At 72.4% G+C, this 57,455-nt stretch carries 52 protein-coding genes (1 of these 52 running past the window's edge); 37 read left to right on the forward strand and 15 right to left on the reverse strand.

What is annotated here, in order from left to right; genetic code table 11:
• Nucleotides 1–441 (forward strand): hypothetical protein (locus DEI86_RS11470; RefSeq protein ID WP_220038515.1); only part of this gene is annotated, 441 nt, incomplete at its 5' end.
• Nucleotides 442–462: 21 nt separating this feature from the next.
• On the opposite strand, the gene DEI86_RS11475 is transcribed toward DEI86_RS11470, so the two are convergent.
• Nucleotides 463–1,494, reverse strand: a complete 1,032-nt coding sequence (locus DEI86_RS11475; RefSeq protein WP_111049601.1) for an aromatic acid exporter family protein — start codon at nt 1,492–1,494, stop codon at nt 463–465.
• An 82-nt stretch (nt 1,495–1,576) separates the two neighbouring features.
• Here DEI86_RS11475 and DEI86_RS11480 point away from each other — a divergent pair, with 82 nt between their 5' ends.
• Together DEI86_RS11480 and DEI86_RS11485 are read left to right on the forward strand one after the other, a co-directional pair.
• Entirely contained in the window at nt 1,577–2,809 is a 1,233-nt protein-coding gene (locus DEI86_RS11480; protein WP_111049602.1) for a phosphotransferase enzyme family protein, read from the forward strand.
• A gap of 386 nt (nt 2,810–3,195) precedes the next feature.
• Nucleotides 3,196–5,325, forward strand: a complete 2,130-nt coding sequence (locus DEI86_RS11485) for a DEAD/DEAH box helicase (RefSeq protein WP_111011065.1) — start codon at nt 3,196–3,198, stop codon at nt 5,323–5,325.
• A gap of 149 nt (nt 5,326–5,474) precedes the next feature.
• On the opposite strand, the gene DEI86_RS11490 is transcribed toward DEI86_RS11485, so the two are convergent.
• Nucleotides 5,475–5,747, reverse strand: a complete 273-nt coding sequence (locus tag DEI86_RS11490; protein WP_111011066.1) for a mycoredoxin — start codon at nt 5,745–5,747, stop codon at nt 5,475–5,477.
• Between the two features lie 117 nt (nt 5,748–5,864).
• On the opposite strand from DEI86_RS11490, the gene DEI86_RS11495 reads away from it, so the two are divergent.
• The 3 genes from DEI86_RS11495 to DEI86_RS11500 are packed head-to-tail and all read left to right on the forward strand — an operon-like array spanning nt 5,865 to nt 8,583.
• Complete coding sequence (locus DEI86_RS11495) at nt 5,865–6,203, forward strand: PadR family transcriptional regulator (RefSeq protein WP_111011067.1); 339 nt, start codon at nt 5,865–5,867, stop codon at nt 6,201–6,203.
• Nucleotides 6,200–7,072: a hypothetical protein gene (locus tag DEI86_RS16310; RefSeq protein WP_146244911.1), complete on the forward strand. Its 873-nt coding sequence runs from the start codon at nt 6,200–6,202 to the stop codon at nt 7,070–7,072. Before DEI86_RS11495 ends, DEI86_RS16310 begins: the two co-directional genes overlap by 4 nt.
• Nucleotides 7,069–8,583: a CYTH domain-containing protein gene (locus DEI86_RS11500; RefSeq protein WP_146244912.1), complete on the forward strand. Its 1,515-nt coding sequence runs from the start codon at nt 7,069–7,071 to the stop codon at nt 8,581–8,583. The genes DEI86_RS16310 and DEI86_RS11500 overlap by 4 nt, the downstream gene beginning before the upstream one ends.
• 98 nt (nt 8,584–8,681) lie before the next feature.
• On the opposite strand, the gene DEI86_RS11505 is transcribed toward DEI86_RS11500, so the two are convergent.
• Entirely contained in the window at nt 8,682–10,820 is a 2,139-nt protein-coding gene (locus tag DEI86_RS11505; protein ID WP_111049604.1) for a S9 family peptidase, read from the reverse strand.
• A 100-nt stretch (nt 10,821–10,920) separates the two neighbouring features.
• Here DEI86_RS11505 and DEI86_RS11510 point away from each other — a divergent pair, with 100 nt between their 5' ends.
• The gene (locus DEI86_RS11510) at nt 10,921–12,129 is read left to right on the forward strand and encodes an amidohydrolase (protein WP_111049605.1); all 1,209 of its coding nucleotides are present in this window, start codon (nt 10,921–10,923) and stop codon (nt 12,127–12,129) included.
• A gap of 106 nt (nt 12,130–12,235) precedes the next feature.
• Here the strand turns inward: DEI86_RS11510 and DEI86_RS11515 are convergent, their stop codons facing one another.
• Together DEI86_RS11515 and DEI86_RS11520 are read right to left on the reverse strand one after the other, a co-directional pair.
• The gene (locus DEI86_RS11515; protein WP_111049606.1) at nt 12,236–13,126 is read right to left on the reverse strand and encodes an aminodeoxychorismate lyase; all 891 of its coding nucleotides are present in this window, start codon (nt 13,124–13,126) and stop codon (nt 12,236–12,238) included.
• Between the two features lie 73 nt (nt 13,127–13,199).
• On the reverse strand, nt 13,200–13,550 hold the full coding sequence (locus DEI86_RS11520; protein ID WP_111013891.1) for a tryptophan synthase subunit alpha: 351 nt from the start codon (nt 13,548–13,550) through the stop codon (nt 13,200–13,202).
• A 97-nt stretch (nt 13,551–13,647) separates the two neighbouring features.
• On the opposite strand from DEI86_RS11520, the gene DEI86_RS11525 reads away from it, so the two are divergent.
• Nucleotides 13,648–14,166: an 8-oxo-dGTP diphosphatase gene (locus tag DEI86_RS11525; RefSeq protein WP_181434915.1), complete on the forward strand. Its 519-nt coding sequence runs from the start codon at nt 13,648–13,650 to the stop codon at nt 14,164–14,166.
• Here DEI86_RS11525 and DEI86_RS11530 read toward each other — a convergent pair.
• Entirely contained in the window at nt 14,132–15,439 is a 1,308-nt protein-coding gene (locus tag DEI86_RS11530; protein ID WP_146244913.1) for an ABC transporter permease, read from the reverse strand. The two genes, DEI86_RS11525 and DEI86_RS11530, sit on opposite strands and share 35 nt — an antisense overlap.
• A 234-nt stretch (nt 15,440–15,673) precedes the next feature.
• A complete protein-coding gene (locus tag DEI86_RS11535; RefSeq protein ID WP_111013888.1) occupies nt 15,674–17,362 on the reverse strand; it encodes a sodium:proton antiporter in 1,689 nt (562 codons plus the stop codon).
• A gap of 187 nt (nt 17,363–17,549) precedes the next feature.
• Here DEI86_RS11535 and DEI86_RS11540 point away from each other — a divergent pair, with 187 nt between their 5' ends.
• Both DEI86_RS11540 and DEI86_RS11545 read left to right on the forward strand, forming a co-directional pair.
• The gene (locus tag DEI86_RS11540) at nt 17,550–18,806 is read left to right on the forward strand and encodes an inorganic phosphate transporter (RefSeq protein ID WP_111013887.1); all 1,257 of its coding nucleotides are present in this window, start codon (nt 17,550–17,552) and stop codon (nt 18,804–18,806) included.
• Complete coding sequence (locus DEI86_RS11545) at nt 18,803–19,018, forward strand: hypothetical protein (protein WP_111011076.1); 216 nt, start codon at nt 18,803–18,805, stop codon at nt 19,016–19,018. Before DEI86_RS11540 ends, DEI86_RS11545 begins: the two co-directional genes overlap by 4 nt.
• Nucleotides 19,019–19,075: 57 nt before the next feature.
• On the opposite strand, the gene DEI86_RS11550 is transcribed toward DEI86_RS11545, so the two are convergent.
• Together DEI86_RS11550 and DEI86_RS11555 are read right to left on the reverse strand one after the other, a co-directional pair.
• Nucleotides 19,076–20,170 carry a YihY/virulence factor BrkB family protein gene (locus DEI86_RS11550; protein WP_146244097.1) on the reverse strand — a complete coding sequence of 365 codons (1,095 nt, stop codon included), beginning with the start codon at nt 20,168–20,170 and terminating at the stop codon, nt 19,076–19,078.
• A 10-nt stretch (nt 20,171–20,180) separates the two neighbouring features.
• On the reverse strand, nt 20,181–21,506 hold the full coding sequence (locus tag DEI86_RS11555; RefSeq protein WP_375342176.1) for an MFS transporter: 1,326 nt from the start codon (nt 21,504–21,506) through the stop codon (nt 20,181–20,183).
• 33 nt (nt 21,507–21,539) lie between these two features.
• On the opposite strand from DEI86_RS11555, the gene DEI86_RS11560 reads away from it, so the two are divergent.
• From DEI86_RS11560 to DEI86_RS11570, 3 genes are all read left to right on the forward strand, one after another.
• The gene (locus DEI86_RS11560; protein WP_111014023.1) at nt 21,540–21,911 is read left to right on the forward strand and encodes an FKBP-type peptidyl-prolyl cis-trans isomerase; all 372 of its coding nucleotides are present in this window, start codon (nt 21,540–21,542) and stop codon (nt 21,909–21,911) included.
• Nucleotides 21,911–22,747, forward strand: coding sequence for an aldo/keto reductase (locus DEI86_RS11565; RefSeq protein ID WP_111049607.1), 837 nt, complete (start codon nt 21,911–21,913; stop codon nt 22,745–22,747). The genes DEI86_RS11560 and DEI86_RS11565 overlap by 1 nt, the downstream gene beginning before the upstream one ends.
• A 108-nt stretch (nt 22,748–22,855) precedes the next feature.
• Nucleotides 22,856–25,147, forward strand: coding sequence for an ATP-binding domain-containing protein (locus DEI86_RS11570; protein WP_111049608.1), 2,292 nt, complete (start codon nt 22,856–22,858; stop codon nt 25,145–25,147).
• 12 nt (nt 25,148–25,159) lie between these two features.
• Here DEI86_RS11570 and DEI86_RS11575 read toward each other — a convergent pair whose 3' ends face one another.
• Entirely contained in the window at nt 25,160–26,260 is a 1,101-nt protein-coding gene (locus DEI86_RS11575) for a glycoside hydrolase family 6 protein (RefSeq protein ID WP_181435216.1), read from the reverse strand.
• Nucleotides 26,261–26,421: 161 nt separating this feature from the next.
• Here DEI86_RS11575 and DEI86_RS11580 point away from each other — a divergent pair, with 161 nt between their 5' ends.
• The 5 genes from DEI86_RS11580 to DEI86_RS11600 all read left to right on the forward strand — a co-directional run bounded on the left by DEI86_RS11580 (nt 26,422) and on the right by DEI86_RS11600 (nt 30,224).
• A complete protein-coding gene (locus tag DEI86_RS11580; protein WP_111037291.1) occupies nt 26,422–26,862 on the forward strand; it encodes a VanZ family protein in 441 nt (146 codons plus the stop codon).
• Nucleotides 26,863–27,019: 157 nt separating this feature from the next.
• Complete coding sequence (locus DEI86_RS11585; RefSeq protein WP_111049609.1) at nt 27,020–27,847, forward strand: nuclease-related domain-containing protein; 828 nt, start codon at nt 27,020–27,022, stop codon at nt 27,845–27,847.
• Between the two features lie 146 nt (nt 27,848–27,993).
• Nucleotides 27,994–28,263, forward strand: a complete 270-nt coding sequence (gene rpsO, locus DEI86_RS11590) for a 30S ribosomal protein S15 (protein WP_111011093.1) — start codon at nt 27,994–27,996, stop codon at nt 28,261–28,263.
• Nucleotides 28,264–28,488: 225 nt separating this feature from the next.
• A complete protein-coding gene (locus DEI86_RS11595; protein WP_111011094.1) occupies nt 28,489–29,601 on the forward strand; it encodes an LLM class flavin-dependent oxidoreductase in 1,113 nt (370 codons plus the stop codon).
• Nucleotides 29,598–30,224: a CE1759 family FMN reductase gene (locus tag DEI86_RS11600; RefSeq protein WP_111049610.1), complete on the forward strand. Its 627-nt coding sequence runs from the start codon at nt 29,598–29,600 to the stop codon at nt 30,222–30,224. The genes DEI86_RS11595 and DEI86_RS11600 overlap by 4 nt, the downstream gene beginning before the upstream one ends.
• Before the next feature lie 25 nt (nt 30,225–30,249).
• Here the strand turns inward: DEI86_RS11600 and DEI86_RS11605 are convergent, their stop codons facing one another.
• On the reverse strand, nt 30,250–31,470 hold the full coding sequence (locus DEI86_RS11605; RefSeq protein WP_258368714.1) for a hypothetical protein: 1,221 nt from the start codon (nt 31,468–31,470) through the stop codon (nt 30,250–30,252).
• A gap of 365 nt (nt 31,471–31,835) precedes the next feature.
• On the opposite strand from DEI86_RS11605, the gene DEI86_RS11610 reads away from it, so the two are divergent.
• A complete protein-coding gene (locus DEI86_RS11610) occupies nt 31,836–34,097 on the forward strand; it encodes a polyribonucleotide nucleotidyltransferase (protein ID WP_111049611.1) in 2,262 nt (753 codons plus the stop codon).
• Between the two features lie 329 nt (nt 34,098–34,426).
• On the opposite strand, the gene DEI86_RS11615 is transcribed toward DEI86_RS11610, so the two are convergent.
• Complete coding sequence (locus DEI86_RS11615) at nt 34,427–35,086, reverse strand: TetR/AcrR family transcriptional regulator (RefSeq protein WP_258368716.1); 660 nt, start codon at nt 35,084–35,086, stop codon at nt 34,427–34,429.
• 263 nt (nt 35,087–35,349) lie between these two features.
• Between DEI86_RS11615 and DEI86_RS11620 the strand changes: the two genes are divergently transcribed.
• Both DEI86_RS11620 and DEI86_RS11625 read left to right on the forward strand, forming a co-directional pair.
• Complete coding sequence (locus tag DEI86_RS11620; protein ID WP_111049613.1) at nt 35,350–36,687, forward strand: pitrilysin family protein; 1,338 nt, start codon at nt 35,350–35,352, stop codon at nt 36,685–36,687.
• Between the two features lie 10 nt (nt 36,688–36,697).
• Entirely contained in the window at nt 36,698–37,300 is a 603-nt protein-coding gene (locus DEI86_RS11625; protein ID WP_111011099.1) for a histidine phosphatase family protein, read from the forward strand.
• A gap of 3 nt (nt 37,301–37,303) precedes the next feature.
• On the opposite strand, the gene DEI86_RS11630 is transcribed toward DEI86_RS11625, so the two are convergent.
• Nucleotides 37,304–37,777 carry a GNAT family N-acetyltransferase gene (locus DEI86_RS11630; protein WP_111014014.1) on the reverse strand — a complete coding sequence of 158 codons (474 nt, stop codon included), beginning with the start codon at nt 37,775–37,777 and terminating at the stop codon, nt 37,304–37,306.
• Between the two features lie 43 nt (nt 37,778–37,820).
• Between DEI86_RS11630 and dapB the strand changes: the two genes are divergently transcribed.
• Nucleotides 37,821–38,567: a 4-hydroxy-tetrahydrodipicolinate reductase gene (gene dapB / locus DEI86_RS11635; protein WP_111049614.1), complete on the forward strand. Its 747-nt coding sequence runs from the start codon at nt 37,821–37,823 to the stop codon at nt 38,565–38,567.
• Between the two features lies 1 nt (nt 38,568).
• Nucleotides 38,569–39,012, forward strand: a complete 444-nt coding sequence (locus tag DEI86_RS11640) for a hypothetical protein (protein ID WP_111011102.1) — start codon at nt 38,569–38,571, stop codon at nt 39,010–39,012.
• 43 nt (nt 39,013–39,055) lie between these two features.
• Here DEI86_RS11640 and DEI86_RS11645 read toward each other — a convergent pair whose 3' ends face one another.
• Complete coding sequence (locus DEI86_RS11645; protein ID WP_111011103.1) at nt 39,056–39,958, reverse strand: TIGR01777 family oxidoreductase; 903 nt, start codon at nt 39,956–39,958, stop codon at nt 39,056–39,058.
• Nucleotides 39,959–40,175: 217 nt separating this feature from the next.
• On the opposite strand from DEI86_RS11645, the gene DEI86_RS11650 reads away from it, so the two are divergent.
• The 12 genes from DEI86_RS11650 (at nt 40,176) to DEI86_RS11705 (ending at nt 52,570) form a co-directional block, all read left to right on the forward strand.
• Nucleotides 40,176–41,018 carry a thymidylate synthase gene (locus DEI86_RS11650; RefSeq protein WP_111026892.1) on the forward strand — a complete coding sequence of 281 codons (843 nt, stop codon included), beginning with the start codon at nt 40,176–40,178 and terminating at the stop codon, nt 41,016–41,018.
• Nucleotides 41,018–41,527, forward strand: coding sequence for a dihydrofolate reductase (locus tag DEI86_RS11655; protein ID WP_111049615.1), 510 nt, complete (start codon nt 41,018–41,020; stop codon nt 41,525–41,527). The genes DEI86_RS11650 and DEI86_RS11655 overlap by 1 nt, the downstream gene beginning before the upstream one ends.
• A gap of 35 nt (nt 41,528–41,562) precedes the next feature.
• Complete coding sequence (gene dapA / locus DEI86_RS11660) at nt 41,563–42,567, forward strand: 4-hydroxy-tetrahydrodipicolinate synthase (RefSeq protein WP_375334776.1); 1,005 nt, start codon at nt 41,563–41,565, stop codon at nt 42,565–42,567.
• Between the two features lie 46 nt (nt 42,568–42,613).
• Nucleotides 42,614–44,290, forward strand: a complete 1,677-nt coding sequence (locus DEI86_RS11665; RefSeq protein WP_111011107.1) for a ribonuclease J — start codon at nt 42,614–42,616, stop codon at nt 44,288–44,290.
• Nucleotides 44,291–44,464: 174 nt separating this feature from the next.
• On the forward strand, nt 44,465–45,787 hold the full coding sequence (locus DEI86_RS11670) for an ABC transporter substrate-binding protein (RefSeq protein ID WP_111026891.1): 1,323 nt from the start codon (nt 44,465–44,467) through the stop codon (nt 45,785–45,787).
• 1 nt (nt 45,788) lies between these two features.
• On the forward strand, nt 45,789–46,820 hold the full coding sequence (locus DEI86_RS11675; RefSeq protein WP_111049616.1) for a carbohydrate ABC transporter permease: 1,032 nt from the start codon (nt 45,789–45,791) through the stop codon (nt 46,818–46,820).
• Nucleotides 46,817–47,704 (forward strand): carbohydrate ABC transporter permease, encoded by an 888-nt coding sequence (locus DEI86_RS11680; protein WP_111011110.1) that lies wholly within the window; start codon nt 46,817–46,819, stop codon nt 47,702–47,704. Before DEI86_RS11675 ends, DEI86_RS11680 begins: the two co-directional genes overlap by 4 nt.
• Nucleotides 47,704–48,693, forward strand: a complete 990-nt coding sequence (locus tag DEI86_RS11685) for an aldo/keto reductase (RefSeq protein WP_181439768.1) — start codon at nt 47,704–47,706, stop codon at nt 48,691–48,693. Before DEI86_RS11680 ends, DEI86_RS11685 begins: the two co-directional genes overlap by 1 nt.
• 57 nt (nt 48,694–48,750) lie before the next feature.
• Nucleotides 48,751–49,113, forward strand: a complete 363-nt coding sequence (locus tag DEI86_RS11690) for a tautomerase family protein (protein WP_111011143.1) — start codon at nt 48,751–48,753, stop codon at nt 49,111–49,113.
• 1 nt (nt 49,114) lies between these two features.
• Nucleotides 49,115–50,545 (forward strand): GH1 family beta-glucosidase, encoded by a 1,431-nt coding sequence (locus tag DEI86_RS11695; protein ID WP_111049617.1) that lies wholly within the window; start codon nt 49,115–49,117, stop codon nt 50,543–50,545.
• On the forward strand, nt 50,542–51,720 hold the full coding sequence (locus DEI86_RS11700) for a Gfo/Idh/MocA family protein (protein WP_111049618.1): 1,179 nt from the start codon (nt 50,542–50,544) through the stop codon (nt 51,718–51,720). The genes DEI86_RS11695 and DEI86_RS11700 overlap by 4 nt, the downstream gene beginning before the upstream one ends.
• The gene (locus DEI86_RS11705; RefSeq protein ID WP_111049619.1) at nt 51,713–52,570 is read left to right on the forward strand and encodes a DUF1080 domain-containing protein; all 858 of its coding nucleotides are present in this window, start codon (nt 51,713–51,715) and stop codon (nt 52,568–52,570) included. Before DEI86_RS11700 ends, DEI86_RS11705 begins: the two co-directional genes overlap by 8 nt.
• A gap of 68 nt (nt 52,571–52,638) precedes the next feature.
• Here the strand turns inward: DEI86_RS11705 and DEI86_RS11710 are convergent, their stop codons facing one another.
• A complete protein-coding gene (locus DEI86_RS11710; protein WP_111011114.1) occupies nt 52,639–53,907 on the reverse strand; it encodes an ROK family transcriptional regulator in 1,269 nt (422 codons plus the stop codon).
• A gap of 109 nt (nt 53,908–54,016) precedes the next feature.
• Between DEI86_RS11710 and DEI86_RS11715 the strand changes: the two genes are divergently transcribed.
• The gene (locus DEI86_RS11715; protein WP_111049620.1) at nt 54,017–56,992 is read left to right on the forward strand and encodes a DNA translocase FtsK; all 2,976 of its coding nucleotides are present in this window, start codon (nt 54,017–54,019) and stop codon (nt 56,990–56,992) included.
• A 5-nt stretch (nt 56,993–56,997) separates the two neighbouring features.
• A protein-coding gene (pgsA, locus tag DEI86_RS11720; protein WP_111011144.1) for a CDP-diacylglycerol--glycerol-3-phosphate 3-phosphatidyltransferase crosses the window boundary here: on the forward strand, nt 56,998–57,455 show its 5' portion. The gene runs 184 nt beyond the window's last position; 458 of the gene's 642 nt are visible here — the first part of the coding sequence; its start codon is at nt 56,998–57,000; its stop codon lies off the right edge, out of view.

Raw genomic sequence — 57,455 nt, forward strand, 5'->3', positions numbered from 1 at the left:
GAGCGGGAGACGGGGGCCGTGGTGACGGGGGACGAAGCGTCGGTGGGGCCGACGGAGGACGAGCGTGTCGACGACCGGTTCGCGGGCGACCGACTCGTGGACGACGGGTGGGGGGAGGCCCTCCACCCGGCGGTGCGCCGATTACGACTCGAACTGCGCGCGGCGTGGCGGGTGATGACGGGGCTCCAGGACCTCGCGGCGCCGCACCGGGCGCGGGCGCTCGCGGACCTGCGGGCGGGCCTCCCGGACGTCGCGGGCCGAGCGGGGCGCGCCGACGCGGTCGCGGCGCTCGCGGAGATCCGGGCGGCGGCGCGCCATCACACCGGCCCGGTGGCGGACGCGGCCGTCGGGGATGCGTGGGACGAGCTCATCCGTACGGCGCTCGCCGCGGCGACCGCGACGGCGACCTGCTCGGAGCGGTGCGCGGACCCGCTGCGCTGACCGGGCCGTCGCGGCGCCGGGTCAGGCCCCCTCGCCGAGGAGTTCCTCGCGCACGCGGCGGATGTCCTCGAGCAACGACCCGATGAGGATCCAGTGGTCCTCGTTCGGCCGGAGCACGACGACCGGGGCGGTCAGCGTCGGCGAGGCGGGATCGTCGGCGATCGGCCGCTGATCGGCAGCGGCGAAGGCCCGGACCTCGGCGGCGATCCGTGCGACCTCGGTGGCGATGCGGCCGATCGCGCGGTCCTCGACGAGGTCGGGCGCGACGTTGTCCCGGATCGCCCGCGTCATCCCGATCACGCGGGTGACGATCACGGCGAGGTGCCCGGCGATCTCCATGTCGCGCTCGAGGATCGTCCGGTGGCGCCCGCCGCGCGGGTTCATCGTCAGGCTCTCCCGCGCGGCGGCCAGCGCGGCGTCGGAGCGGGCCTGCGCCTGCCGCAGCGTCCGCGCGGTGGCGAGGTCGGCCTCCCACCCGGTGCGGTCCCGGCCCTCGGTGAGTCCCACGGCGATGCGCTCGAACGCCGATGCGGTGTCCCGCGCGAGACGGGCGACCGCCAGGTGCGCGGGCTGGAGCAGCACGGGCGGCACGATGAGCGCGTTCACGGCGAGGGCGACGAGGGCGCCGATGACGGTCTCGATGATCCGGTCGACGGCGTAGTGCGGCGTGGTCGCGCCGGTCGACAGGACGAGCATCGCGCTGATCGGGATCTGCGTCGACGAACCGGGCGTGAGCCGGAGCGTCCACGCCAGGAGGATCGCCAGGACGATCACGAGCAGCACGATCCACGTGTTGTCACCGAGCAGCAGGTGGAGCGCGGTGGCGAGCAGCACGCCGAGCACCACTCCGGCGCTGCGTTCCAGGCCGCGGACGAACGACTGGTTGACGCTCGGCTGCACGACGAGCAGCGCGGCGATCGCGGCGAAGATCGGGTACTCCGAGTCGAGCAGCGCCGTGCAGAGCACCCAGGCGGCGATCGTGGCGACCGCGGTCTTGACGACCTGCAGGAACGGCGTCCGCGTCGCCTGACGGAGACGCGCGACGGGGTTCACGGTCCGAGGCTACCGAGCGCCGCTCCCGGCGTATCGATGCGGGACACGGTTGACTGGGCGGGTGTGGCCCGACCATGATCGCGTGCTCCCCGAGGCGTTCGCCGGCTCGGGGACGACGGTGCTGTCCGCGCGCGCACACTCGGTCGAGCCGTCGGGCAACGGCTACCTGTACGGCTACGAGGTCGACACCGTCGACGCCGCCGGGGCACGGGCGACGGTGCTCACCTACGTCGACACGGGCGGCGGCCACGACCAGCACTCCGCCGTCGTGCTCGACCCCGTGACCGGCGACGCCGTGTCGGTGTGGGCCTACCCGAACGACCCGGGCCTCCCGGTGTTGCCGCACGTGACCTACCGGGACGCGGTGGCGGAGCTGTTGACCGCCGCGGGCATGCCGGTCACCGCACCGACGCTCACGGTCGCGGCGTACCGACCCGGCAAACGCGCGGTGGTCCGCGTCGACTCGCCCCAGGGCACGGTGTTCCTCAAGGTCGTGCGACCACACCGCGTCACCCCGATCGTCCGGACGCACGAGCAGTTCGTGGCGGCCGGACTCCCGGTGCCGCGCGTGCTGTCGTCCCGCGGTGACGGTCTGCTCGTGCTCGAGCGCGTCCGAGGCGTCCCCGCGGGCAGTCGCATCCTCGAGATCGCGGACGATCCCCGGTTCATCGCGTCGCTCGCCGCACTGACCGGCCGGATCGCCACGGTCCGGCTGACGCAGCAGGCGCGTGCGGACGCGATGGACCACGCAGACTGGCACCGGCGCACACTCGTGTCCGCGCTGCCGGGGGAGGCCGAGGAGATCGACCGACTGTACGACGCGATCGGGCGGCGCTCGATCGGGTGGTCGACGTCCGACCGTCAGGTGGTGCACGGTGACCTGCACCTCGAGCAGATCTTCGTCGACGAGCATGAGCCGTGGCGGATCTCCGGCCTGCTCGACATCGACACCGCCGGGTGGGGGCACCCGGTCCGGGACGTCGGCGCCGTCGTCGCACACCTCGTCGTCACGGGCCTCTGGCACCGGTCGCGCGGGGACGCCGACCGGGGCGCCGCCGCCGAACGGCTCGCCGACGCGATCGCGCGGGACTGGGTGCGACGCAACCCGGACGGCGCCGAGCGCATCGGACCCGCCATCGGCTCGCAACTCCTCGCCCATGCCGGTGGCCAGGCGACGACCGGATCGGCGAACGGGATCGCGACGGCGGAGCAGCTCCTCGCCGCGACCCGTGCCGCGCTCGCCGCACCGGCGGCGACGCTGCCCGCCCCGGCGCCCGGTCTGCGGCCACGGTCCGCACCCGGTCGCGGGTCCTGAGGCGGGGTCTCCCGGGCGTCCCACATGGTGCGGGGGAGGCGCGGTGCACTAGACTGGATGCGCACGCGCCGTGCGCCGCACGCCGTCCCGATTCCGGGGGCGGCCCACCCGGTTCCGGGGGCGGTCACGTGTCCCGGCCCCCCGGAGTCGGGACGCGACGGCGGTGACCCGACATCCGTGCGGCGTCGCGAGCGTGTGACAGTTCATGGAGGGGCACCCACCCGGTCTCCTGATCGGTACCGGCCCGGCGCGTCGAACAGGCTCGCCCCGGGCCACGTCCGGTCGTGTCGCACGGGTGTCCGGAACGACGGCCGCGCGCGGTCCGTCACGAGACGTACCGGCGGACACCGTCGGGGACTCCCGTCGATCGGGAGACAGGAGGAGCGTTGGCTCGATCAGGCATCAGGCGAGCGGCCGGCGGCGTGCGGTCCGCACCCCGTCGCACGCGACCCGTCGACAACGAGGGGCTCATCCCCGTGCTCGCCCGCGCCGTGCGCGAGGTCGAGGCGGCGGCCCAGCGTGGGGCGCTCCGCCCCTCGAACCGCACGAAGTTCCAGGCCGTCGCGCAGCTCATGCGCGAGGAGCGCGCCCGCGTCAAGGCGGACGCCGACCTGACCGACGCGCAGCGCGCCGAACAGCTCAAGCGGCTCGACGGCGTCGCCACCATCCTCGCCAAGACCGCGGCCCGCGACACGAGCGTCATCCAGCTCCTCGCCGAGGACGCCCCCGTCTCCGAGTCGACGCGGACCGTCAAGCGGGACATGATGATCGCCGCGGGCATGGAGCTCGCGCCCGAGGAGCTCGTCATCGCCGCCGAGCCGACCTCGCCGGTCGAGGCCCCGGAGCGGGCCGTCGTGCCGCAGCAGGTCGTCGCCCGGCAGCTGGCGAACCCGTTCCTCCCGCCGGACTTCTCGCTCGCCGAGGCCCCCGTCGCGCACCCGCGGCGCCTCGCGAACTGGGAGCTGTTCGGCCCGCTGTTCAAGTCGTTCGAGTACGGCGCGGGCGGGGGTGTGGCGTCGATGCCGCTCCCGGAGCCCACGACCCTCCGGACCCCCGCGGGTGCCGAGCTCATGAAGCACCAGGCGGAGCTGGTCGCGTCGGCGGCGCAGGGGCACCGCACGTTCCTGCTCGCCGACGAGCCGGGCCTCGGCAAGACGGCGCAGTCGCTCCTCGCCGCGGACGCCGCGAACGCGTTCCCGCTCCTCGTCGTGGTCCCGAACGTCGTCAAGACGAACTGGATGCGCGAGGCCCAGCGGTGGGTGCCGAACCGATCCGTCACGGTGCTGCACGGGGACGGCGAGGACATGGACGGCTTCGCGGACGTCATCGTCGTCAACTACGAGATCCTCGACCGCCACGTGGGCTGGCTCGGCGCGCTCGGATTCCGGGGCATGGTGGTCGACGAGGCGCACTTCATCAAGAACAAGGAGTCCCAGCGCTCCCGGTTCGTGCTGCAGCTCGCCGAGCGCATCCGCGAGCGCATGGCCCGGCCGCTCCTCATGGCGCTCACCGGCACCCCACTCATCAACAGCGTCGAGGACTTCCGGACGATCTGGCAGTTCCTCGGCTGGATCGACGACAAGAAGCCCCGCGCCGAACTCATGAACGCCCTCGAGGACATCGGGCTGACCCCGGCCGAGCCCGGCTTCTTCGTGGAGGCCCGTCGCGCCGTCATCGAGATGGGGATCGTCCGACGCCGCAAGGTCGACGTCGCGGCGGACATCCCCGCGCGCCGGATCGCGGACATCCCCGTCGAACTCGACGACGAGGTCGGCCGGTCGATCCGCGACGCCGAGCGCGAGCTGACCGCGAAGCTCGTCGCCCGCTACCACCAGGCGCTCGCCGCCCGCACCGGCCAGGCCCCGGTCGAGGGCATCGACCACAAGCTCGTCCGCCAGGTCGCGCGGTGGGAGCTCGAGGACCAGGACGCCACGACGACCGGCGAGAACGTGTTCTCGATGGTCCGGCGCATCGGTCGTGCCAAGGCCCAGCTCGCGGCGGACTACGCGGCGCAGCTCGCGTCGAACGTCGGCAAGGTCGTGTTCTTCGCCAAGCACCTCGACGTCATGGACCAGGCGGAAGAGGTCTTCGCGCGCCGTGGGCTGCGGACCGCGACCGTCCGCGGCGAGCAGTCGACGGCGCAGCGCACGGCCGAGATCGACGCCTTCGTCAACGACCCGGACGTGGCGGTGATCGTCTGCTCGCTCACCGCGGCCGGCGTCGGCCTCAACCTGCAGGTCGCGTCGAACGTCGTCCTCGCGGAGCTGTCGTGGACGAGCGCCGAGCAGACGCAGGCGATCGACCGCGTGCACCGCATCGGACAAGAGGAGCCCGTCACGGCGTGGCGGATCATCGCGGCCCAGACGATCGACACGAAGATCGCCGAGCTCATCGACAGCAAGGCGGGGCTCGCCGCGCGGGCGCTCGACGGCTCGGACGAGGAGCTCGTCGACTCGGGCGACATCCAGCTCGACGCGATGGCGGCCATGCTCACGGACGCGCTCGAGGGGCGCTGACCCCGTCGCCGGCCGCCCGCGGTCGACCCGCCCGGCGCGCGAACGGCCCCGGAGACCACTGGTCACCGGGGCCGTTCCCGTGGGGATGGATCAGGTCGCGAGTCCCCGCGGCGTCCGCGTCCACGCGCGGCCGCCGACGAGGGCGGTGCTCAGATGCGGGACTGCACCTCGGCCAGCGAGGGGTTCGTCGCCGTCGAGCCGTCCGGGAACACGAGGGTCGGGACGGTCTGGTTCCCGCCGTTCACCGCGGCCACGAGTTCGGCCGTGCCGGGGGTCTCCTCGATGTTGACCTCGGTGTACGTGACACCGGCGCGGTCCATCTGGGTCTTCAGTCGCTTGCAGTAGCCGCACCAGCCGGTCGTGAACATCGTGACGGTGCCGGCGGCGGGGACGAACGCGTCTTTCGAGATCGTGTCACTCATGATGCCGACGGTAACCGGCGTGCCTGCGCGGGTATTCCTGCCGGACGCCGCCCCGGCCCTCCCGGCCGGCCCACCGGACAGGTTGACATACCTAATCGACATAGGTAGGTTCGGTCCATGGAGCCACTCCAGCGCGTCACCGCACCGACGCTCGACGTCCTCCAGGCCCTGCTCGCCCAGGAGGAGCCACTCTGGGGCCTCGTGCTCATCAAGACCACGGGGCGCCCGTCCGGCACGGTCTACCCGATCCTCGAGCGGCTCGAGCGCCAGGGCTGGATCACGGGGTCATGGGATGACGACCCGGACCGATCCGGCCCGCGTCGCCGCCGCTACGCGTTCACCGGGGAGGGCCGGGTCGCCGCCCGTGACCTCGTCGCGTCCGCCGACGAGCACCGGGCACGTGCCGCCGCGCGACCGTCACGGCGCACCGCGCCGGGCCGGACGGTGACCCCGTGATCGGCCCCCGATCGTCGGCGGCTCGACACGGCGCCGAGGACGGGTCGACCGCGCCGCACCCGCTCGCGCGAGCGGTCGTCGACCTCGCCGTCGCACTCTCGCCCGCCGACCACCGAGCGGTCCGCATGGAGCAGTGGCACGCGGACCTCCGCGACGCCGCCGACCTCGACCTGCCCCGCGCCGGCCTGGCGTTCGGAGCGCTCACCACGGCGCTGTTCCACCGCCGCGCCGTTCACCGATCGACCTGGGGGGAATCCATGTCCGCACTGTCGGGGCGCGCCGCGCCGCGCACCATCCGCACGTCCTCGGCGCTCGTCGCCTTCGCCATCTGCTCGATGCTGGTCGGAGCCGGGCTGTCCGCCATGGGAGCGCGCTACGACGGATCGGACTGGTTCCGGGTCCTCACGGTCGTCGTCGTGGCCCTCGTCGTCGTCGTCCCGGCGCTCGCGGCCATCGGTGCCCTGCTGCTGACGGACGCGTCGACCCGCGGCCGCCGGCTCGCCGGTGTCGGGTTCGTCGTGCTCGGCGCGGCCGGACTCGCGGCCCTCGTCCTGACGTCGACGCCCGGACCCGCGTGGGCGTGGCTCGGTGGGTCGGCGGTCGCGGTGGCGGCCGGCCGCCTCGTGCTCCGCTCCAGGTCCGCGACGGACTGGTGGCTCCTCGGCATGCCCGTGATCGCGACGGCGCTCGGTTGGCCGTTGACCGAGGTCTGGAGCCTCGCGACCGTCGTGCCCTACACGGCGCTGTTCCTCGTCATGCTCCTGGCCTCTGTCGTCCCCTTCCTCGGGAGCATCGCGGCGGCCGTCCTCGCCGGCCGTCTCGACGACGCTCGGGCCACCGGCGGCGGGCTGGTAGACAAGGACGTGTGAGCGACACGCACCTCGAGATCGAACGCACCTACGACCTGCCCCCGGAGGCCGAGTTGCCGGACCTGATCGGGGTCGGCGGGATCCTCCGCACCGAGCGGCAGGAGCCGTTCGAGCTCGACGCCACGTACTGGGACACCGAGCGCTTCGACCTGGTGGCCGCACACGTGACGGTCCGCCGCCGCACGGGAGGCCCCGACGCCGGCTGGCACATCAAACGCGCGGCCTCGGACACGGTCCGGCACGAACAGCACTTCCCGCTCACCGAGGACACCGACACCGTGCCCGACGCGGTGCTCGCGGCGCTGTTCGCCGAGCGCCGGGGGCGGGCGCTGCGCCCCGTGGTGCGGATCCGGACGGAACGGGCCGTGACGCGCCTCCTGGACGAGGACGGCGACCAGGTCGCCGAGCTCGCGGACGACCACGTCAGCGCCTTCCGGCTCGACCCCGACGCGCCGACCGGGCCGCGGACGTGGCGCGAGGTCGAGGTCGAGGCGGTCGAGGGCGTCGACGAGCAGGTGGCGCAGACGCTGTTCGACGGCCTCGACGCGCGGTTCGCCGAGCGTGGTGCGCAGCCGGCGGCCGTCTCCTCGAAGCTCGCCCGTGGCCTCGCGGGCGTCGACGCCCCGCGCCTCCGCACCACGGACAAGCCGGCCAAGGGCTCCGCCGCGCGCGTCCTCCGCAAGCGCGTCGCGCGGCTGCGCTCGTCGCTCGCCCGCCGGGAGGCCCGGCTCCGGTCCGGCGACACCGCCGACCTCCGCGGACTGGCCACCACGTCGCTCGGCCTGGCGGCGGTGCTCGGCGCCTACCGCGCCGCCTTCGCCGACGCGGACCTCACCGACCGCGCGGTGGCCGCCGCGGAGACGCTCGCCGATGTCGTGAGCCGTGCGGCGTCGGCCGAGTACCTCGTCGGCGACCTCCACCGGGCCGGGACGCCGGCGCAGGACGCACTCGTCGACACCCTGGCGCGCGAACGGCTCCTCGCGGCGACCCGTGAGCGTCGCGACGAGGCGGTGCGCGACACCCTCCGGTTCCTGCACACGCCGGAGTACCTCGACCTGCTCGACCTGCTCGACGACGCCGTGGAGCGACCCGAGCCGACCGCCTGGGCGCTCCGGACCCCGAAGCGGGTGGCGCAGGACGTCACGGCCGCCGAGAAGCCCGTCGTGCGCGAGCTCGTGCGCGCCGCGGTCGGTGACGACCCGGCGGACGAGACCGGCGACCGCGAGGCGACCGAACGCGCGTGGCTGGCCACGATGCGGATGCGGATCGCGATGGACGTCCTCGGGGACGAGGCCTTCCCGCACGCACTCGGCCGCCGGATCACCGTCGCGGCGGACGTCCTCACCGAGCGGGCGCAGTCCCTGCACGCGCTCGAGGAGCTCCGACACGTCGCCGGCATCGCGACGCGCGCGGGGGAGGACACCTTCGGCTACGGCGTGCTCGCGGGCGACCGCGTGCGTCGTGCCGAGGAGTCCTACGACGACGCGGTGCAGGCCCTCTCGCGCGTCTGACCCAGCCCGTCACCCTCTCCCGCGAGATCGCAGTCGTTGCCGCTCAGGACGCTCCCGAACGGCAACGACTGCGATCTCGCGGGTCGGGGATCGCGCCGTCAGGACCGCGGTTCGGCCTCGGCCAGACCGAGCACGTCGAGCAGCCACGCCAGCTCGAAGGCCCGCTCGCGCCAGGAGTCGTAGCGGCCGCTCACCCCGCCGTGTCCCGCCGCCATCTCGGTCTTGAGCAGCACCGGCGCACCGACCTCGCGCAGGCGCGCCGTCCACTTGGCGGGCTCGACGTACAGGACCCGGGTGTCGTTGATCGACGTGACCGCCAGGATCCGCGGGTAGGTGACGTCGTCGCGGACGTTCTCGTACGGCGTGTACTCGCTCATGTACCGGTAGACCTCGGGGTCGTGCAGGGGATCGCCCCACTCGTCCCACTCGATCACCGTGAGCGGCAGGTCCGGGTCGAGGATGCTCGTCAGCGCGTCGACGAACGGGACCGCCGCCAGGATCCCCGCGAACCGGTCCGGTGCGATGTTCGCGACGGCGCCCATGAGCAGCCCGCCGGCGCTGCCGCCTTCGGCGACGATGCGGTCCGGCGTGGTGCGGCCGGTCGCGATCAGGTGGTCGGCGACCGCCACGAAGTCGGTGAACGTGTTCTTCTTGGTCAGGGTCTTGCCCTGCTCGTACCAGTGCCGGCCCATCTCGCCGCCGCCGCGGACGTGCGCGACCGCGAACACGACGCCGCGGTCGAGCAGCGACAGCCGCATGACGCTGAAACCGGGGTCGATGCTGTGCTCGTAGGAGCCGTAGCCGTACAGGTGGACGGGAGCGGGCCTCCCGGCCGGCACCGCGTCGCGGCGCCACACGAGCGAGACGGGCACGCGCGTGCCATCCGGTGCGGTCGCCCACTGGCGTTCCTGCACGTAGTCCTCGGAGCGGTAGCCGCCGAGCACCGGCTGGCGCTTCCGCACCGTGATCGCGCCCGACGCGAGGTCGAGGTCGCCGACCGTCGACGGGGTCACGAACGACGTGAACGTCAGACGCAGGGTGGGCTGGTCCCACTCGGGGTTGCCGCCGAAGCCCGCCGAGAACAGCTCCTCGTCGAACGGGACCTCGTGCGCGTCGCCGTACCCGTCGCCCTCGATCGGCACGATCGCGACGCGGGGGAGCGCCTCGGACCGGTACTCCACCGCGAGGTGGTGGGCGAACGCGTCCACCGACTCGATGCGGCGCTCCGGGTCGTGCGCGATCACCACGCGGCGGTCGCTCGTCGACGTCGGGTCGTCCGCGGGCACGTCGACGAGCTCGAAGTTCTCGGCGCCGTCGTTGTGCAGGACGAGCAGCCGGTCGCTCCCGCCGACGACCGCGTGCTCGACGTCGTACTCGACGCCCTCGCGACGCGGCCAGACGACGTGGAACTCGCCCGTCGGGTCCGCCGCGTCGAGCAGGTGGACCTCGGACGTGATCTTCGACCCGAGCTCGATCACGATGTACTGCGACGACCGGGTCACGCCGACGCCGACCCAGTAGCGGTCGTCGGGCTCCTGGAACACGGCGACGTCCTCGCCGGTCCCGCCGACCTCGTGCCGCCAGATGGTGTCCGGACGCCACGACTCGTCGACGGTGGGGTAGAACACGTACCGGCCCGACGGGTCGAACGCGGCACCGGCCCCCGTGCCCTCGATGACGTCCGGCAGGTCCTCACCGCTCGTGAGGTCGCGCACGTGCAGCGTGTACCGCTCGTCGCCGGCCGTGTCGATGCCGTAGACCAGGCGCTCGCCGTCGTCGCTGACGTCGTACGTGCCGAGCGCGAAGAAGTCGTGCCCCGCGGCGAGCAGGTTGCCGTCGAGCACCACCTGCTCGCCCGGCACCTCGGCGCCCGCCTCGACCTCGGGCGGGGTCCAGTCGTCCTCGTCGGTGATCGGCGCGCGGCAGTGGACGCCGTACTGGCTGCCCTCGCTCGTGCGCGTGAAGTACCAGAACCGGCCCATCCGCACCGGCACGCTGAGGTCGGTCTCCTGCACCCGGGCACGGATCTCGTCGAACAGCCGGTCGCGCAGCGGGGCGAGGTGCGCCGTCGCCGCGTCGGTGTACGCGTTCTCGGCTTCGAGGTACGCGAGCGTCTCCGGGGACTCCTTGTCGCGGAGCCACTCGTAGTCGTCCACGAACCGGAGCCCGTGGTGGGTCCGGGTGACCGGGTGCTTCGCGGCGATGGGAGGGGTGGTCGAGGACGCGTCGGAGCTCACCGGCCCAGCCTAGGACGCGCTCCGGCGGTGCACCTGGACGGTCCGGGAGGCCCGGTGCCGGTGACCGGGACCGCATCCGCCGGTCGGTAGCGTGGTCCGCATGAGCAAACGATCCTTCGTCATCACCGGTGCCCACGTCGTCCCCGTCGTCGGGGACGAGTTCGACGGCGGCGCGGTCGTCGTCGAGGACGGACGCATCACCGCGGCGGGCCCGGACGTCGCCGTGCCCGAGGGACTGCCGGTCGTCGACGCGGCGGGCACGTGGCTCGTGCCGGGCTTCGTCGAGGCGCACGGCCACGTCGGCATCCACGAGGAGGCCAACGGCGTCGCGGGCAACGACACGAACGAGATGACCGGCCCGAACATGGCCGCCGTCCGCGCGATCGACGCGATCGACATCGACGACGAGGGCTTCCGGGACGCGCTGTCCGGCGGCGTCACCGCGATCGTGGTCAAGCCCGGCTCGGGCAACCCCATCGGTGGCCAGACCGTCGCGATCAAGAGCTGGGGCGGCCGGACGATCGACGAGCAGCTCATCTCGGACAGCGTCAGCGTCAAGAGCGCGCTCGGCGAGAACCCGAAGCGCGTCTACGGGGCGAAGGACCAGACGCCGTCGACCCGCCTCGGGGTCGCGAAGGTGATCCGCGAGGCCTTCGTCGCCGCCGAGCACTACCGCACCGCCCGTGCGGCCGCCGCGGGGAAGGGCGAGCCGTTCGAACGCGACCTCACCAAGGAGACCCTCGCGCGCGTCCTCGACGGGGAGCTCGCCTGGGACCAGCACACGCACCGCCACGACGACATCGCCACCGCGATCCGCCTGTCCGAGGAGTTCGGTTACCGGCTCGTCGTCAACCACGGCACCGAGGGGCACAAGCTCGCGGGTCTCCTCGCCGAGAAGGACATCCCGGTCGTGTACGGCCCGCTGTTCACGAGTCGCTCGAAGGTGGAGCTCCGGGACCGCGCGATCACGAACCTCGCCGAGATCGCGGCGGCCGGGGTCCGGGTCGCGATCACGACGGACGCGCCCGTCGTGCCGATCAACATGCTCGTGCTGCAGGCGACGATGGCGGTCAAGGAGGGCCTGCCCCGGCAGACGGCGCTCGAGGCGCTGACGACGAACCCGGCGACGTTCCTCGGCTTCGGCGACCGCGTGGGTCAGATCACACCCGGCTACGACGCCGACCTCGTGCTCTGGTCGGGCGACCCGCTCGACGCGACCTCGCGGGCGCTCCGCGTCTTCATCGACGGCGCCGAGGTCTACACGTGGGACGCGGAGGCGCACCGCGGGGTGACCGTGCCGCGGTTCTGACCCCCGGCCGCCCGCCGTGGCGCCGGTCGGGAGGCCCGGATCGCGACCGCCGTGCCGGGCGCGGCTCGGGCCTCCCGGCCGTCCGCGGGGTCACGGCGTCCGGCGCCTACGCGGTGCGGTCGAGCAGGAACGTGTTCATCGCGGCGGTGAGCTCGAGGTCCATGTCGCGCACGTCGCCGTTGACGGAACGGATCGGGGCAGCGAGCCGGGAGCTCGACACGAGCCACAGTGCGTCGGCGGCACGGAGGTCGTCGAGCGTCACGAGCTCGTACGAGGTCGCGATCCCGCGGTCCTCGGCGAAGGTGAAGACGTCCGCCTGCGTCGTCCCCGCGAGGATGCCGATGTCGGTCCGGGGCGTGACGAGGTCGTCGCCGCGTCGGAGCAGGAGCGTCGAGCGCGGGCCCTCGAGGACGTAGCCGTCGGTCGAGACGAACAGGGCGTCGTCGGCCCCGCGGCGAGCCGCCTCACGCAGGGCGGCCATGTTCACGGCGTACGACAGGGTCTTGGCGCCCTGGAGCAGCCAGGGACTCGTGCGGGCGACGTCGTGGCGGTACCCGCGGTCGAGCGTGACGACGGCGATGCCCTGCTCGCGGGGCATGGTGTACTCCTCGGCCGGGGCCGCGTACACGTAGCCCGTCGGTCGGCCGTCGCCCTCGACGCCGCGGGACATCACGGTCTTGCAGTAGGCCTCGCGGACCGGATCGAGCTCCGCGACGACGGCCTCGACCGCGCGGCGCCAGACGTCGAGGTCGGGTGCGGGCAGGTCGAGCATCGCGGCCGAGCGGGCGAGACGGTCGAGGTGTGCCTCGAGTGCCTGCGGTCGACCGTCCGTGACGTTCAGGGTCTCGAACACGCCGTCACCGCGGACCAAGCCGAGGTCGAGCACCTGGACGTGCGGCTCGATCGGACCCTCGAAGGTGAACGCGTCGGCGCCGGGGTCGTGCGCCTCGGCGTGCTGGGAGGGACGGTTCAGGATCGCGAGGACGGTTTCGGTCATGCGACCAGTCAAGCGCATCCGCTGCCGGTCCCCGGGCCTGGTCCGCGGGTGTCAGCGGACGCGTCGGACCGGGTCAGCGGCCCTCGGGGATCGCGCCCATGAGCTTCCAGACCGCGCTCGACAGCTCCGGGTGCGCGAGCGCGATGCGCCGGAGGCGGTGGTACTCCTCGCCGTGCACCGTACCCGACCCCGACGACGGGTGCTGGGTGCGTCCGCCGGCACGGTGCTCGATGCGGGAGTCGACCTCGATGGCCTCGGCGCGGAGGATGAGCACGACCTGCTCGTCGACCGTCGGGATCAGGTGCATGAACTCCCACGGGTCGTCACCCTGGCGACAGCGGTGTTCGACGATGACGGCGATCTCCTCCGCCGCCTCGGCACGGAGCACCTCGAGGCTCCGCCCCGCGTTCCGGGACTCAGCCACGGTGTGCCCGTACCTGCGCTGCCATGGAGCGAGCCTACGCCACGCCTTCGGGGACATCGACGCCGCGCTCCCCGGCGTGCTCGGGCAGACTCGGAGCGTGCCGCACGTCGCGTCGAAGGACCAGCACCCGCGGGTGTGTGTCGTCTACCTGCTCCGATCCGGGCCCGCCGGGGTCGAGGTCCTGCTCGGACGGAAGCGGCGGGGGCTCGGGGTCGGACGGCTCGTCGGCCCCGGCGGCAAGCTCGAGCCCGGCGAGGACGCCCGCTCGGCCGCGGTGCGTGAGGTCGCGGAGGAGGTCGGGCTCGAGGTCCGTGCCGAGGACCTCGAGCCGCGGGGGACGCTCGACTACCGGTTCCCGTTCCGGCCGTCGTGGAGTCAGGTCTCGGACGTGTTCGTCGCCGAGCGGTGGGACGGCGAGCCGCGCGGTGGCGACGAGCTCGAACCGGGCTGGGTCCCCGTCGACGCCGTGCCCTACGACGCCATGTGGGACGACGCCCGCTACTGGCTGCCGGGGGTCCTGCGCGGTGGGAGCGTCCGTGCGCGGTTCACCTTCGGCGAGGACTGTGCCACCGTGTCCGGGTTCACCGGGTCCGGCGTCCGTGCGGCGGTCGACTGATCGCGACGGCGCCGGTGCGGGGTGCGGCGGTGCCCTCGAGGCCCTCGAGCCCGCCCGTGAAGACGTCGCCCGTCATCCGGGCGTCCTGGAACCCCGCGTCGTGGTGGTCGTCACCGTCGCCTCGGCCGGGGCGGATGGTGGTCAGCGTGCCCGTCTCGGTCGACTGGAGTCCGTGCCGCGCGAGTTCCTCGTCGCGCTGCTGGCCCAGGAAATCGCGGTTCGCGGCCTGCGCGTCCCCGAACATCGTCGTGCGACCGGTGACGATCATCCGGATGCGGCGGTGCTCCCACCACATCTTGCCGACGACCATGAGCACGATCCCGGCCGCGGCGTAGGAGGCCATCGTGACCAGCCCGCGCTCGTACGAGGGTCCGACCCCGTACACCGTGTGCTTGATCATCTCGACCATGCTCGAGCCCACCACGACGTGGTTCAGCCAGGCGAACGGCTCCGGCATGAACCACTTCGGGTAGGCGCCACCCGACGACGGCATCGACAGGAAGACGAAACAGATCATGGCGGGTGCGGCGATGAACCGCCCGGCGAAGTAGCTCAGGCCGTTCACGGTCAGTCCGATGGCGACGATCCAGCCCCAGGCGATGAGCACGAGCGCGGCGAAGTGTCCGTGGATGGCGCCGACGACCGGGCCGGCCAAGGTGTTCGTGATGAGGGAGATGACGATCCCGCCCACCACGATGACCGCGACGCGCGTGCGGTGGCGCAGCGGGCCGCCCATGATGCCGATGAACATCGCCACCATGTACCCGCCGATGCACCACGCGAGCATGACGTACATGGCGACGGTGCCGTACTCGTCCCAGCGTGGCAACGGGGCGAGTTCGGTGATCGTCGGTGCCGGACCCCCACCGGCCGTGATCACCGACGACAGGGTCGCCGGGACGAGGCTCGCCACCTGGAACTGGTGCGCGCTCGCCTTGAACACCGTGTTCGACGACGGGTCGTAGGCGACCGCCATGAGTCCGCTCACCACGTCGTGCTTCGCGCGCGTGAGCGAGTCGACCGTGTGGAACACGTACTCGCCGGGCAGGGCCTTGTGCACGGCCGCGACGAGTGCCGGGTCCGACCCGACCAGCGCGATCGGGACGTCGTGCGGATGGGGTGCGTGGAACGCCGCGATGTAGCACAGGCAGAACCCGACGATGAAGAACAGGGGCATCCAGAGCTGCAGGCCGATGAGTTGCAGCGAGGGGTGGAGGGTTCCGTACCAGCGGCGGTAGCGACTGATGTGCTGGGGCTCGGGCGCACGGGTCACGGTCCGTCCCCGCCCGGCGATGCGGGTACCCCGACGCGGCGACGATCCCCGGGTCGCCGGCCTCGTGGTGCGGGCCGTCGGTGTGCTGCGGTGCACTCCGGCACGGTCCGGGACGTCGTTGTTGCGCGGTGTGCTCACGCGGGCTGGGCCACCTCTCTGGGCTTCGGACGAAGGCTTCCAGGGTACGCCGCCGCCGCTTCGAGCCCACATGGCCGGGAGGTGCGGGCCGCGCGGTCAGGACCGGCTGCGGCCCGCCTGGGACGAGTCCATCGCGAGCTCCTCGGCGTCCAGGCTGATGAGGACGCGGCGCATGACCTCTTCGTCCAGGGCGCCGTGCTCGCGCTCGCGGAGCACGACCTCGCGCCGGCGGGCGAGGAGCTCGCGCCGGACCGCCTGGACCTCGGCGGCGGTGAGCCGGGACGGGGCCTCGCGGGCGTCGAGGCGCTCGTCCTCGGCGTCGTGCTGGAAGTCCTCGGCCTGTCGCTCCAAGCGCCGCCGCAGCCGGCCCACGGTCGCGTCCACGGCCTCCCGTCCGTACCGCTCCGCCCAGACGTCCTGCCGCTCGCGGATCAGGTCGATCGCCGCCTCGGTCGTGCGGTGGGACAACAGGAGCTCGGCCGCGGTGTCGCGCTCGTGCTCGCCCGGGTCGTGGACGTGCAGACGGCGGATGACGATCGGCAGGGTGAGCCCCTGCAGCAGGAGGGTCCCCACGGTGACGACGAACGCGATGAGGAAGATGGTGTCCTGCGCGGGGATGTGCGTCGGCGAGGACACGACGGCGACGGCGGCGGCCAGGGTGACCACGCCGCGCATCCCCGTCCACGAGATCACCGTGAGCTCCTGCCAGGTCATCCGTGGTTCGGCCGCGCCGCGGAGCCACCGGAGGCGCGGCCTGCCCCGGGTCGCGCGGACGACGAGCGGTCGGAGCCAGCGCCCGTTCACGCGGCGCCGCCAGTACGACAGGAACACGAACGCGGGACGGACGAGCACGACGACGCCGAGCACCACGAAGGCCACCCCGACGCTCTCGAGCAGGCTGCGGTGGCTGGCGAGCGTCTCGTGCACGACCGTGTTGAGCTGCAGCCCGATGAGCGCGAACACGAAGCCCTCGAGGATGACGTCGGCGCTCGTCCACAGTGGGCGCTCCTGGAGACGGGTCTCGTAGCCCTCCTTCGGCGAGTTGTACCCGATGTACAGGCCGGCCGTGACGACCGCGATCACACCTGAGCCGCCGAGTTCCTCGGCGAGGATGTAGGCCACGAACGGGAGCAGGATGCTCATGATGGTCGCGATCACCGGGTCGCCCAGCCGCATCCGGAGCCAGTGCACGAGCACGCCGAGGACCCCGCCGACCACGAGTCCCACGACGATCGCCAGGGCGAAGATCCCGGCGTCCTCCCACAGGGTCAGCGACTCGCCCGCGATGATGAGCGTGAAGACGCGGACGAGGGTCAGGGACGCCGCGTCGTTGATGAGGCTCTCGCCCGACAGCACGGTCATCACGCGGCGGGGGAGCCCGAGCTTCCGGCCGATCGCCGCGGCCGACACGGCGTCGGGCGGGGCGACGATCGCGCCGACGAGAATCGCGGCGGGCAGGGTCATGTCCGGTACGAGCAGGTAGGCGACGGCGCCGACGACGATCGCGGTCACGATCACGAGCACGATCCCGAGCCGACGGATCTGCCGGAGCGACTGCCGGAAGCTCTGCCACGTCACGTCGAGCGCCGCGGAGTACAGCAGCGGCGGCAGCACCACGGTGAGGATGACGTCGGAGTCGATCTCGATGTGCGGCAGCCCGGGGACGAACGAGGCGGCGAGCGCGGCGGCGGTGACGAGGAGCGGCGCGGGCAGGCCCTTGGCGCGGGCGAACGCGGTGAGCGCGAGGGACACCACGAGGACCACGAGCAGTTCGGCGATGTCCATCGGGCGGGAGTCCTCTCGTCGTCGGCCTGTCCATCTTCTCAGAGAGCGCCTGGTGCGGGCTGGACGGGCCGTGAGCGCGACGACAGCCACGAGGACGGGCGGCGCTCGCCCACAGAGTGGACGCCGGTGAACGGGGGATGGACATCAGGTTGCCCCGCGGTGCCCGGAACTGGGAGACTCGTCGGCGGTGGATCTCACACTCATAGTCGTCCTGGTCATCGCGTTGGCCCTCTTCTTCGACTTCACGAACGGTTTTCACGACACCGCCAACGCGATGGCGACCCCGATCGCGACCGGCGCGATGAAGCCGACGGTCGCGGTGTCCGTCGCGGCGGTGCTCAACCTCGTCGGGGCGTTCCTCAGCACCGAGGTGGCGACATCGATCTCGCACGGCCTCATCAACGAGGGGCCGGGTGGCGTCGCGATCACCCCGGCGATGATCTTCGCGGGGCTCATCGGTGCCGTGACCTGGAACATGATCACCTGGCTCCGGGGCCTGCCGTCCTCGTCCAGCCACGCGCTGTTCGGCGGTCTCATCGGCGCGGCCATCGTCGGCGCGGGCTTCGGCTCGGTGAACTACGCCTCGCTCCTCACGGTGGTGATCATCCCGGCCGTCCTCTCGCCGGTCATCGCATCGGTGGTCGCGTTCCTGGCGACCCGCATCGCCTACACGGTCACGCGGCGCAAGGGCGCGCCGAACGAACGCGGCGGCTTCCGCATCGGTCAGATCTTCACCTCGTCCATGGTGTCGCTCGCCCACGGCACGAACGACGCCCAGAAGACCATGGGCGTCATCACGCTCACGCTCATCGCGGGCGGGTTCCAGCGCAGCGGGTCGGGCCCGGAACTCTGGGTGATCGTGGCCTGCGCCATGGCGATCGCGCTCGGCACGTACACGGGCGGTTGGCGCATCATCCGGACGCTCGGCAGCGGGCTCACGGACATCCGCGCGACGCAGGGCTTCGCCGCCGAGGCCTCGACCGCCGCGACGATCCTCGCGTCGAGCCACGTGGGCTTCGCCCTGTCGACGACGCAGGTGTCGTCGGGATCGATCATCGGTGCGGGGCTCGGTCGCCGCGGGTCGAAGATCCAGTGGTCGACGGCGGGCAAGATCGTCATCGCGTGGTTCATCACGTTGCCCGCCTCGGCAGCCGTCGGCGCGGTGGCGTCGGCGATCGCCCGCATCGGCACGGCCGGGCTCGTCGTCGACGCCGTGCTCGGGGCCGTGATCATCGCCGGGCTGTTCCTGTGGTCGCGGCGGAACCCGGTCGAGCAGGCCGCGGCGATCGAGGTCGACGTCGCCGCGAACTCGGTCCTCACGCGCAAGCAGCGCCGCGACCTGCAGCGCCGGAAGCGTGCGGAGGAGGTCGCGGCCCGCCGGGTGGCGTTGAGCCGCGAGAAGACCCTGCGCCGGATGGCCGCACGGAGAGGAGGCCGTCGATGATCGACTGGGGAGGCTTCTTGCTCGTCGTGCTCGTCGCGCTGATCTCCGCGTGCTTCGTCACCTCGGTGTACGGGCTCGGACTCCGTCTGTGGGTCACCGGGCGCGACGGCCGCGCGCGGTCGGCGCGTGCGGCGGCGGTGCTGTGCTTCGCGGTCTGCGCGGCCACGGTGCTGTACGGGGTGTACCTGATCGTCCCGCAGTTCCACCAGTAGCCCCGTCGGCCCGGTCACGAGACCGACGGAGCGGGCGCGGGTCGGGCCTCCCGGCCGTCAGTCCGTCGGCAGCGGCCGCTCGTCGGCGCGCACGCGGACCTGGTTCGCGAGGTCGCGCAGACGCTGTTCCTCACGTTCGGTCTCGGGATCGGGCTCGGGCAGCTCGGCGGCGGCCAGGCGCACCTGCCGCGCGGTCGCGACGTCGTGGTCGTGCCACCGTGCCAGCGCGAAGTTGCGGCGCACGTCCCGGAGGGGGAGGCGGATCGTGGCGTCCGCCTCGACGCCGGCGAACAGCTGCCGCATCCGGATGATCTCCGAGTCGAGCTCGCCCCCGACAACGAGCACGAAGTTCGAGATGTAGAGGTAGACGAGCAGCAGGATCGCCCCACCGAGCCAGCCGTACGCGTGGTTGATGGACCCGATCGTCTTGACGTACACGACGAACCCGAGGGTCGCGAGGGCCCAGGTGCCGATCGCGAACCCGGCTCCGGCCGAGACCCACCGCAGGTGTGGTGCCCGGACGTTCGGCGTCGCGTAGTACAGCACCCCGACCATGACGACGAGGGTCGCGAGGAGGACGGGCCACTTGCCGACGTCCCACAGGCCCTCGAGCCAGGCCGGCCACCCCATCCGGTGCACGACCGTGGCGACCGCCGTCGGGGTGCCGAGCAGGATCGTGATCGCCACGGCGCCCCCGACCATGATGAGCATCGTGACGAGCAGCATCATGCTGCGGAACTTCCAGATCCGTCGCCCCTCCTCGACCTCGTAGGCCGTGTTCATCGCGCGGCCGAACGCGGTCGCGTACCCGGACAGCGACCACAGGGTCAGGAGGAGGCCGATGGCCAACGCGAGCTCCGGGCTGTCGAGCGCGGTGAGCTGCCGGAGCGGCGTCTCGAGGTGTCGCGCGGTCTCCGGGCGGATGATGGCGCCGAGGATCTGGATGATGTCGGTGATCGTGTCACCGGAGCGGTCGAGGATCGACACGGCCGACACGACGGTCAGGGCCGTGGGGAACGCCGTCAGCGTGGCGAAGAACGTGAGCGAGGCAGCGGCGTCGACGACCCGGTGCCGGATGACCTGGTGGGTCGTCCGCCGGACGACCGCCCGGAACCCGGTGCGCTTGAGGGCACGCGAGTCGGCGTCCTGCATGCCGCCCACGCTAGCCGTCCGCGGGGCGGAGGGCGTCGTACCGCCGGAACGAGGGAACGAGGCGCAGCAGGAGCGCCACGAGTCCGATGATCACGACGCCGCCGACGATCGGCGGGACCGCGATGCCGACGGCCACGACGAGGCCCGCGTACAGGTCGCCGATCCGGGGACCGCCGGTCACCACGACGACGAAGATGCCCTGCAGTCGGCCGCGCATGCCGTCCGGTGCGGCGGCCTGGAGGATCGTCCCGCGGAACACGCTGCTCACGTTGTCCGCGCCACCGGACACCAGGAGCGCCGCGGACGCGAGCACGAGCGCCGGCAGGATCCCGATGCCGAACCCGACGTGGGCGCGGCCGCCGAGCGCGTGGGCGGCCGCGATCACGATGCCGAACACGGCGATCGAGGCCCCGTAGACCGTGATCGCCCAACCCACCGCCTCACCCTGGCGTCGGACGTGTCCGAGCGGGCCGGAGAACACGCTCGACACGAGTGCCCCCACGGCGTACGCGGCCGTGAGCACGCCGACCGTGATCGAGCCGCCGCCGATGACGAGCGCCCCGATCGCGGGGAACAGGACGCGGGGTTGGCCGAACGTCATCGCGATGATGTCGAGCACGAACGTCATCGTGATCGTCGGGGAGCGCCGGAGGAACCGTGCACCCTCGACGAGCGACCCGAGCCCCGGGCGCTGTGCGTCGTGCTCCGGCGCCATGCGCGGCAGCGTGATGATCCCCGTGAACGCGAAGCTGAAGAGGACGACGTCGATCGTGTAGGTGGGCGCGTACCCGACGGCGGCCACGAGCACGCCGGCGACGGCGGGCCCCACCGTGACGGCGAATCCCGTCCCGATGCCGCTGAGCGCTCCGGCGGCCGGCAGCAGGTCGGTGCCGATGAGCCGCGGGATGATCGCGGAGCGGGAGGCCCCGATCACCGTCCCGGCGACCGCGTTCACCGTCGCGAGCACGTACAGCAGCGCCACGTTCTCGAGGCCGAGCCAGGCGTGCGTGGCGATGAGGGCGGTGGACACCCAGGCGAGGACCGCGCTCGCGAGGGCGACGGCGCGGCGGTCGAACGCGTCGGCGAGCATGCCGCCGTACAGCCCGGCCGCGATCATCGGCACGAGCGAGATGACCCCGACGAGCGAGACCGCGAACGTCGACCGGGTGATGTCGTACACCTCGAGGCCGACGGCCACGGTCGTCATCTGGGTCCCGATGCCCGCGACCGAGCTCCCGACCCAGAGGCGGGGCCGTCGTCGGCCGGATGTGGAGTCACGGTGGGACCATTCTGCCGTCCCCCGCATCCGGACGCGCCCGGTGGGACCGGCCGCCATGCGGGTGTCACCCTCGTCGTGTTGGATGGCGACATGACTGACCTCAACAGCAAGCCCGAGTTCGACGCCCCGGAGGGCCCCGCCCCCACCGAGCTCGTCATCACCGACATCGTCGAGGGCGACGGCGCGGAGGCCCAGCCCGGATCGACCGTCAAGGTGCACTACGCGGGCGTCGAGTACGACTCCGGCGAGGAGTTCGACAGCTCCTGGAACCGCGGCGAGCCGATCGACTTCCCGCTCGCGGCGCTCGTCCGCGGCTGGCAAGAGGGCATCCCCGGCATGAAGGTCGGCGGCCGTCGCAAGCTCGTCGTGCCGCCGGAGCTCGCCTACGGGCCGGCCGGTGGCGGGCACTTCCTGTCCGGCAAGACCCTGATCTTCGTCATCGACCTCCTCGGCGTGCGCTGATGCCGACCGCGGTCCCCACCGTCGAGCTCAACGACGGCACCGCCTTCCCGCGCCTCGGGCTCGGGACGTACGGGCTGAACGGCGACGAGGGCGTGGCGGCGGTCCGTGCCGGCATCGACGCGGGCTACCGGCTCCTCGACACGGCGCTCAACTACGGCAACGAGGACGCCGTCGGCCGTGCCGTGCGCGAGTGCGGTCTCCCGCGTGAGGACCTCGTCGTCACCTCGAAGCTGCCCGGGCGACACCACGGGTACGACGAGGCCCACCGATCGATCGAGGAGACCCTCGGCAACCTCGGGCTGGACTCGGTCGACCTGTACCTCATCCACTGGCCGAACCCGTCCGTCGACAAGTTCGTCGACACCTGGAAGGCCTTCGTCGACCTCCGGGACAGCGGCGTCGTCCGCTCCATCGGCGTCTCGAACTTCACCGAGGACCACCTGCAGCGCATCGTCGACGCGACCGGTGTGGCCCCCGCGGTCAACCAGGTCGAGCTGCACCCGTACTTCCCCCAGGGCGCCCTCCGCGCGGTGCACGAGCGCCTCGGGATCGTGACCGAGAGCTGGAGCCCGCTCGCCAAGCAGAGCGAGCTCCTGACCGAACGCGTCGTCACGGACGCCGCGGCGGCGCACGGGGTCACCCCGGGGCAGGTCGTGCTGCGGTGGCACGTGCAGCTCGGCGCCGTGCCGGTGCCGAAGTCGGGCGACCCCGGACGGCAGCGCGAGAACATCGACGTGTTCGCGTTCGAGCTCACCGACGACGAGATGACGGCGATCTCCGGGCTCGAGCGTGGCCGGCTCTGGGGCGGCGACCCCGACTCGCACGAGGAGATGTGAGCCCGCGACGGGGCCGGTCGGACCGGCCCCGTCGCACCTCCACGCCGACACCTCCCACCACGGCGCGCGCGGGGCTACACTTGTCACCCCCGTCCCGAAGGGTGTTGCGTGACCGAGGAGTCAGAAGTCGACCGCGAGCGTCAGTACGTCGACGGCCTGTTCGCACGGCTCGACGAGTTGTCCGCGGACGCCGCCCGGCGGCTGGCCGAGACCCGTCGTGAGTCCGTCGGTGGGAACCACCAGAGCCGCAGCGAACGCGACGCCTTCGCCCGCCTCTACGAGGACACCCTCGCGACGCTCGAGCGCGTCGGGGACCGGCTCGTGTTCGGGCGCCTCGAGGTCGCGGACCCGGAGCAGGACGAGAGCGCCTTCCGCTACATCGGCCGCGTCGGGCTCCGGGACGCCGAGCACCGGCCGCTGCTGCTCGACTGGCGCGTCCCCGGCGCCAGCGCGTTCTACCAGGCGACGGCGGCCCACCCGATGGGCATGCGCGCGCGTCGGCACCTGACGCTGGCCGGTCGCGAGGTCGTCGGCGTCGAGGACGAGGTGTTCGACGCGACGCTCTACGACAGCGAGCGCACCCACCTGCAGGGTGAGGGCGCGCTGCTGGCCGCCGTGAGCGCGGACCGCACGGGCCGGATGACCGACATCGTCGCGACGATCCAGGGCGAGCAGGACCGCATCATCCGGTCCGCCATCGAGGGCGTGCTCGTCGTGCAGGGTGGCCCCGGCACCGGCAAGACCGCCGTCGCACTCCACCGGGCGGCCTACCTGCTGTACTCGCACCGCGAGCGTCTCCGCGGCTCCGGCGTGCTCGTCGTCGGTCCGTCGCCGGCGTTCCTGACGTACATCGAGCAGGTCCTCCCGTCGCTCGGCGAGACGGGCGTCGTCATGGCGTCCCTCGGGTCCCTGTACCCGGGCGTCGACACCGATCGGCACGACGGCGCGCGGGCCGCCGCGGTCAAGGGGTCGGCCGAGATGGCCGACCTGCTCCGCCGCGCGGTGCGGTCGCGGCAGATCGTGCCGACCGAGACCGTCACGGTCGACATCGAGGGCGAGCGTCTCGTGGTCCCGCCGTCGCTCATCGCCGCGGCGATGCGGAAGGCCCAGGAGCGGGGCAAGCCGCACAACGTCGCGCGGGTGACCTTCAACAAGGCGGCACTCGATGCCCTCACCGGTCTGCTCGCCGAGCAGCTGCGCGAGCGCGGGACCACGGTGGACGAGGCCGACGAGAAGGTCCTCCGCGAGGACGTCCGTTCGTCGTACGACGTGCGGGTGCTGCTGAACGGCGCGTGGATGCCGCTCCCGGCCGAGAAGTTCGTCGAGGACCTCTACGCGCGCCCGAACTGGCTCGCCTCGCTGACCCCGCACTGGTCCGCTGACCGGCGGGCGTTGCTCCGACGCTCGCGCGGTGCCGGGTTCACGGTCGAGGACGTCCCGCTGCTCGACGAGGCCGCGGAGCTCCTCGGCCCGTTCGACCCCTCGGGCGGCGGCGCCCGGAGGCAGGCGAAGGCGGCCCGACAGCGCGACGTCGAGAACGCCCGCATCGCCATCGAGAACATGGGCGTCGAGGGCATCGTGACGGCGGAGCAGGTCGCGGGGTCCTTCGCCGAGGGCGGTGACCCGCGCACCACCGCGGAGCGTGCAGCGGAGGACCGCGAGTGGACCTACGGCCACATCGTGGTGGACGAGGCCCAGGAGCTCTCGCCGATGCAGTGGCGGGTGCTCGCACGGCGGAACCCGTTGCGGTCCTTCACGATCGTCGGGGACATGGCGCAGGGGTCCTCGCCCGCCGCCGCGCGGAGCTGGGACGACGTGCTCGGTGCCCTCGCCCGCCGTCGTCGAGGCCGGGCTCCCCGCGTGCCGCTCGACCACCGGATCGAGTACCTCACCGTCAACTACCGCACGCCGCGGCAGATCGTCGAAGCCGCCGGTCGGTTCGCTGAGGACGCCGGGCTCGCCGTCACCGCCACCCGCGCCGTCCGTGACGGTGATCCGGTCGAGCACGTCGCGGTGTCCCGCGCCGGCCTCGTCGACGCGGTCGTCGAGCAGGTCCGGGCCGAGCGGCGTCGGATCGGCACGGGCACCATGGGCGTCATCGCGCCCGACGCCGCGATCGCGGTGATCCGCGAGCGGCTGGCGGCGACCACGGACGACCTCCGTTCACTCGAGGCGCCACGGCCCGGCGCGGTCACCGTCCTCACCGGTGCCGAGGCCAAGGGGCTCGAGTTCGACGGCGTGGTGCTCGTCGACCCGGACGGTGTCGGCGCCGACGCTGCCCGCGCGGCCGCCGCCGTGTACGTCGCCATGACGCGGCCGACCCGGCGGCTCGTCGTGCTCGACGTCATCGCGACCGACGAGGACGCCGGTGCGGCGGAGGCGGGGGACGTCGCGGCCTGATCTCGCCGGCGGTCAGTCCCGTTTCCGGTGCTCCACGAGGTCGAGCGCGTACTGCTGCCACCACTGTCCGGCGGCCGGTCCACCGTTGCACGTGCCGTCGCTCAGCCCGGGGGTCTTCACCCACAGCAGAGCGTCGAGTCGGGTGGAGCCGGCGGTGACGTGCGGGGTCTGCCCGAGCCCGGCCCCCGGCGGGTTGCACCAGGTGCCGAGCCACCCCCGGCCGTTGCGGGACACGTCGATGACGAAGTGCGGATCGCCCCCGATGCGGTCCGCGAGCCGGTCGGCGTACGCGCGCTCCTGGTCGACGCGGTAGAAGTTCGACACGTTGGTCGAGAAGCCCTGGGCCTCGTCGACGCCGGCCTCGCGGAGGCGCCGCGCCATGGTGTCCACGGGAACGCGGTCCTCGTTGCCGCCGTCGAGGTACACCGTGAGCCCGGCGTCGACGAGGGTGTGCACGGCCTGCCGGATCACCGGGATGCGGCTCGTCCCGATGCGGGGGCAGTTCGAGATCTGGGCGAGGGAGTCCGGTTCGACGAGCACGACGGCGTGCGATCCCCGCATGGCGTCGGCCACGTGCCGCACCCAGGGGCCGTAGGCGGCCGTGCTGAGGCCGCCCTTCGAGTACCCGCCGCAGTCGCGGTCCGGCACGGCGTAGAGCACGAACGTCGGGGTCGCCTGGTGCGTCTGCGCGCTCTCGAGCACCGCGCGGACGGTGCGCACGGTGTCGGCGGTCGAGCCCGCGCCCGTGAGCCACGTGGCGATCGGCTGGTCCGCGATCACCGAGAGCGCGTTCGCCGTCGCGACGTCGCCGCGGGTGCGAGCGGCGGACTCGGACCGGGCGGGGTGGTTCACGCTCGTGGGCTGCACGGCGAGTCCGCCGGGGAAGGCCTCGGCCGCGGTCCTGCGGGTCGCGACGACGCGCGTCGGCGTGGGGGTGGCATCGGGGGTCGACATGGAGCCTCCGTTCCGGTCGGCGTGGGGCAGGACGACCGTCAACGCGAGCACGAGCAGCAGCGCCAGCCCCACGGCGACCGCGCCGAGGACGGCCCACTGGCGGCGCCCCGACCGGTGGTGGCCGGCCGGCGGGCGGGGGTCAGGCCGCTCCGTGGGCATGGCGGTCCTCCTCGTCCTCACGGGTCGGTCGGACCAGCCTCGCATCACCGGCCCCGCGGCGGCCACTCGCCGGTCCGCTGTGCGCGATCTGCCAGGCGCGGCTCGGTCGGTGTCCAGCCAGGGCACAGGGGTGCGGCAGGCTGCTGCCCCAGACTGTGCGGATGTTCCGGAGACTGCTGCTGCTCGTCGTCACCGCCGGCTACGCCTGGGTGGTGTGGCGGATGACGCTGACACCCCAGCTGTTCTCCCGCTCCGGCAGTGATGCGGTCGCCCTCGTCCTCCGGCTGGCCCAGCAGCACGCGGCGACGGCGTGGGTCACCTACGACCGCGCGGAGTTCCTGGCGAACATCGCGATGTTCGTCCCGGTCGGTGCGATCGCGGCGATGTGGCTGCCCCGGCGGGCGTGGTTCCTCGCGGGCATGCTCGCCGTCGGACTCTCGGTGGGCATCGAGTGGACGCAGCACGTCGCCCTGCCGGGCCGCGTCGCCGATCCGCGCGACGTCCTCTCGAACGGGCTCGGGGGGTTCCTCGGCGCCACGCTCATCGGGTTGGCTCGGTCGGCGGTGCCCGAACGCCGCCGCCGACGCCCGCGCATGGTCTGACGGCCGCGCGTCGCGCGACCGGTCGACCCCGGTCCTCCCGTCCGTCCCCTGGTCCGGCCGTCCGGGGGGCACCCCTTCTGGAGCTGGCACCGGCCGGCCCGGGTCCGACACCCTGGGTGGTGGGCCGTGCAGGACGGCCCGACAGGAGGACCACCGCGTGCCCACCCACGACGTCCCGGGGGCGGTACGACTCGACGACCTCACGGACCGGGTCCCGGGGCAGACGCTCATGGCGGCCTGCCTCGCCGAGCAGGCGGCCGCGCCACCGCGGGGTCGTCTCGCACGCGTCGTCGGCGCGCGCGTGCTCACCGACGCGGCGCGGTCCTGGTACGTCGGCGTGGTGGGGGAGCGCGTGACCGCGCGGCTCCTCGAGGGGCTCGGACCGGAGCACGTCGTACTGCACTCCATCCCGGTGACGGACTCGGGCACGGACATCGACCACCTCGTCGTCGGACCCATGGGTGTCGTCACGGTGCACACGAAGCACCACCGCGACGCCCGCGTGTGGGTCGGCGGCGACACCGTGCTCGTCGCGGGTCAGCGCCGGCCGTACGTGCACGCGGCACGGAGCGATCGGACGCGCGTGCTGCGTGCCCTGGCGGCGCTCACGCTCCCCGTCGCACCGGTGACGAGTCTCGTCGCGGTGGTGCACGCCGCCCGGGTGCAGGTCCGACGCGCGCCCGAGGGCGTCCGCGTCGTCGACGCCCGTCACCTCGTCCGGACGCTCCGCCGGCTCCCGACGGTCCTCGGTCAGGACGCGGTGTGGGCGCTCGCCGGGGCCGTGACCTCCACCGAGACGTGGGGCGTGCGGCCCGAGGGTGAGCCCGCCGACGTCGTGGCACGGTTCGCAGCGCTCGGACGGGAGGTGCGGGTCGCCCGCGCTGCGCGTCTCGCGTGGGCGGGTGCCGCGTGTGCGGGCGTCGCGGCCGGCCTCGTTGCGGTCGTCGCGGCCGTCCCCGGCCTCGTCGGGGCACTGTTCAGTTGACTCCGGGGCACGGACGGGGCTCGTCGGGGTCGTCCGGCGACGGGCCGGTGGGGTATCATCGTCAGGTTGCCGTCGAACGGCCGCGGACACAGAGCGCCCACACATCCGGTGTGGTGCACCGCGCAGCAACAGGAAGGGGATCACCCATGGCACTCGAATCGAACGTCAAGAAGGCGATCATCGAAGAGTACGCGACCCACCCGGGCGACACGGGATCCCCCGAGGTCCAGGTGGCCGTGCTCACGCAGCGCATCAAGGACCTCACCGAGCACCTCAAGGAGCACAAGCACGACCACCACTCGCGTCGTGGTCTGCTGCTCCTCGTCGGGCAGCGTCGTCGTCTCCTCGGCTACCTCGCCGACGTCGACATCAACCGCTACCGCTCGCTCATCGAGCGCCTCGGCCTGCGTCGCTAGTCACTGCTCTGTCGGTCACTGCGGTCGACGATCGAAGTGCCTCCGCCAGGCGGGGGATCCGGTCTTGACCGAACGCCCCGTCCCTCCCACCGGAGGGGCGGGGCGTTCTGCGTTCCCGACGGGTGCGGTGGTCTCCCCGCGCGTTCGCACGGAGCGGGAATAGCGTGCACGGCACCGTCGTTCGGCTTGCATGTACATGCAAACGCATCGAAAGAGGAGCGCATCGTGCAGTTCGGCATCTTCACCGTGGGTGACGTCACCACCGACCCGACGACCGGCAGGACGCCGACCGAGGCCGAGCGGATCCAGGCGGTCCTGACCATCGCGCAGAAGGCGGAGGAGGTCGGCCTCGACGTCTTCGCCACGGGCGAGCACCACAACCCGCCGTTCGTGCCGTCCTCGCCGACCACCATGCTCGGCTACCTCGCCGCGAAGACCGAGCGGCTGGTCCTCAGCACGAGCACGACACTCATCACGACGAACGACCCGGTGAAGATCGCCGAGGACTTCGCGATGCTCCAGCACGTGTCCGGCGGCCGCACCGACCTCATCCTCGGCCGCGGGAACACCGGGCCCGTCTACCCGTGGTTCGGGCAGGACATCCGACAGGGCGTCAACCTCGCCATCGAGCACTACGCACTCCTCCGCCGCCTCTGGACCGAGGACGTCGTCGACTGGCAGGGCCACTTCCGCACGCCGCTGCAGGGTTTCACCGCGACGCCGCGCCCACTCGACGGCGTCGCCCCGTTCGTCTGGCACGGCTCGATCCGCACCCCCGAGATCGCCGAGCAGGCGGCCTACTACGGCGACGGGTTCTTCGCGAACCACATCTTCTGGCCCGCGAGCCACACCGCGAACATGGTCCGGCTCTACCGTGAGCGGTTCGAGCACCACGGACACGGGCCGGCCGCGAACGCGATCGTCGGGCTCGGCGGCCAGGTGTTCATGCGGAAGAACTCGCAGGACGCCGTCGCGGAGTTCCGCCCGTACTTCGACAACGCGCCGGTCTACGGCCACGGCCCGAGCCTCGAGGACTTCACGCGGCAGACCCCGCTCACGGTCGGCAGCCCGCAGGAGGTCATCGACCGGACCCTCGGCTTCCGCGAGTACGTCGGCGACTACCAGCGCCAGCTGTTCCTCATGGACCACGCGGGGCTGCCGCTCACGACCGTGCTCGAGCAGCTCGACATCCTCGGCGAGGAGGTCGTGCCCGTGCTCCGGAAGGAGTTCGAGGCCCGCCGTGCCCCGGGCGTCCCCGACGCCCCGACCCACGCCTCGCTCGTCGCGGCCGCGCAGTCGGCCGCCGTCGCCAGCGACGTCGCGGAGGTGCGCGCATGACCACCATCACCGTCGTCTCCGCGGGGCTGTCCGAACCGTCGTCGTCGCGCCTCCTGGCCGACCGGCTGGCGGATGCCGCCGTGACCGCCCTCGGTGACCCTGACGACGGGGTGCCGGGAGGCGCGACGCGCGTCGTGCACGTCGACCTGCGCCCGCTCGCGCACGAGATCACCGACGCGATGCTGACGCGCTTCAAACCGCCCGCGCTCGGCGCGGCGGTCGCCGAGGTCGTCGAGGCGGACGCCGTCGTGTTCGTCGCGCCGGTGTTCACCGCGGGCATGAGCGGGCTCGCGAAGTCGTTCCTCGACGTCCTCGAGACGGACGCACTCGTCGACATGCCCGTGCTGCTCGGTGCGACCGGTGGCTCCCCGCGGCACTCGCTCACGGTCGAGCACGGGTTCCGACCGGTCTTCAGCTATCTGCGCGCCGCCGTGGCGCCGACCGCGGTGTTCGCGGCCACCGAGGACTGGGGCGACGCCGAGGGCGTGGCGGCACTCGACGGTCGGATCCGCCGGGCGGGGGCCGACCTCGCCCACCTGGTCCGGACCTCCCGGCGTCGTGTCCCCGTGACGGAGCCCGACGTCGTCGACTTCGGGAGTCTGCTCGAGGGCCTCGGTCAGTAGGGGGCGCGCGGAGGGGGAGACCCGCTCAGTACCAGTGCGGGTTCTCGCTCATCTCGTGGTTCCAGGCGGCGCAGGGGCTGCCGTACGCGTCCTTGATGTACGCCAGGCCCCAGTTGATCTGGGTGTCCTGGTTCGTGCGCCAGTCCGCACCCGCCGTGGCCATCTTCGACGCGGGCAGGGCCTGCGGGATGCCGTAGGCGCCGCTCGAGACGTTGAGGGCGTTCGCCCGCCAGCCCGACTCCTGCGTCCACAGTGACACGAGGCATGAGAACTGGTCGGAACCCCAGCCGTAGGCACCGATCGCGCCTCGCGCGTACGCCTGCGCGCCTGCGGGGTCCGCGGCGACGCCGGAGGGATCCGGGTACGACGTCGTGGGCGCGGCCGCCGCGACGGCGGACGTGGCGCGTTGGGCGGCCGCGCGCTCCGCAGCGAGCTGCGCGGCCCGCTTCTGGGCCGCGACCTGGGCGGCCACGGCCTGGCCGATCGCGTACTGCCGCTCGACCTTCGCCGTCGTGTCCTTGAGGGTGGCGAGCTGCGCGTACAGCTCGTCGCTGTGCTGCTGCGTGCTCGACACCGCGGCGTTCGCCGCTGCCTCCGCGGCGTCCGCCGCCGTCGACTTGGTCTCCGCGGCGTCGGCGAGGCGCTGGCGCTCCGCCTCGGCCCGCTGCGCCTGGTCGTGGAGGGACGTGGCCGTGTTCGCCGCCACGCTCGCGTCGCTCATCACACCGGCCCACGTGTCCGACAACTGGTCGAGGGTGCCGAGTTGGTACAGGAGGTCCTGGGGCTTCTTGGAACCGACGATGCGGCTCGTGATCGTGTCGCTGTCGCCCGAGCGGTAGAGGTGCGCGGCGAGCTGCCCCGCCCGGTCCTTGGCGCGCGCCGCGGTCTCGGCGGCGGCCGCTGCCCTGGCGGTCAGGTCGTCGGCCGTCTGGGTCGCCGCCCGGAGGTCGGACTCGGCCGCGGCGGCCTGGGCCGACGCGGTGAGCGCGGCGGCGGACTTCTGCGCGGCCACCGACTGGAGGCCCTTGAGCGCGTCCTGCACCTTCGCGACCTCGGCCTGCGTGGCCGCCTGGTTGCCCTTCGCCGCCTGGACGTCCGCCCACGACGGGTAGGTCGTGGCCTGGGCCGGGAGGGCTCCGACGACCGGCGCGACGAACGCGCACACGGTCAGGGTGAGGCCCGTCACGAGCAGCCGACGGCGCGCACGTCCGGGCGCGGCGGCACGCGTGGGGGAGGAGTGACGCATGGGCCCAGGCTAACGACCCACCGCGTGTTCGCCGCGAGCCATGCCGGAGCGGCGGACCCGGATGCTAGGCTCGTGACCGTCGGTGACGTATCCGTCATCGATCTGGAACCAACCGGAGCAGGCCGGCACGAAGCTGGTCATCGGTGGTGACCTACGGGACCGTCCCCCACGCGGGGCGAGCGGCGCCGTGGATTTCTACTGCTGGCCAGGCATGCGTCCCGCTGTCGTGTGGGCGCACGTGCACACCGTGCCCTCGACCCCCGGCCCTGCTGCACACACACCATGCGGCGTCGACCACGACGCCGACACCACCACGCACGCTCGACGAGTGTGCGTGGCCGTCACGCACACGAGGAGGCACCCCTTTGGAGGGTCCCGAGATCAAGTTCGCCGAGGCAGTGATCGACAACGGTCGCTTCGGTACCCGTACCGTCCGGTTCGAGACCGGTCGTCTCGCGCAGCAGGCGCAGGGCGCCGTCGCCGCGTACCTGGACGACGAGACCATGCTGCTGAGCGCCACGAGCGCCGGCAAGCACCCGCGGGAGGGCTTCGACTTCTTCCCGCTCACCGTCGACGTCGAGGAGCGCTCCTACGCCGCCGGGAAGATCCCCGGCTCGTTCTTCCGCCGCGAGGGCCGACCGTCGACCGAGGCCATCCTGGTCTGCCGGCTCATCGACCGCCCGCTCCGTCCGTCGTTCGTCGACGGTCTCCGCAACGAGGTCCAGATCGTCATCACGGTCCTGAGCATCGCGCCGGACGAGTTCTACGACGCCCTCGCGATCAACGCGGCGTCGGCCTCCACGCAGATCTCCGGTCTGCCGTTCTCCGGCCCGATCGCCGGTGTGCGCCTCGCGCTCATCGACGGCCAGTGGGTCGCGTTCCCGAAGCACTCGCAGCTCGAGCAGGCCGTGTTCGACCTGACCGTCGCCGGCCGGGTCGTCACCGACGAGGCCGGCAACGAGGACGTCGCGATCATGATGGTCGAGGCGGAGGCCACCGAGAACAGCTGGGGTCTCATCCAGGGTGGCGCCGTCAAGCCGGACGAGTCCGTCGTGGCGCAGGGCCTCGAGGCCGCCAAGCCGTTCCTCAAGGTCCTCGTCGAGGCCCAGGCGAAGATGGCCGCGCAGTCCGCCAAGGAGATCCAGGACTACCCGGTGTTCCCGGCGTACTCCGACGAGGTCTACGCGGCGGTCGAGGGTCTCGCCCTCGACGAGCTCAAGGGCGTGTACCAGATCGCCGGCAAGCTCGAGCGTCAGGACGCCGACGACGCCCTCAAGGCGCGCGTCAAGGAGGCCGTCGCGGCCCAGGTCGAGGCCGGCACCCTGCCCGCCGAGGCCAACGGTCAGGTCTCCGCCGCCTACAAGTCGGTGACGAAGAAGGTCGTGCGCGGCCGGATCCTCACCGAGCAGGTCCGCATGGACGGCCGCGGCCTCGCCGACATCCGTCCGCTCGACGCCGAGGTCGCGGTCATCCCGCGCGTTCACGGTTCGGCGATCTTCCAGCGCGGCGAGACCCAGATCCTGGGCGTCACGACGCTGAACATGCTCAAGATGGAGCAGCAGATCGACTCCCTGAGCCCGGTCACGAAGAAGCGCTACCTGCACCACTACAACTTCCCGCCCTACTCGACCGGTGAGACCGGCCGCGTCGGTTCGCCGAAGCGTCGCGAGATCGGACACGGCTTCCTCGCCGAGCGGGCACTCGTGCCGGTCCTGCCGAGCCGCGAGGAGTTCCCCTACGCCATCCGTCAGGTGTCCGAGGCCCTCGGGTCGAACGGCTCCACCTCGATGGGCTCCGTGTGCGCCTCGACCCTGTCGCTCCTCAACGCCGGTGTGCCGCTGCGCGCGCCGGTCGCGGGCATCGCGATGGGCCTCGTCTCCGACACCGTCGACGGTCAGACCCGCTACGCGGCCCTGACCGACATCCTCGGTGCCGAGGACGCCCTCGGCGACATGGACTTCAAGGTCGCCGGCACGAGCGAGTTCGTCACCGCGATCCAGCTCGACACGAAGCTCGACGGCATCCCGTCGTCGGTCCTCGACGCCGCCCTGAAGCAGGCCAAGGAGGCCCGTTCGGCGATCCTCGGTGTCCTCACCGAGGCGATCGACGCCCCCGACGAGATGGCCGACACCGCGCCGCGCGTCATCAGCGTCCAGATCCCGGTCGACAAGATCGGCGAGCTGATCGGCCCGAAGGGCAAGACGATCAACGGGATCCAGGACGAGACCGGCGCCGACATCTCGATCGAGGACGACGGCACGGTCTACATCGGTGCGGTCGACGGTCCCTCGGCCGAGGCCGCCCGCGCCCAGGTCAACGCGATCGCGAACCCGACCAACCCGGAGATCGGGGACCAGTTCCTCGGAACGGTCGTCAAGATCGCCACGTTCGGTGCGTTCGTCTCGCTCCTCCCCGGCCGAGACGGACTCCTCCACGTGTCCGAGGTTCGCAAGCTCGCCGGTGGCAAGCGCGTCGAGAACGTCGAGGACGTCCTCGGGGTCGGCCAGAAGGTCCTCGTCGAGGTCACGAAGGTCGACGACCGCGGCAAGCTGTCGCTCGCGCCCGTGATCGCCGACGAGGCCGACACGGCGACCGAGTCCGCGGACGCCGAGGGCGCCACGGTCTGACGCTCGCGCTCGACGGAACGGCCGTCGGTCCCCTCGGGGGCCGGCGGCCGTTCCGCGTCTGCGGTCCGGCGGCCGTTCCGCGTCTGCGGTCCGGCGGCCGTTCCGCGTCTGCGGTCCGGCGGCCGTTCCGCGTCTGCGGTCCGGCCGCCGTCCTCCGGCCGCCGTCAGGACACCGCGAGATCGCAGACGTTGCCGCTCCGCCCCGCGGCAGAGCGGCAACGACTGCGATCTCGGCGGGAGAGGCGCCGGGCGGCCGGGCGGCACGGCGGCCGGGCGGCACGGCGGCCGGGCGGCACGGCGGCCGGGCGGCACGGCGGCCGCGCGGCAGATCAGGCGGCGGGTGCGTCAGTGCCGAGCACGCGACTCGCCACGCGGCCCAGAGCAGCGCACGCCGCGATCGTGTCCCCGGCGTACGACCCCACCATCGCGCCGTCACGCGCGAGCATGAGCTCGTCGGCGCCGTCGCCCGGGAGCGGGTGGCCGGCCTGCTGCAGGAGCTCGGCGAGCTGATCGGTGTACCAGTCGCGGTGGGCCGACACGACCTCACGGACGGGGTGCCGGGGGTCGTGGTACTCCGCCGCGGCGTTGAGGAACGCGCAGCCCCGGAAGTCGGGGTCGTTGGTGGTGTCCACGACGGTGTCGACCCAGGTGCCGACCGCAGTCCGTGCGTCGGGTGCCTCGGCGATGATGGTGTCCATCGCCTGCTTGACCTGCTCGTGCCGGCTCCGCACGTAGGCGAGGATCAGGTTGTCCTTCGAGCCGTAGTGCTTGTAGAAGGTCGCCTTCGTCACGCTCGCCTCGGCGATGAGCCGGTCGACGCCGACGCCACGGATGCCCTCTTCGTAGAAGAGCCGGGCCGCCGTCTCGAGGATCCGGAGCTTCGCGCCGCCGGTCGGACGCGCGCTGCTGGTCCGGGGAGCTTCGCTCGACCCGGGTGTCGTCGGTCCCGGGAGACGCTGGACGGTCGGTTGGGGGGAATCGACCGTCACAGCGTGGCTCCTCGGGACAACGTCGGCTGTCGCGACACCGCGGGGGGACGTGTATCGCACCAGGACCCGGTTGTCCGGTAGCCGCCGAACCGGCATCGAGGGGGCGGTGCCGTTCCGGTGCCGTCACTGTAGCACGAGGAGGACAGACAGACGAGTCCGTATGTCCGCATCGTGTGTACCCCGTTCCCGGGTCATCCGCGGGCTGTCCACAAGCGCAGGCCGTTCCTGAGTCACGTCCGTGGAGACTCAGTAGGCTCGACGCGATGAACTGCCCTGTGCCGTTGCCGCTCGAAGCGCCGGAGACCGCGTTCCCCACCGCAGGGGGGACCCTCGTCCGGCGTTCGGTCCTCGCCTCGGGCGTCCGCGTGCTCACCGAGGCCGTCCCGTCGGCGCGGTCGACGAGCATCGGGTACTGGGTGGGGGTCGGTTCGCGCGACGAGCAACCCGGCCAGTACGGCTCGACCCACTTCCTCGAGCACCTGCTCTTCAAGGGCACACGCGAACGCAGCGCGTTGGACATCGCCGTGGCGTTCGACTCGGTCGGCGGCGAGCACAACGCGGCGACCGCCAAGGAGTACACCTGCTACTACGCCCGCGTCCGGGATCTCGACGTCCCGATGGCCGTGGCCGTGATCGGCGACATGGTGACGAACTCGGTCCTCGACCCGGAGGCCTTCGACGTGGAGCGCGGGGTGATCCTCGAGGAGCTCGCGATGGCTGCCGACGACCCGGCCGACCTCGCGGGCGAGGCCTTCTTCGCCGCCGCCTTCGCCGGCCACGCGCTCGGGCGTCCGATCGGTGGCACGCCGGACAGCATCCGTGCGGTCGAGCGCGACGAGGTCTTGGACCACTACCGGCAGCACTACATGCCGAGCGGCATCGTGGTCACGGCCGCGGGCGCGATCGACCACGACCAGCTCGTCGAACTCGTCGCGGCGGCCTTCGGGGACGTCCCGCCGGCCACCCCGAACCCCCGTCGCTCGGCCGAGGTCCCGGCGGAGGGCGTCGAGCCCCGCCTGGAACTCATCCGTCGTCCCACCGAACAGGTCAGCCTCATCCGGGGTTCGCACGGGCTCGACCTCCGCGACGACCGCCGCCCGGTGCTCAGCGTGCTCAACGCGGTGCTCGGAGGCGGCATGTCCTCGCGCCTGTTCCAAGAGGTCCGCGAGCGCCGCGGTCTGGCGTACGCCGTGTCCTCGTTCGCCCCGGCGTACCTCGACAACGGCGCGTTCGGGGTCTACGCCGGTTGTGCGCCCGACAACGTCGGGGCGCTGCTCGGCATCGTCGACGACGAGTTCCGCAAGATGACGGACAGCGGGATCTCAGCCGACGAGCTCGCGCGTGCGAAGGGCCAGATCGAGGGCGCGCTGACGCTGTCGCTCGAGGACACGGACGCGCGTATGACGCGGCTCGGCCGCTCCGAGCTCGGGGTGGGGGAGTTCACGGACCTCGCGACGGCCCTCGAGCGCGTCGATCGCGTGAGCACCGACGACGTCCTCGACCTCGCGCGCGACCTGTTGACCCGCCCCGTGGTCACGAGCGTGGTCGGCGCCGTCGACCGCGCCGACCTCGAGGGCGCTCCCGGCGCGGACGACGTCTGACCGGTCCGGCATGTCGCACTACCTCTACCTCGTCCGGCACGGGGAACACCAGGACGCCGAGCACGGCCTGCGCGACGGCAAGCTCTCCGAGCGTGGCAAGCGGCAGGCGACGCTCATCGCGGACCGTCTCGGCGGGATCCCGTTCGACTCTGTCTGCCACTCGCCGCTCGAAGCGCCGGCCGAGACCGCCAGGATCATGCGTGAACGGCTCCCGGCGATCGTGCCCGAGGCCTCGACGCTCCTGTTCGACTGCGTGCCCTCGGGCCCGACGTCCGAGATGCCGCACGCCTACCGGAGCTTCTTCGGCGGCGTGACGGAAGAGGAGATCGCGGCCGGCCAGGCCCAGATGGGTGACGCCGTCGCCGAGTGGTTCACGCCCTCCATCGAGGACCGCCACGACCTCCTCATCACCCACAACGCGGTGATCGCCTGGTTTGTGCGCGAGGTGTTCCAGGCGCCGGACTGGCGCTGGATGGGGACGAGCGTCGCCCACACCGCGCTCACCATCGTCCGCGTCCGGTCGGCGAAGCCGCCGGAGCTGGTGACCCTGAACGACACGGCGCACCTGCCCGTCGAACTGCGGACGGGCCTCCCGGTCCCGCAGCCGCTCTGACGGTCAGCCGACCCGCCGCCGGTACCAGGCGGTCGCGTTCGGGTTGTCGTTGTACGGCGCGATCCGCTCGTACCCGCGGCCGCGGTACATGGCGCCGGCGGCGACGAGGCTGTCGTTCGTGTCGAGGACGACGCTCGTGGCGCCGAGGTCGACGGCAGCGCGCTCGAGCGCGTCCATGATCGCGGTCGCGACCCCCGCCCCTCGCGCGGCGGGCTCGACGAACACGTGTTTGACCTCGAACCGGACGTCCTCGCCGTCGTCGTCGATGCGCCGGAGGCCGCCGCAGCCGACGGCGTCCTCGCCGTCGTGTGCGACCACGAAGGTGCCGTGCGGCGGGACGAACTCGCGCGAGTCGGTCCGCTTGCGTCGGTACGACCCCTGCGCGACGGGGAACGTCGCGGCCCGCTCGTCGAGGTAGTGGTCGAGCAGGACGTCGACCTCGGGCAGATCGGCGGGGACGGCGCGCACGGAGACCACCTCCCGATCCTACGGGCGGACCGGGGGATGGTTGGATGGGCCCATGAGCATCCCCGTCGCCGTGGTCGGTGCATCCGGTCGCCTCGGTCGCCTCGTCGTCTCGGTCGTGGAGGCGCTCGACGGGTTCGACCTCGTCGCCTCGCTCGGGTCGGGGGACCACGTGGAGGACGCCGGTCCGGACGTCTTCGCCGGCGCTCGCGTCGTGGTCGACGTCACGGTGCCGGCGCGGAGCCCGGCGATCGTCGACGCCGCGCTCGCGAGCGGTGCCAACGTCATCGTCGGCACCTCGGGGTGGTCCGCGGACCGGCTCGCGCACCTCCGCGCCGTGCTCGGGGACCGGCCGGAGCAGGGGGCGATGGTGGTCCCGAACTTCTCGATCGGCTCCGTGCTCGCGACGCACCTCGCGACGATCGCGGCGCCTTGGTTCGACGCGGTCGAGATCGTCGAGGCCCACCACGCGGCGAAGGTCGACTCGCCGTCGGGGACGGCCGTCCGGACCGCGGAACGCATCGCCGAGGCCCGACGCGACGTGGGGCCGGTCGCGGCGCCGCACGTGGACCAGCGCGCGCGGGGACAGCAGGTGGCGAGCGTGCCGGTGCACAGCCTCCGGCTACCGGGCGTCCGGGCCCAGCAGGACGTCGTGCTCAGCGGCGTCGGCGAGACCCTGACGATCCGGCACGACACGACGGACGACGTCGCCTACACGCCGGGTGTCCGCGCCGCGCTCCGTGCCGTGCCCTCCCTCCGGGGGCTGACGGTCGGGCTCGACAGCGTCCTCGGCATCGCCTGACGTGCGCTCGCGCTTCGCCGGCGTCGCGCTCATCGCCGCGCTCCTCGTCCTGTACCTCGTGCTCGTCGGTCAGCGCGCGGTGGCGTTCATCGCGACCGGGCTCGGCATCGGTGTCGGGATCGGGGTCGCGTTGCTCGTCGTGGCCGCGATCGGCGCCGTGCTCCTCGTGCTCGAGCTGCGGTTCGGCTTCCGCGTCACGCGGCTCGCCACCCGACTCGAGCGTGAGGGCGGCGCCCCCGACGACGTCGTTCCGCTCCGGCCGTCGGGCCGCCCGGACCGCGCGGCGGCCGACGCGCTGTTCGCGCGCTACCGCGACGCCGTCCAGGCGGCGCCCGAGGACTGGCGGGCGTGGTTCCGCCTCGGAGTCCTGTACGACGCCGCGGGCGACCGGCGCCGCGCTCGCGACGCGATGCGCACGGCACTCCGGCTGTCGGCCGGTCACTGACCTGCCGGCCCGCGGCGTGCCGCCCGCGGCCCGCGGCCGGGTGTCAGCCGAGCAGCGCGTCGACCGCCTGCTCCACCGTCTCGTGCCGGAACGTGTAGCCGTCGGCCTGGAGCACCGCCGGGACGAGCAGCTGGCTCGCGAGCAGGAGTTCGTCCGCGGCGTCGCGGAGCGCCAGGCGCAGGACCGTCTCGGGCACCGTGAGCGCGTACGGTCGGTGCAGGTCCTGCGCGACGCGCCGGAGGACGTGGTCGGCGAGCGCCGGTGTGGGGCCGGCGAGGTTCACCGGCCCGGCGACCTCGGACGAGCAGAGGTGCACGATCGCGGCGACCTCGTCCTCGAGCGAGATCCAGGGCCAGTACTGGCCGCCGGTGCCGAGCCGCGATCCGAGTCCGAGTCGGGTGAGGGGCAGCACGGGGGCGAGCGCGCCGCCGTCCGGCCCGAGCACGAGCCCGGTGCGGAGCAGGACCGTCCGGGTCGTGGAGGGCGCCTCGGAGGCCGCGGCCTCCCACGCGGTGCAGACCTCGGCGAGGAACCCCGCGCCGGGGTCGGCGGACTCGATGAGCCGGTCGGCGGGGCGGTCGCCGTAGTACCCGGACGCGGAGCCGCTGAGGAACGCGTGGGGCGGCGTCGCCGCGCGCTGCATCGCGGTGACGAGGGTCCGGGTCGCGTCGAGGCGCGAGGACCGGACGGCGCGTCGTCGCGCGGCTGTCCACGGCAGCCGGGCGATGCTCGCGCCCGCCAGGTTCACCACGACGTCGGCACCGTCGACGACCGCGGGGTCGAGGTCGGCGACGCCGGGCTGCCACCGGAACTCGTACGGCGACGTCGGCTCGCGACGCACGAGCGTCGTCACGTGGTGCCCCGCGGCGCGCAGGGCGGCCACGAGCGGCGTGCCGATGAAGCCGGACGCGCCGGCCACGAGCACGGAGAGCGGGGCGTCCGCCATGGGTCCTCCTTCGACCGCCCCACCGTACCGACGACGACCGACGCACGACCGGGAGGGCCGACGCGCCCCCGCCGGATCGGGTCACGCCCGCCCGCCGGTCGCCCTGCCGCCGATCGCTCGGCCTACCGCCGGTCGCCCTGCCGCCGTTGGCTCGCCCTACCGCCGGTCGCCCTGCCGCCGCTCGCGGAGGACGGTGGTCGCCCGTAGGCTCGGAGCCATGACCGACACCGCGTCGCCGACCTCCGTCAAGCAGCCCGACCCGTCCGTCGCCACCCCGTACGAGGACCTGCTCCGGAAGGTGCTGGACGAGGGCGTGCCGAAGGGCGATCGCACCGGCACCGGCACGCGGAGCCTGTTCGGCGCGCAGCTGCGGTTCGACCTCGCGCAGGGGTTCCCCCTGGTCACGACCAAGCGCGTCCACTTCAAGTCCGTCGCGTACGAGCTGCTGTGGTTCCTCCGCGGCGAGTCGAACGTGCGGTGGTTGCAGGAGCACGGTGTGCGGATCTGGAACGAGTGGGCCGACGCGGACGGCGAGCTCGGTCCCGTGTACGGCGTGCAGTGGCGCTCGTGGCCCACGCCTTCGGGCGACCACGTCGACCAGATCGCCGAGGTCATCGAGCAGATCCGGACGAACCCGGATTCGCGTCGGCTCATCGTGTCGGCGTGGAACGTCGCCGACATCCCGTCGATGGCCCTCGCGCCGTGCCACGCGTTCTTCCAGTTCCACGTCGTCGACGGCAAGCTCTCGTGCCAGCTGTACCAGCGGAGCGCCGACATGTTCCTCGGTGTCCCGTTCAACATCGCCAGCTACGCGCTCCTGACGCACATGGTGGCCGCGCAGGCCGGGCTCGAGGTCGGCGACTTCGTGTGGACCGGCGGCGACTGCCACATCTACGACAACCACGTCGAGCAGGTACGCGAGCAGCTCGCGCGGACCGCGTACGCGCCGCCGCAGCTCCGGATCGCCCCGCGCGACGGCATCGACGCCTACGAGTACGAGGACTTCGAGCTCGTCGACTACGCGCACCACCCGACGATCCGCGGCGCGGTCGCCGTCTGATGCCCCGGGGCGAGGTCGGCCTCATCTGGGCGCGCTCGCGCGACGGTGTGATCGGTGCCGACGGGGACATCCCCTGGCGCCTCCCGGAGGACCAGGCCGAGTTCCGCCGGGTGACGAACGGGGCGACCGTGGTCATGGGACGGCGCACGTGGGACTCGCTCCCGCCGCGGTTCCGGCCACTGCCCGGGCGCCGCAACGTCGTGCTGACCCGCGACCGGTCGTGGTCGGCGGACGGCGCCGAGGTCGTCCACGACGTCGACACCGCCCTCACGGTGGCCGCGGACGGGCCCACGTGGGTGATCGGCGGCGCGCAGGTGTACGAGGCGGCGCTGTCGCGAGCGGACCGCGTCCTCGAGACCGTGATCGACCTCGACGTCGACGGGGACACCACGGCACCCGAGCTCGGACCCGATTGGCACACGGTCGCCGCCACGCCCTCGGCGACGGAGTGGCTGACGTCGCGGACGGGTCTGCGCTACCGCTTCGTCGAGTCGCGCCGTCGTGCCTGAGCCGGTCCGGGCCTCCCGACCGCTGGTCCCGGTGGATGAGCGCTGCCGGTACGCTGGTTCGCGTGTCCTCGCGTGAGAATCCCCTCGGTCAGGTCCTCGTCGCGCTCGTGACGCCGTTCACCGCCGACGGCGAGGTGGACTGGCCGGGCGTCGAACGGCACATCGACGACTGCATCACGGCGGGTGCCGACGGCATCGTCGTGACCGGCACCACGGGCGAGACCTCGACGCTCACGGACCCCGAGAAGCTCCGGCTCGTCGAGGTCGGCAAGTCGGTCGCGGCGGGCCGCGCGAAGATCATCACGGGTGGTGGCTCGAACGAGACCGCGCACGCGATGCAGCTGTACAAGCAGAGCGAGCGCGCCGGCGCGGACGGCGTCATGATCGTCACGCCCTACTACAACAAGCCGACCCAGGCCGGCGTCCTGACGCATTTCCGGATGATCGCGGACGCCACCGACCTGCCGGTGATCCTCTACGACATCCCGGGCCGGACCGGCGTCCCGATCATGTACGACACGATCGTCCGTGCCTCGAAGCACCCGAACATCGTCGCGGTGAAGGACGCCAAGGGCTCCTTCAGCGAGGTCAGCCGGGTGCTCAACAACACCGACCTCATGTACTTCTCGGGCGACGACGCCAACGTGCTGCCGCACCTGGCGATCGGGGCGACCGGTCTGATCGGCGTGACGGCGAACATCGCGGCGGCACCGTACCGCACGATCGTCGACGCGGTGAACCGGGGCGACCTCGCGGCGGCGACGGCCGAGCACCAGCGGCTCGAGCCCCTGGTCCGCGCCGTCATGACGCACGTGCCCGGCACCGTCGCGGCGAAGTACATCCTGCACGGCCTCGGCCGGATCGCGAGCCCGCGGGTGCGCCTGCCGCTCGTCGGCCCGGAGGAGTCCGAGGCCGCCGTCATCGAGGCCGAACTCGAGTTCGTGCGCGACATCCCCGGCGCCGACTTCTCCAACTTCCGCCCGGACCGCAACGCGGCGGCCGGCGGCGCGCTGCCCAAGGTGCCAGGCACCACCCGTTGACCACCCGCGGCGCACCCGGTGCGCCGCCCACACCCGTCAGGACCAGATGCCCACGAAGACCTCCGAGCCGCAGCCGCTCGAACCCGGCACCCTCCGCGTGATCCCCGTCGGGGGACTCGGCGAGATCGGCCGCAACATGACCGTGTACGAGTTCGACGGCAAGCTGCTCGTCGTCGACGCCGGCGTGCTGTTCCCCGAGGAGCACCAGCCCGGCGTGGACTTGATCCTGCCGGACTTCACCCCGATCCGCGATCGTCTCGACGACGTCCTCGGCGTGGTCCTGACGCACGGGCACGAGGACCACATCGGCGCCGTGCCGTACCTGCTCAAGCTCCGGCAGGACATCCCGCTCATCGGGTCCACCCTGACGCTCGCGCTCGTCGAGGCGAAGCTCAAGGAGCACCGGATCAAGCCGTACACGCTGACGGTGCGCGAGGACCAGGTCGAGCAGCTCGGCCCGTTCCACCTCGAGTTCGTGGCCGTGAACCACTCCATCCCGGACGCGCTCGCCGTCGCCATCACCACTCCGGCGGGCCGTGTGCTCCACACCGGGGACTTCAAGATGGACCAGCTCCCGCTCGACGACCGCATCACGGACCTGCGCGCGTTCGCCCGACTCGGCGAAGCCGGGGTCGATCTGTTCCTGCCGGACTCCACGAACGCGGACGTCCCGGGGTTCACCGCGCCCGAGCGTGACATCGGGCCGGTGCTCGAGAGCGTCATCGCCCGTGCGCGCCGCCGCGTCGTCGTGGCGAGCTTCTCGAGCCACGTCCACCGCGTGCAGCAGGTGCTCGACGCCGCCGCGGCGAACAACCGCCGGGTGGCGTTCATGGGCCGGTCGATGGTCCGGAACATGACGATCGCGGCCGAGCTCGGGTACCTCCGGGTGCCGGACGACGTCCTCATCGACGCCAAGAAGGCCAAGGACCTGCCGGACGACCGCATCGTCTACATGTCGACGGGGTCCCAGGGCGAGCCGATGGCCGTGCTCGCGCGCATGGCGAACCTCGAGCACCAGATCGAGATCGGCGAGGGAGACACCGTCATCCTCGCGTCGAGCCTCATCCCCGGCAACGAGAACGCCGTCTACCGGGTGATCGACGGGCTGACGAAGCTCGGCGCCAAGGTCGTCCACAAGGGCAACGCGAAGGTGCACGTGTCGGGCCACGCCTCCGCGGGCGAGCTCCTGTACTGCTACAACATCCTGCGGCCGCGGAACGTCATGCCCGTGCACGGTGAGCACCGCCACCTGTACGCGAGCGCCGACCTGGCGATCCAGACGGGGGTCCCGCCGCGCAACGTGATCCTCGGCGAGGACGGCACCGTCGTCGACCTCAAGGACGGCGTGGTCCGCGTGGCCGGGCAACTCGACCTCGGCTACGTCTACGTGGACGGGTCGACCGTCGGCGAGATCACCGACGCGGACCTCAAGGACCGGCGTGTGCTGGCGGAAGAGGGCTTCATCTCGATCTTCTGCGCCGTCGACTTCACCACCGGCCAGTGCATCGTCGGCCCGGAGATCCAGTCGCGCGGGTTCGCCGAGGACGACTCCGTGTTCGACGAGGTCCGGCCGCAGATCGTCCGGGCGCTCGCCGACACGGCGGCGAACGGCGCGGGTGACCAGCACGCGTTCACGCAGGCCGTCCGTCGCACGGTGGGGCGCTGGGTGAACACGAAGCACCGGCGGCGACCGATGATCGTGCCGGTGGTCATCGAGGCGTAGGCGCGGCGGCACGAGCCAGCGGCACGAGCCGCGGCAGCACGAGGGCGGGGTCCGACGGACCCCGCCCTCGTCGTCGTCCGAATCCGTTGACAGACTTCGTTACTTTGGGATAGAAAGTCCGCACGGGCTCCCGCAGAGCAGCGGGAGCGGTTCGGCTATCTCAAAGGAGAGACCATGCACGACACCGACACGCGCGCCGCTGCTGAGGCGATCGGCCGGGGCATCAGCAGGCGCACCCTGTTCCGCTACGGCGGCGCCGGCGTCGCGAGCGTCGCCCTCGCAGAACTGCTGGCGGCCTGCTCCTCGGGGTCCTCCGCCTCGTCGAGCGGCACGACGACCGTCCGCATGTGGAGCTGGTACACGGGCCAGCGGGACGTGTTCCCCAAGGTGATCGCCGCGTTCGAGAAGAAGCACCCGAACATCAAGATCCAGAACCGGATCTTCGGGACGCCGGACCAGTACCTCCCGGCGCTCACCGCGGCCGTCTCGGGTGGTGACGTGCCCGAGATCTTCGCCCCGCACGTCCGCGCCATCACCTACGGCGAACAGGGGATCTCGGCGGACCTGCGCAAGGAGCTCGGGTCCGGCTTCTTCAAGGACTTCTTCTCGTCGAACAACCAGGAGTACACGAAGAACGGCAAGCAGTACGCGCTCGGGTTCATGGCGCAGACGTTCGGCCTGTTCTACGACCCGGACATGCTGAGCGCCGCGGGTGTGGACGGGGAGCCGGAGACCTGGGACGACCTCATCGCCGCCGCCGCGAAGATCGACGCCACGGGCAAGTCCACCGTCGCGTTCAGCGCGAACCCGACGACGAGCGCGCTCGACTTCTTCCTCCCGCTCATCACCCAGGTGACCGACGACCCGACGTACTACCTCAAGCTCGACCAGCTCGAGAAGGGCTACGCGTACACGAACAAGCCCGTGCTCGAGGCGCTCCAGCTCAACGACCGGATCGTCAAGGCGGGCGTGTTCCAGAAGGGCACGACGGGCACGTCGGGCGACCAGGCGACCCAGCTGTTCTACACGGGGGGTGCGGCCATGCTGTTCGCCGGGTCCTGGATCCCGCAGTCACTCGCGCAGGACGCCCCCAAGGCGTTCCTCGACAAGTACAAGATCATGCGGACCCCGGCGATCAAGAGCGGGGCCCGACACTGGACCGCCGACCAGGCCGGAGCCGGTTGGGCGGTGTCCGCGACGAGCAAGGCCAAGGACGCCGCGATCGAGTTCCTCAAGTTCATGTACGAGCCGGCCCAGTACTCGCAGCTCATGAACGACTCGCTGAGCATGCCGTCGACCAAGAGCGCCGCGGACCGCGTGAGCGACCCGCACATCAAGCTCATGACGTCGTGGCTCCCCGACGGCTGCCCGCACATCCCGTTCGGCGCGGGATCGAGCGCGGCCGGTGACCCCCTCGGCAAGATCTTCGACCAGACCGCCTCGCCGGCCGAGGTCGCCAAGCAGATGCAGGCCGCCGTCCTCAACGCGAAGGGCTGACATGGCCGTCACCAATGTGCTCCGGCCGGAGCGGGCGGGACGGTCGGACGAGATGGGCCAGCGTGGGCGCGGTCCCCGCGGCACGGGTCGGGGCGGCGGCCCGGGCCGGAACCGCGGCCGGGGACGAGCGGGAGGCTCCGCTCGCCTCCGCCGCTGGGAGTGGGTCTCCGGGTACACCTTCGTCGCGCCGACCGTCCTGCTGTTCGCGGCGTTCGTCGGCTGGCCGATCCTCTACGCCGCCTACCTGTCGCTGACGCGGTGGAGCGGCTTCGGGATCCCGCAGTTCATCGGGCTCGACAACTACACGCGCATGGCGAACGACCCGGTCGCCCGTCACGCGTTCGTCGTGACCGTGCTCTACGCGATCGCGACCACGGTCCTCCAGACCGCGATCCCGCTCGTGATCGCGGTGCTCGTCGCGAACGTGTGGAAGGGCCTCAGCGTCGTGGTCCGGACGATCCTGTTCGTCCCCGGCCTGGTGTCGTTCGTCGTCTCGGGTGCGCTGTGGAAGCTCATCTACGACCCGAACATCGGCACGCTCAACCGGACGCTCCGCGGGCTCGGTCTCGGCAGTCTCGCCGCGAACTGGCTGTCGACCCCGTCGCTCGTGCTGCCGGCGATCATCGCGGTGTCACTCTGGATGGCGATCGGCATGAACATGCTCATCTTCTTCGCCGGCATCCAGGGCATCGACCCCTCGCTCTACGAGGCCGCCGAGGTCGACGGCGCCTCCCGGTTCCAGCAGTTCCGGTTCGTGACGATCCCGGGCCTCCGGATCGTGACGGCGATCGTGATCAGCCTGAACCTGATGAACGGCTTCAAGGTGTTCGACATCATCTTCGTCATGACCGGCGGTGGTCCGAGCCACCAGTCCGAGGTGTTCGGCACCTACCTGTACAGCCTCGCGTTCGGGTCCACCGGTGGGTCCGTGCCGCAACTCGGCTACGGCAGTGCCTTCAGCGTCGTCGTCATGCTCCTGTGCGGCGTCGCCGTGCTCGTCCAGATCGTGCTCGCGAGGAGGGCCGCCCGATGACCGCCATCAAGCAACCGGTGTCCCGGACCGACGTCCGCCGCCTCGACCAGGCGCCGCGGCACCGACGGGTCCCGTACGCCCGGTCGGTCGCGGCGATCATCCTCGTGGCGATCTGCGCGGTGACGGTGTTCCCGCTGCTGTGGCTGCTGGCGACGTCGCTCCGCCCGGAGAACACCGTGTTCAACGGACCGTTCTTCCCGACGATGCTCACGACGCGGGCATACGGCACGGCGTGGACGTCGACGGACTTCGGGCTGCACTTCCTCAACAGCCTCTGGATCACCACGGCGACGGTCGCGGGCGTGCTCGTGTTCGCGTCGATGACCGGGTACGCCTTCGCCAAGCTCCGGTTCCCGTTCAAGAACGTCCTCTACGTCGCGCTCCTGTCGACCCTGATGATGCCGTCGACGGCGCTCATCATCCCGCTCTACCTGCAACTCAAGAACATCGGGCTGCTCAACAGCCAGTTCGGCCTGCTCGTGCTCTACATCAGCAGTTCGGCACCGTTCGCCATGTTCCTCATGCGGGCCTTCTTCGAGACCCTGCCCGACGAACTCGTCCAGGCCGCGCGGATCGACGGTGCCGGCGAGTTCACGGTGTTCTGGCGGGTGATCCTGCCGTTGGCCCGACCCGGGGTCGCGACGGTCGTCATCTTCCAGTTCCTGTCGACGTGGAACGAGTTCCTCATCGCGAACACGGTGCTGCAGAACACGCGGGCACTGCCGCTCCAGCCGGTCCTGTTCAGCCTCATCGGGCAGTACCAGACCGACTGGCCGTCGCTCGCGGCCGGCCTGACGCTGTCGATCGTGCCGGTCGTGCTCGTGTACGTCTGGATGCAGCGACAGTTCGTCGCGGGCATGACCCTCGGGGCGGTGAAGAGCTGATGGTCGACCTCGGTACCACGATCGATCCCGACCTCGATGCGACCGCGGGCGGCTGGATGCGGCCCCTCGGGAGGACCGGGCTCACCGTCTCCGCGGTCACCCTCGGCGCGGCACCCCTCGGCAGCATGCCGGAGAACTTCGGCCATGCCGTCGAGGAGGACGACGCGGTCGCCCTCGTCGACCAGGTCCTCCACAGCCCGATCCGGACGATCGACACCGCGAACGGGTACTCGGGCGGCGCGAGCGAACGGCGCATCGGCCTCGGCATCGCGCGTGCCGGCGGCCTGCCGGACGACGTGCTCGTCGTCACGAAGGTGGACGCCCGGGACGGCGACTACTCGGGCGCCCGCGTCCGCGCGTCCGTCCGCGAGAGCCAGGAGCGGCTCGGCATCGACCGGCTGCCGCTCGTGCACCTCCACGACCCCGAGTTCCACGACCTCGACGCGATGACGGCACCGGGTGGCGCGGTCGACACGCTCGTCGCCCTCCGGGACGAGGGCGTCGTCGAGCACATCGGCCTCGCGGGCGGGGACGTCCACGTCATGCGGCGGTACCTCGACCTCGGGGTGTTCGAGGTCCTCCTCGTGCACAACCGCCTGACGCTCGTCGACCGCAGCGCCGAGTCGCTCGTGGCCCGGGCGGCCGAGACCGACGTCGCGGTCGTCAACGCGGCGGTGTTCGGCGGGGGGATCCTCGCCGCACCGCGGAGTGGCCGGACCGACTACGGCTACCGCCCCGCGCCTCCGGCCACTCGCGCCGCCATCGCCGCGATGGCCGACGTCTGCGACCGGTACGGGACCGACCTCGCGACGGCGGCGCTCGCCGCGTCCGTGCGGGAGCCGGCGGTCGCGAGCACGATCGTCGGGTTCAGTCGACCCGAGCGGATCGCGACGACCGTCGACGCCGCGACCACGGACCTCCCGGACGACCTGTGGGTGGAACTCGCCGCCCTCCGGCCGGCTCCGGAGCACTGGCTCGACGCCCGCTGAGGCGCCGAGCACCACGACATGGGCCCGCACCGACGCGGGCCCGGGAAGCAGGAGACCATGCCCCTCGTCCGCGTCGACATGCACGCGGCCCTCGCACCACGTCGCGAGGCCATCAGCGCCGCCATCCACAAGGGACTCGTCGACGGGCTCGCGATGCCCGAGGACGACCTGTTCCAGGTCTTCCGGCTCCACGAGCCCGGGGAGCTCGTGTACTCACGGACGTTCCCGAACGCGGACCGCAACGACATCCTCTTCGTGCAGATCCTGCTCGCCCGCATCTACGGTCCCGAGGACAAGCAGCGCATGTACGGGTGCGTGGTCGACGAGCTGGTGGGTGCCGGGGTGAAGCGCGACGAGGTCCTCATCGCCGTGACCGAGAACGAGGGCAGCGACTGGTGCGCCCCGGACAAGGAGGCCTGACGTGGCGTTCACCAGGAGCGATCTGCCCGACGACTTCGTCATCGGCACCGCCACGGCCGCGTACCAGGTCGAGGGGTCGGTCGACGTCGACGGCCGCGGACCGAGCATCTGGGACGACTTCGCCCGGGTCCCCGGCGCGATCACCGACGGCTCGACGGGCGACCCGGCCGACGACCACCTCCGCCGGTACCGCGAGGACGTCGCGATCATGGCGGACCTCGGCGTCGACGCGTACCGGTTCTCGGTCGCGTGGCCGCGCGTCCAGGCGGACGGCACCGGGCCGGCGAACCATGCGGGGCTCGACCACTACCGCCGCCTCGCGGAGTCATTGCTCGAGCGGGGCATCACCCCGTGGGCGACGCTGTACCACTGGGACCTCCCGAGCGCGCTCGAGGCGCGGGGCGGCTGGCTCGAGCGGGACACGGCGGACCGGTTCGCGGAGTACGCGGGCCTCGTCGTCGCGGGCCTCGGTGACCTCGTCGACCACTGGATCACCCTGAACGAGCCGTGGTGCTCGGCGTTCCTCGGGTACGCGTCGGGTGTGCACGCGCCGGGCAAGCAGCTCGGGACCCGTGCCGCGCACGCGGCCCACCACCTGATGCTCGGGCACGGGCGTGCCGTCCCGGCCATCCGTGCTGCCGCCCGGCCGACCGCGCAGGTCGGGGTCACGCTCAACCTCTACTCGGTGCGGTCGGCGACCGACTCGGCCGACGACCGCGACGCCGCCCGACGCATCGACGGCCTCCAGAACCGGCTGTTCCTCGAGCCGCTGCTCCTCGGCCACTACCCGGAGGACGTCGTCCGTGACCTCGGGGAGCAGGACTGGTTCGCGGCGAACCCCGAGTCCGACGCCGCCGAGATCGCGGCGGACGTCGACTTCGTGGGCGTCAACTACTACAGCCGGCACACCGTGCGGGCCGGTGGCGGGACCGGCGCGGCGACCAACGCCGGTGGCGCCGTCGGCGCGGTGAGCGCGAACCCGGGCAGCGAGTTCGTCGAGACCGTCGACACCGGTGCACCGCGCACGCAGATGGGGTGGGAGATCCACCCGGACGGCCTCGTCGACGTCCTGCGCATGGTCCACACGCTCCGGCCCGAGCTGCCGATCGCGGTCACCGAGAACGGCGCGGCCTACGAGGACGTGGTCGACGAGACGGGTGCCGTCGAGGACGAGGAGCGCCGTGCGTACGTCGAGGCGCACCTCGCGGCGTGCGCCGACGCGGTCCGCGAGGGGATCCCGCTCCGCGGGTACTTCTGCTGGAGCCTCCTCGACAACTGGGAGTGGGCGTTCGGGTACACGCGCCGCTTCGGCATCGTGCACGTCGACTACGCGACCCAGCAGCGGACCGTCAAGCGGAGCGGCCGTTGGCTGGCCGGCGTGCTCGGCGGTCCCCTCGCGACCACCACCGAGCAGTCAGGAGCCCAGGCATGACCACCACCGACACGGACCGCACCGACCCGGCCGCCGCTGAGCCACCGCTGCGCACCCCGGCGGTCGCGACCAAGCGCCTCCCGACCGTCGCACCGACCCGGTACGCGCTCGTCGGCAACGGGTGGCGCACCGAGGTCTACCTCCGGGTGGCGCAGCTGTTGCCCGACCGGTTCCGGGTGACCGGTGTGGTGACGCGTCGAGCCGAGGCCGGGGCGGAACTCGAGCGCCGGTGGGGCGTCCCGACCTGGCGGACGCTCGACGACCTCCTGGCCGCGGAGCGTCCCGAGTTCGTCGTGCCGAGCGTCCCGTGGCCGGTGACGCCCGGGCTCGTCCGCGAGCTCGTCGGACGCGGGGTCCCCGTGCTCACCGAGACGCCGCCGGCGCCGGACCTCGACGGCATGCGGTCGCTCTGGGCCGACATCGGCGCGGCGGACCTCGTCCAGGTCGCCGAGCAGTACCTGCTCATGCCCCTCCACGCCGCTCGGCTGGCAGCGGTGCGGGACGGGGCGGTCGGTGTCCCGACCTCCGTGCACGTCAGCTCGACGCACCTGTACCACGCGGTGTCGATGATCCGCGGGTTCCTCGACGTCGCCCCGGGGCCGGTGACCGTGCGGTCCGTGACCTCGACCGCGCCCCTGGTCGACCCGATCACGCCGGACGGCTGGACGCACGACACGGAGCCGAAGCCGGCCCGGACGATCCTGTCGACGCTCGACCTCGGGGACGGCCGCACGGGGCTCTACGACTTCACGGACAACCAGTGGTGGAACCCGGTGCGTCCGGACCACCTGGCGGTCCGCGGGTCGACGGGCGAGCTCCACGACGAGACCCTCGTGCGCATGCTCGACGCCACGACCCCGGTGACGTCGCGGTTCGAGCGGGCGCAGACCGGCCACGGCATGGACTACGAGGGGCTCGACACGACGCACATCAGCCTCGACGGGCGCCCGGTGTGGCGGAACCTGTACGAGGGCGGACGCCTCATGGACGACGACCTCGCCGTCGCCGAGCTGCTGACGCGCACCGGCGCATGGACCCGCGACGAGGCCCCGGGCCCCTACCCGCTCGCCGAGGGCCTGCACGACCACCACGTCGGGCTCGCCATCGAGGAGGCCGCTGGCACCGGCACGGCGGTGACGATCTCGAACGAGCCCTGGGTGACGTCGCGTGCGTGACGTCGCCGGCCCTCCCGGCCGATCCGCGCCGTCGTTCGTCGCGACCGCGCTCTTCGACGGCGTCACGCTCGACGGCTGGCACGCCGTCCCGCGCACGCCCGTGGCCGCACGGCCGGGAGGCCCGGCACCGGACCCCGCGTCACCCGCGGTCCGCGACGCCCTCGCCACGAGTGGTGCGTGGTCCGTGGTCGACGGTGCCGTCGTGGGCGGCCAGGAGCGCCGCGGACTCGGCGGCTACCTGGTCAGCGACGAGGTGTTCGGTGACGTCGACCTGACGGTGCTGGTGCGACCGGACTGGCCCGCGGACACCGGGATCATGCTCCGAGCCTCGGCGCTCGGGTCGCAGGGGTACCAGGTGCTCGTCGACCACCGGCCGTCCGGCTCCATCGGCGGGTTCTACGGCAACGGGATCGGCGGCTTCCACGCCGTCGGGTTCGCCGTCGACGCCGTCCGCGACGCCGACGGGCGGGCGGTCGGTCTGACCGAGGACGACCCGGTGACGAGTCGCGAGCCGGTGACGCCGGAGAAGCGGGCCCTGCTGACGCACGCCGCCAGCGCCGAGGCGTTCCTCGCCGCGTGGCGATGGGACGACTGGAACGAGCTCCGGATCCGGTGCGTGGGGGAGTGGCCGGTGCTGACGACCTGGGTCAACGGGCTCCTCGTCGCCGAGTGCGACACCGGGGCGCTCCCACCGGACCGGTTCGACCGCGCCGCCGTCCGCGCCCTGCTCGGTCGCGCCGGGCACATCGCACTCGAGGTGCACGACAACGACCCCGCGCTCGGGGACGAGCGGTGGGGGCCGGGCGCGGTCGTGCGGTGGCGGGACCTGCGGGTCGTGCGGCTCGACTGACCGACGCCGCCGGGTCCGCCGGAGTCGCGGGGTCCGCCGGGGCCGCCGGGTCCGCCAGGGCCGCCGCGTCAGCCGCGACCGGCGCGGGTCCGCGTCAGCCGGGCGTGGAGCACGGCGGCGGCAGCGCCGAGCGCGGCGGCGTCCCGGCCGACGGCGCTCATCGCCACGTGCACGGGATGCGTGCCCCGCATCACCGCGTGCGCGTGGAGCTCCCGCTGCACCGCCCGCAGGTAGCGCTCGCCGGCGGTGGCGAACCCCGGGCCCGCGAGGTAGACCTCGTCGAGGTCGAGCAGGTTGACGAGGTTCAGGATCGCCCGCGCCAGGTACTCGGCGGACTCCTCGACGAGGGCGAGCGCGCCGGTGTCGCCCTGGACGGCCGCGGCCGCGACGCGTGCGAAGGTCGCGCGGACGTCGGCCGTCACCGCCCGGGCGTCGTCGCCGTCCGTGGTGGTGTCGATGCCGAGCCGCGCGACGAGGGCCGCGTCGGTGCGGGCTCGTGCGACGACGGCGGCGGGCGCGGCGAGGACCTCGAGGCAGCCGCGGGACCCACACCAGCAGGGCGGCCCGTCCCACCGCAGGGACATGTGCCCGATCTCCCCGGCGTTCGACGACGCGCCCCGGTGGACGTCGCCACCGACGAGCAGCCCGCACCCGATGCCCGTCGCCATGTAGACGGTGGCGAAGTCGCGCGTGGACGGCACGCGGCCCGACCAGAACTCGCCGAGGGCGGCGCAGTTCGCGTCGTTGTCGACCGTGACCGGCAGGTCGGTCGCCGCGGTGAGCGCGTGCCCGAGCGCGAAGTCGTCCCACTCGCTCCACGAGTCGGTGGACCGGAGCACCCGACCGGGCAGGTCGAGCCGTCCCTCGCCGGCGACGCCGATCCCGATCACGGTGTCGCGGTCGATCCCGTGGTCGGCGAGCATGACGGCGACGTCCCGGGCGACGCGGGCCACGACGGCCTCGGGTGACTCGGTCCCGGTCCCCGCGACGCTCCGTGCGTCGATCGGGCGACCGCTGAGGTCGACGAGGACGTACACGTCCTGCGCGGTGTCCAGGGCGACCCCGACCGCGTAGCCGGCGGTGCTGTTCAGCTCGAGCAGGACGGCGCGTTTGCCGCCGGTCGACTCCGCGTACCCGACCTCGGACACGAGGCCGTCGTCGAGCAGGGTCCGGACGATCTTCGAGATCGTCGCGTTCGTCAGTCCGGACCGCTCCGCGAGCTCCGTGCGGCTGATGGTGCCACTCGAGCGGATGAGGTCCACGATCGCGCTCCGGGTCTCGGCGACCGAGGCGCCCTTGAGGCGACGGATCGGTGCGTCGGGGCGGACCGTGACCATCGTGTCGTCCTCCTCGTCGCTCCTGGCCCCACGGTACCGGGTGCGGGGGCGCGGCCCGTCACGGCGGGCCTCCCGCCGGACGTCCCCGGCTCGGGTTAGGGTTCCGCTCATGGCCGGGAGCACCAAGTCGTCGTCGCGCGCGTCCTCGGGGTCCCGCGCGTCCTCGGGGTCGCGGGCGTCCTCGCCCGCGCGCGGGTCCGGCGGCACGGGGGCCCGCGGCAGCACCTCCCGGACCCAGGCGACCACCCGGAAGCTCCCGCAACCGGTCGAGGTCGTCGGGCCGAACCCCCTCGTGACCGCCTGGACGGGTGCAGCGCACGGTGTCGGCGCGGTGTTCCGGCTGCTCGGCAAGGAGTCGCTCGAGCACGACGAACGACGCGACGGCTTCCCGTTCCTGCTGTTCCTGCTCGCGATCGCCGGTGCCGTGGTCGAGTGGCTCAACCCCGCCAACCCGGTCGCGGTGGCCCTGGACGCCTACACGTTCGGTGGTCTGTTCGGTCGGCTCGCGGTCGCGTTGCCGGTCATCATGATCGTGTTCGCCGGGTGGTTGTTCCGGCATCCCGCGTCCGTGCACGACAACACCCGCATCGGCATCGGCCTGGGGTTGCTCGTCATCGGCATCTCCTCCGTCTGTCACATCTACGGCGGTCAGCCCCCGGCGTCCGACGGCATGCCCGTGCTCGCACAGGCGGGCGGGATCATCGGCTGGGTGGTGATCGGCTGGATCGTCGCGGCCGCGACCGCGTGGATCGCCACCCCCGTGGCCGTCGCGCTCATCGCGCTCTCGCTGTTCATCATCACGAAGACGCCGCCGAACCACGTCGGTCGACGCGTGCACGAGCTCTACGCGTACCTGTTCGGCACGCCGGGGCCGGCTCCGATCGACGCGGACGCACCCGCGCCCGTGGCACCGCGCCGTGGCCGGAACACCTCGGCGTCGTCGTCGTTCGACCCGTTCGAGGACCTCGACGGTGACGGCAGCGGCGACGGCTCGGGCGAGGGCGAGCCCGGGGCGCTCCCGTGGTGGCGGCGCAACAAGACCGGGCGCGAGGAGGATCCCGCCTACGACACCCCCGTGCTCCCGCACGCCGAGACGTCCGACGCCGCGGCCGCCACCGGGCGCGGCGCCGCAGCTGCGCCGGTCGCCCCGGGTCCGGTCGGGGTCGCGGGAGCGGTGGGCGCGGGCGCCGCGGCGGGCCTCGTCGACCTGACGCCGGCCGAACCCGTGTCGGTCAACCTCAACGACTCGCTCGAACAGGACGTCGCCGAGGACCTCGACCGCGCCGAGGAGGCCCTCCGTGCGTTCGACGCGCAGGCGCCGGGCCGCGTGCGCCACGACGAGGCCCAGGCCGCGACCGAGGTCATCCGTCCCGCCGTGGCCGAGCCCGTCACGGACGTGCTGCCCCTCGACGAGGACGAGCAGGACGGCCTGCCCGACACGTCCGCCGACGACGCTCCGGCCGCGCCCTACCGCCTGCCCGCCGCCTCGACGCTGAGCCCGGGCACCCCCGCGACGGCGCACAGCACCGCGAACGACGAGATGGTCGCGGCGATCACCGGCGTCCTCACCGAGTTCAAGGTCGACGCCAAGGTCACCGGGTTCTCGCGCGGCCCGACGGTCACCCGGTACGAGATCGAGCTCGGCCCGGGGGTCAAGGTCGAGCGCGTCACGGCGTTGAGCAAGAACCTGTCGTACGCGGTCGCCTCGAACGAGGTCCGCATCCTCTCGCCCATCCCCGGCAAGAGCGCGATCGGCGTCGAGATCCCGAACTCGGACCGCGAGATCGTCTCGCTCGGCGACGTGCTGCGGTCGAACGCGGCCACGAAGTCGAAGCACCCGATGACCATCGGCGTCGGCAAGGACGTCGAGGGCGGCTTCGTCGTGGCGAACCTCGCGAAGATGCCGCACCTCCTGGTCGCCGGCTCCACGGGGTCCGGCAAGTCGAGCTTCGTCAACTCGATGATCACGTCGCTCCTCATGCGCGCGAAGCCGAGCGAGGTCCGCATGGTCCTCGTCGACCCGAAGCGCGTCGAGCTCTCGATCTACGCCGGTGTCCCGCACCTCATCACCCCCATCATCACGAACCCGAAGAAGGCGGCCGAGGCGCTGCAGTGGGTCGTGAAGGAGATGGACATGCGGTACGACGACCTCGCGTCGTTCGGGTTCCGGCACGTCGACGACTTCAACCGTGCCGTGGCGAACGACGAGATCGTCCTGCCCGCCGGCAGCGAGCGGAAGCTCAAGCCCTACCCGTACCTCCTCGTCGTGGTGGACGAGCTCGCGGACCTCATGCTCGTCGCCCCGCGCGACGTCGAGGACTCGATCGTCCGCATCACGCAGCTCGCCCGGGCGGCCGGAATCCACCTCGTCCTCGCGACGCAGCGTCCCTCGGTGGACGTCGTCACGGGGCTCATCAAGGCGAACGTGCCGTCGCGGCTCGCGTTCGCGGTGACGAGCGTGACGGACTCCCGGGTCATCCTCGACCAGCCGGGAGCCGACAAGCTCATCGGCCAGGGCGACGGACTGTTCCTGCCGATGGGGTCGTCGAAGGCCGTCCGCGTGCAGGGCGCCTGGGTGCAGGAGAGCGAGATCGCCGAGGTCGTCGCGCACGTCACCCGCCAGGCCCGCCCGGAGTACCGCCAGGACGTCCAGGCGGTCGTCGAGCGCAAGGAGATCGACGCCGACATCGGTGACGACCTCGAGCTCCTCCTCGCGGCCGTGGAGCAGGTCGTCTCGACGCAGTTCGGGTCGACCTCGATGCTCCAGCGGAAGCTCCGCGTGGGCTTCGCCAAGGCGGGGCGGCTCATGGACCTCATGGAGTCACGCGAGATCGTCGGGCCGAGCGAGGGCTCGAAGGCCCGCGACGTCCTCATCACGGTCGAGCAGCTTCCCGAGACCCTCGCGCGACTCCGGGGTGAGGAGCCCCCCGCGCCGGCCGCCCCGGTCACCCCGACGCGCGACGGCGCGGAGGGCGACGTCGGGTACCGCGGGTCCGACGACCCGGTCGCCGACATGACCCGTGGGTACGATGAGGTCGAGAGCGATCCGGACGAGGACGCCTGGAGCCTGACCGGCAGGGAGTGATCACCATGAGCGCCTCCGGTGAGTCCACCGCGACGCAGAAGCGGTTCCCGTGGCGGGGGCGGGTGATCCGATCGGGATCGGGGCCGGCGTCGACCGCGAACGTCGCCAACGTCATCACCGTCATCCGGATCCTGATGGCGCCGGTGTTCTTCGTCTTCCTGCTCCTCGACGCGGGGCAGGACGGTCCCCTCCGGATCTGGGCAGCCGTGCTGTTCGTGGTCGCGATCGTCACCGACAGCGCCGACGGCATCATCGCCCGCCGGCAGAACCTCGTCACCGACTTCGGCAAGCTCGTCGACCCGATCGCCGACAAGGTGCTCATCGGCGGCGCCCTCGTCTCGCTCTCGGTGCTCGGGGAACTGCCCTGGTACGTCACCGTCCTCATCATGGTGCGCGAGATCGGCATCACGGTCTTCCGCTTCGCGGTGCTGAGCGACCGGGTCATCCCCGCGAGCCGCGGCGG

Origin of the sequence: Curtobacterium sp. MCBD17_028, assembly GCF_003234875.1 — a bacterium.
Lineage (GTDB): Bacteria > Actinomycetota > Actinomycetes > Actinomycetales > Microbacteriaceae > Curtobacterium.

Bases quoted from the DNA above. Each gene is read 5' to 3' on its own strand.
- DEI86_RS11710 (WP_111011114.1), bottom strand. From the start codon at position 53,907: ATGGTCACGGTCCGCCCCGACGCACCGATCCGTCGCCTCAAGGGCGCC.
- DEI86_RS11715 (WP_111049620.1), top strand. From the start codon at position 54,017: ATGGCCGGGAGCACCAAGTCGTCGTCGCGCGCGTCCTCGGGGTCCCGC.
- dapB (WP_111049614.1), top strand. From the start codon at position 37,821: ATGAGCATCCCCGTCGCCGTGGTCGGTGCATCCGGTCGCCTCGGTCGC.
- DEI86_RS11580 (WP_111037291.1), top strand. From the start codon at position 26,422: ATGTTCCGGAGACTGCTGCTGCTCGTCGTCACCGCCGGCTACGCCTGG.
- dapA (WP_375334776.1), top strand. From the start codon at position 41,563: ATGAGCGCTGCCGGTACGCTGGTTCGCGTGTCCTCGCGTGAGAATCCC.
- DEI86_RS11535 (WP_111013888.1), bottom strand. From the start codon at position 17,362: ATGGACATCGCCGAACTGCTCGTGGTCCTCGTGGTGTCCCTCGCGCTC.
- DEI86_RS11690 (WP_111011143.1), top strand. From the start codon at position 48,751: ATGCCCCTCGTCCGCGTCGACATGCACGCGGCCCTCGCACCACGTCGC.
- DEI86_RS11490 (WP_111011066.1), bottom strand. From the start codon at position 5,747: ATGAGTGACACGATCTCGAAAGACGCGTTCGTCCCCGCCGCCGGCACC.
- DEI86_RS11645 (WP_111011103.1), bottom strand. From the start codon at position 39,958: ATGGCGGACGCCCCGCTCTCCGTGCTCGTGGCCGGCGCGTCCGGCTTC.
- DEI86_RS11625 (WP_111011099.1), top strand. From the start codon at position 36,698: ATGTCGCACTACCTCTACCTCGTCCGGCACGGGGAACACCAGGACGCC.
- DEI86_RS11685 (WP_181439768.1), top strand. From the start codon at position 47,704: ATGGTCGACCTCGGTACCACGATCGATCCCGACCTCGATGCGACCGCG.
- DEI86_RS11545 (WP_111011076.1), top strand. From the start codon at position 18,803: ATGATCGACTGGGGAGGCTTCTTGCTCGTCGTGCTCGTCGCGCTGATC.
- DEI86_RS11655 (WP_111049615.1), top strand. From the start codon at position 41,018: ATGCCCCGGGGCGAGGTCGGCCTCATCTGGGCGCGCTCGCGCGACGGT.
- DEI86_RS11575 (WP_181435216.1), bottom strand. From the start codon at position 26,260: ATGCCCACGGAGCGGCCTGACCCCCGCCCGCCGGCCGGCCACCACCGG.
- DEI86_RS11550 (WP_146244097.1), bottom strand. From the start codon at position 20,170: ATGCAGGACGCCGACTCGCGTGCCCTCAAGCGCACCGGGTTCCGGGCG.
- DEI86_RS11650 (WP_111026892.1), top strand. From the start codon at position 40,176: ATGACCGACACCGCGTCGCCGACCTCCGTCAAGCAGCCCGACCCGTCC.
- DEI86_RS11600 (WP_111049610.1), top strand. From the start codon at position 29,598: ATGACCACCATCACCGTCGTCTCCGCGGGGCTGTCCGAACCGTCGTCG.
- DEI86_RS11700 (WP_111049618.1), top strand. From the start codon at position 50,542: ATGACCACCACCGACACGGACCGCACCGACCCGGCCGCCGCTGAGCCA.
- DEI86_RS11515 (WP_111049606.1), bottom strand. From the start codon at position 13,126: ATGACCGAAACCGTCCTCGCGATCCTGAACCGTCCCTCCCAGCACGCC.
- DEI86_RS11560 (WP_111014023.1), top strand. From the start codon at position 21,540: ATGACTGACCTCAACAGCAAGCCCGAGTTCGACGCCCCGGAGGGCCCC.
- DEI86_RS11510 (WP_111049605.1), top strand. From the start codon at position 10,921: ATGAGCAAACGATCCTTCGTCATCACCGGTGCCCACGTCGTCCCCGTC.
- DEI86_RS11495 (WP_111011067.1), top strand. From the start codon at position 5,865: ATGGAGCCACTCCAGCGCGTCACCGCACCGACGCTCGACGTCCTCCAG.
- DEI86_RS11670 (WP_111026891.1), top strand. From the start codon at position 44,465: ATGCACGACACCGACACGCGCGCCGCTGCTGAGGCGATCGGCCGGGGC.
- DEI86_RS11555 (WP_375342176.1), bottom strand. From the start codon at position 21,506: ATGGCGGCCGGTCCCACCGGGCGCGTCCGGATGCGGGGGACGGCAGAA.
- DEI86_RS11680 (WP_111011110.1), top strand. From the start codon at position 46,817: ATGACCGCCATCAAGCAACCGGTGTCCCGGACCGACGTCCGCCGCCTC.
- DEI86_RS11605 (WP_258368714.1), bottom strand. From the start codon at position 31,470: ATGCGTCACTCCTCCCCCACGCGTGCCGCCGCGCCCGGACGTGCGCGC.
- DEI86_RS11565 (WP_111049607.1), top strand. From the start codon at position 21,911: ATGCCGACCGCGGTCCCCACCGTCGAGCTCAACGACGGCACCGCCTTC.
- DEI86_RS11620 (WP_111049613.1), top strand. From the start codon at position 35,350: ATGAACTGCCCTGTGCCGTTGCCGCTCGAAGCGCCGGAGACCGCGTTC.
- DEI86_RS11675 (WP_111049616.1), top strand. From the start codon at position 45,789: ATGGCCGTCACCAATGTGCTCCGGCCGGAGCGGGCGGGACGGTCGGAC.
- rpsO (WP_111011093.1), top strand. From the start codon at position 27,994: ATGGCACTCGAATCGAACGTCAAGAAGGCGATCATCGAAGAGTACGCG.
- DEI86_RS11665 (WP_111011107.1), top strand. From the start codon at position 42,614: ATGCCCACGAAGACCTCCGAGCCGCAGCCGCTCGAACCCGGCACCCTC.